This is a genomic window from Pseudomonas californiensis, assembly GCF_021147775.1.
Lineage (GTDB): Bacteria > Pseudomonadota > Gammaproteobacteria > Pseudomonadales > Pseudomonadaceae > Aquipseudomonas > Aquipseudomonas californiensis.
Genome location: NZ_JAGTPK010000013.1, coordinates 112513 through 169570 on the forward strand (window position 1 = coordinate 112513; position 57058 = coordinate 169570).

Below are 57058 nucleotides of genomic sequence, written 5' to 3' on the forward strand. Positions count from 1 at the left end.
GGAAGCGACGGCGTGGCGAGACTGGTTGCTGCGCTCGGTGGCTGGCAATCCCGAGCAGATCCAGATCATGTACGGCGTAGGCGGTGAGCGTCGCTTGGCCGAGTTTGAGCTGCCTTGGCTGACCGGCTATGAACATTCGCAGCCAGTGCGGGTCGGCAACGGTGCTGCTACGCAAATGCAGCTGGATGTCTACGGTGAGGTCGCGGACGCCATGATTCAGGCGCTGAAAGGCGGAATGCCTCCTCATCCTCGCACTGTTGCGGTTTCCAAGGTGGTCATGCCATACCTGGAAAAAGTCTGGCATCTGCCGGATGCCGGGATTTGGGAAATTCGTTCTGAGCCACGGCATTTCACCCATTCGAAGGTCATGGCGTGGGTGGCGTTCGATCGTAACGCCACACAGATTGCCCAAGCTGCCGAAACCGATGAAGATCGCGCACTGGCGCAGCACTATCGCGCCGTCGCCGACGAGATTCACGCAGATGTCTGCCTGAACGGTTTTGATGTTCAACTGGGCAGCTTTGTACAAACCTACGGTTCGGCAGCGGTAGACGCCAGCCTGCTGCAAATCGTATTGACCGGCTTTTTGCCTCCTGAAGATCCGCGAGTGGTAGGGACTGTTGCCGAAATCGAGCGCAATCTCATGCAGGACGGTTTGCTGCTGCGTTACGACAGTGAGCGCAGCACCGATGGCGTATCTGGGGGAGAGGGTACCTTTCTCGTGTGCTCATTCTGGCTGGCTGACGCCTATGTCCTGCTGGGGCGAGCAGAAGAAGCGGCGGCTCTGTTCGAGCGATTGTGTGGCCTGTGCAATGACGTCGGCTTGCTGGCTGAGCAATATGATCCGCATCAAGGTCGGATGCTTGGCAATTTCCCTCAGGCATTCAGTCACATCGGCATCATCAACACCGCTTTGAACCTGCATCGCGTGGTGTGTCCGGCCAAAGCGCGGACCTCTTCCAATAACATTGGCGGGCGGGTTCTTTAAGTCCGACTTCAGCCGGCCTTGCGGAACGTCACGTTGACCCGCTGCTCACCCAGCAGTGGGTGGTTTGCCTGCTTGATCGGCAGGATGCCATGAAATCTGAGTCGGTCTTCGCCGCCCCATACCACGACATCGCCATGAAAAAGGGCAATTCGCTGGGGTTTGTCTGTGCGTTGCAGTCCGCCGAATTGAAAGATCGCCGGGATTCCCAGCGAGACCGATACGACGGGCCAGCGATGGTCCTGCTCATCCTTGTCCTGATGCAACGACATTTTTGCTCCGGGGACATACTGGTTCATCAGGCAGGCATCAGGCACGAAACCAGGATAGCCCGCGATCCGAGCCGCCGATTGAGCAAGTTTCATCAGCGCTTCAGGCATTGCAGGCCAGGCCCGTCCGGTCTGCGGATCAGTCTTGCTGTAGCGATAACCGTGGCGGTCGGTAACCCAGCCCAGCGTTCCGCAACTGCTCAGCGCAGCCGACATGTCGAGGCCGCCGGGGGTCGTCATGTGGCGAAAGGGGGCTTGATGGAGGATGGTTTGCACAGCGCTGATCAGGTCTTCTATTTCCGGCAGGGCAAAGCCCCTGAGCAGCCAGGAGTCGGGGCCTATCTGCTCATTGCCTCCGGTTTGCGGCTCATGGTCGGCAAACAGATCAAAGGTCGCGGGATTGGTGCCCTTGCGTTGCATGATCGTCTTCAACACCTGCTAGTGTTCAGAGCGCCTTGCTGACTTTGACGTCAGTGATCTGGTCGCCGCTCTGGGCGTGAATGGCGTCGAGTGCAGCCTTGGCTTCGTCGACCGATGCTGATTGCAACTGAGCGAATTCAAAGCGTCGTTCGCCATTGAGTTTGTAGCTGACTGCGTATTTGATGGTAGGGGTAGCGGGCTTGTTCACAGTGACTCCTTGAATCGTACGGGTATCAGCGCAAGCGCGAAGTGGAGCGTCGCACAATTTTGATGGTGTGCGTAAACGGCACTTTGCGACCCGCGTTGGTGTCTGTCTTGCGCCCGGAGGTATCGATGGTGATGTTCCAGAAACCGGTGCTGGGCGCTGCAATCTTGGCCGGGAATGTATCAAAAGCGCCACCGTGGTAGGTGTGGCGTCCGCCATTCTTGAAGCTGCGAAAGTTCGCATCGTTCATGAGGCGGATATTGCAGATTTGTGAGCAGTCGATGACGACCAGATCGTCCTCGTTCAAGTGCTCACGCTGGTGTACGAACTTCATTGCGCTCTCCAGAAACCGGGTTTGCGTGAAAAATCAAAACGATAGCATGCGGGGCCCGTTTTTTAACGCTTGCTGGTATTTAATTGCGGCGTTTTACGCAAAAATCAGCTGCGTCGGGATTTAATTGCACGCGTGCTTGTCGTAGGACCTTTATTGGAGGGATTGTATGAAATTGGCTGTAGTAATCCTGGCTTTGGCGATGACTGGCTGTGCAACGGTCGCTGATATCGAGCATACGCCCGCTACCATGAACGTTCTCTCGGGCAAGAACCCACAGGAGTATGCTGACTGTTTCTCTGCAAAAATCAGTGGCAGTCGTTCAACGCCCAAAGTAGAGCCGCGTCATGATGGTTTGCGGCTGATTGTCGAGCAGAAGATGAGCAGTTCACCGACGGCGGTGGTAGATATCGAGAATCGCTCTGGAGGCAGTTCGATCAAGGTTTACGAACGGCTTTCAAACGTGCCGATCCGCTTCCGGGATATCCAGCACGCAGCCGAGGCCTGCATTTCCGGTTGAGGGTTACCGTGATTTCGCACAAGCGCAGGAGCGGCCTGACGAAATCAGGCCCGCCTGCGAGTAATCCAGGGTTGTCTGTGCTGCCGAGTTATTTGCACACCACCAGCACGCTACGGCTCTTGTAGTTGCCGACGTCAACGCCCAGGGTTTTCTCGCTTTCAGCAGGCTGAGGCGTGCCGTCGGTACCGACGATTTCATAGCCGGTGCCCGCGCAAGAGGCGTCGGCCTTCTCATAACAACTTGCCCAGGACATCGCTTCACCTGAGCAGTCGATGCTTAGCCCTTGCTTGCCGTTCTTGAGGTAGGTATTGGATGCTGTGGCGCAGCCGGTGAGGCCCAGTACAGCAATGATGGACAGAATTCTGATCATTTTTTTCGCTTTCGATAAAGACAGGTTGGAAGAGTAACTGGCTGTGAAGGTTTGACTGGCGGCAGGTGCCATCGTTCCGCCATGTTTCGCACGATAATTTTTTCGCTACGTCTGCATTGGTGGCAACGATGCTCAGCGGCAATCGTTTGCGCTGCGATGGTCACAGGTCAGCCGGCGTTCCGATAGGGTGAAGCTTTGATTCAACCCGCCGCGAAATGATCACCTCTTACGTGTCCTGTGCCATGCTCGGTACTGTTGATTGGTCGCTATATACGTGATTGTGCGGAACTATCTGCCCCATTATTCCTCTACCATGACATTCGAAGACCGGCGGCGAGGCATTGTAAGGTGCCTGCTGCCTGATTAGACTGCGTTGTTAACGCCAACAGCCCGTACCAAGGACTTTTATGATCAAGAAATGCTTGTTCCCAGCAGCCGGTTACGGCACTCGCTTTTTGCCAGCGACCAAGGCCATGCCCAAGGAAATGCTGCCGGTGGTCAACAAGCCGCTGATCCAATACGGTGTTGAAGAAGCTCTGGCAGCTGGCCTGACTGAAATTTCCATCGTTACAGGTCGCGGCAAGCGTTCGCTGGAAGACCATTTCGACATCAGCTACGAGCTCGAGCACCAGATCAAGGGCACCGACAAGGAAAAGTACCTGGTTGGCATTCGCAAGCTGATCGACGAGTGCAGCTTCTCGTATACGCGCCAGACCGAGATGAAGGGCCTGGGCCATGCGATCCTGAGTGGCCGTCCGTTGATCGGTAACGAGGCGTTTGCTGTCGTATTGGCGGATGACCTGTGTGTGAACCTCGACGGTGAAGGCGTGCTGGCGCAGATGGTCAAGCTGCACAAGCACTACGGCTGCTCGATCATCGCGATTCAGGAAGTCGATCCGCAGGAAACCAACAAGTATGGCGTGATCGCGGGTGAAGAGATCAAGCCAGGTCTGTTCCGTGTAACTGATATGGTTGAGAAGCCAAAGCCCGAAGATGCGCCGTCCAACATGGCGATCATCGGCCGTTACATCCTGACGCCGGATATCTTCGAGAAAATCGAACAGACCGAGCCGGGCAAGGGTGGTGAAATTCAGATCACCGACGCATTGATGAAGCAGGCTGCCGAAGGCAACGTGCTGGCTTACAAATTCAAGGGCCAGCGTTTTGACTGCGGCGGCGCCGAAGGTTACATCGAAGCCACCAACTTCTGCTTCGAGCACTTCTACAAGTCGGGTAAAGCGTACTGATTCATCACGCTCACCGTTCCAAGTCAAAGCCACCTTCGGGTGGCTTTTTCATTTCTGCCCGGCCAGCCAAGCGGTTATGCTGTGCCTCTTAGAGGGAGACATTGATGGCTTACGATTTCGATCTGTTTGTGATTGGCGCGGGTTCGGGTGGTGTGAGGGCTGCACGATTTGCGGCCGGCTTCGGTGCACGTGTTGCCGTAGCTGAAAGCCGATACCTGGGCGGTACCTGCGTCAACGTGGGCTGTGTCCCGAAAAAATTGTTGGTGTATGGCGCGCATTTTTCCGAGGATTTCGAGCATGCCAAAGGCTTTGGCTGGTCGTTGGGCGAGGCCGACTTCGACTGGTCGACGCTGATCACCAACAAGGATCGCGAGATAAACCGGCTCAACGGTATTTATCGCAAGTTGCTCATCGACAGCGGCGTCACGTTGCTGGAAGCGCATGCAAGGATCGTCGGGCCGAACAAGGTTGAGGTACAGGGGCAGGTCTACAGTGCCGAGCGCATCTTGATCGCAACGGGCGGCTGGCCGCAAGTGCCTGATGTTCCGGGGCGCGAGCATGCAATCACCTCTAACGAGGCGTTCTATCTCAAGGCTTTGCCCAAGCGCGTTGTGGTGGTGGGTGGTGGCTATATTGCTGTCGAATTTGCATCGATTTTCAACGGGCTCGGCGCAGACACGACGCTGGTCTATCGAGGCGAGCTGTTTTTGCGTGGCTTCGACGGCAGCGTTCGTACTCATCTGCATGAGGAGCTGCTCAAACGTGACATGACTATCCGCTTCAATAGCGACATCGAACGTATTGAAAAGCAGGCGGATGGCAGTCTTTTGCTGTCGATGAAGGGCGGCGGCACGCTGGAAACAGATTGCGTTTTCTATGCCACCGGGCGGCGGCCGATGCTGGATAACCTCGGGCTTGAGAGCGTCAACGTCGAGCTTGATGACGAGGGCTATATCGAGGTCAATGAAAACTACGAAAGTAGCGAGCCGTCAATTCTGGCCATCGGTGATGTGATCGGCGGTGTGCAACTGACCCCGGTAGCGCTGGCCGAAGGTATGGCTGTGGCGCGTCGTCTGTTCAAGCCGGAGCTGTATCGTCCGGTCGATTACGACCACATTCCGACTGCGGTCTTCAGCTTGCCCAATATCGGTACCGTGGGTTTGACGGAAGAGGCCGCTATCGAGGCTGGGTACGAGGTGCAGATCTTTGAAAGTCGCTTCCGGGCCATGAAGCTGACCCTGACCGATGATCAGGAGCGCACATTGATGAAGCTGGTCGTGGATGCCAAAACGGATCAGGTGCTTGGCTGCCATATGGTCGGGTCAGACGCGGGTGAAATCGTGCAGAGCCTGGCGATTGCCGTCAAGGCAGGGGCGACCAAACAGATCTTCGACGATACGATCGGCGTGCACCCGACGTCTGCAGAAGAGTTTGTGACCATGCGTTCGCCGGTCACGCGTTAAGGTCAGGCGGTACCCGGGATCCAGGATGGGTTCCGGGCTGCACGGGTGAAAAGGCAGAAGTGTAAAGGGAGGGACCCTATGTTCGGCACTGAAAAAACAGCTGCGGTGATTCCATCGCATGCACCGCAGGCGGGTCAGCCCTCCAGCGCGCAAAGTGATATTGAATGGCAGTTCAAGACGCTGGCCGACAACATGAGTCAGTTGGCATGGACTGCCAATCCTCGCGGCGCAGTTCAATGGTATAACGAGCGCTGGTATGCCTATACCGGCGCCTCGCTTGAAGCGATGAGGGCTTTGGGTTGGCAATCGGTGCTTCATCCTGACCACCGCGAACGTGTGATGGTCCGCTTGCAGTATTGCTTTGCAACCGGATCCATTTGGGAAGATACGTTTCCCTTGCGGGGCCTCGACGGAGCATTCAACTGGTTCCTGTCGCGTGCATTGCCCATGCGCGACTCGTTGGGTCATATCACCCACTGGCTTGGCACCCATACCGATATCACCGCTCAGGTCAACGCAGAAGAAGCGTTGCGCGAGCTCAATGACAGTCTGGAAATTCGAGTTGCCAAGCGCACATCCGAACTGGCCATGGCCAATGAGCTGCTGCAAGTCCAGATCGCCGAGCGGGCACAGGCCGAAGAGGTGCTGCGTCATGCCCAGAAGATGGACGCTATTGGTCAACTGACCGGCGGGATCGCCCATGACTTCAACAACATGCTCACCGGTGTGTCGGGCGCGCTTGATCTGATTCAGCGTCGCGCGTCGGCGGGAAGCCTTGACGATGTCGAGCGCTATGTCGGCGCTGCCATTGCATCAGCCAATCGTGCGGCGGTGCTCACCCAGCGGCTGCTGACGTTCGCCCGGCGTCAGCCGTTGCAAACCTGCTCTGTAGACGTCAATCGCATGGTGTTGTCCATGGAGGCCTTGCTGCGGGGCACGCTGTGTGCGCGCACCGATCTGCGTCTTGAGCTGGCGCAAGGACTTGATCCGGTTTGCACAGATGAGCATCAGTTGGAGAATGCTCTATTGAACCTGGTCATCAATGCCCGTGATGCCATGCCTGACGGAGGTCAGCTCAGGGTTTGCAGCGAGGCTTGTGTAGTCGATACCCGGCAGGGCGCGCTGTTGCCTGGGCGCTATGTACGGCTCAGCGTTCACGATAATGGCGTCGGTATCGAGAGGGATGTGATCGAGCGAGTGTTCGATCCGTTCTTCACAACCAAGCCGGTGGGTCAGGGTACCGGGCTTGGGCTATCCATGGTGTATGGCTTCATCAAGCAGACTGGCGGAGACGTGCACATCGACAGCCTGAGCGGGCAGGGTACTTGCGTCGATGTGTATCTTCCCTGTGATGACGCAGCGATTGATCGTGCGTAACTAAACGGGGCTGCGGATGAGTGCGTTCAGTCCTGATTGGCGGGTCGTTTCCTGGCAGGCCTGGGTTTTTCGGACTTTGGCGGCTGGGTGCTGAGGTTTGCCAGCGCCGCTTCCTTCTTGGTCAGCAACAGTTCAAGAACCCTGTTCTGTTGCTGGAGATCTTTCAAGTTTTGTTTCAGCTCGCTGGTTTCGTCTTGCAGGCTGCGCGCCTTTTCTTTCAATAGCGCGCATTGAGTCTGAGCCAGTTGACGCTGTTGCAAGGCTTCATCTGCATGACTGCTCGCTTTGCTCAATTGATCCTTCTGAGTATCAAGCTCGCGCAGGGTGTTGCGGCTTTCCGCTAGCAAGCGTTCGTTGTCACGGTTGAGTTGGGTGATGTCGCCCTGGCGCATGCTCAGGCTTTGCTGTGCCTGGCGCAGCTCCATCTGAACCTGCTGCACTTGCCCTTCATGGCGCTGTTGTTCGTGTTCGCGCTGCTCTCTGATCGAGTTGCGATAGTGTTCGAGTGCGTCACGGGCGTGCTGATGTTTCTCTTCGAGCGACTGAATTTGCCCATCCTTGTCCTTCAGGCGTGACTCAAGGCCAGCGTTGGCCTGAGTCAGTCGAGCTTTGTCGGTTTGAACGTCGTTCAGGGTTTGCCGGGTATCAAGCAGGGCAGTGGCCTGGCGTTCGAGTGCCTGGTCCTGCTGCTTCAGTTGGTCTTGTAACTGGCTGATCTGTGTGTGTGCAAAGGCCAATTCCTGTTGGATGGCCTGACGGCTGGTATCACATTCCTCCATGGCCTGATCGATGCGCTCCTGAGCCTGTTCCTGGAGACGCTGAGCCAGACTGGCGACCAGTGTGCTCAGTTCTTCATTGATCTCGGGTGCAGGAGCCTGCGTTGCTTCGAGGTCTTTGAGGTAGCGATGAATAGTGGTCTTGGAGCCCGTATTACCCATCTCGATACGTACCGCATCAATACTGGGGTTTTCTCCGCGGGCCAGAAGGGCGGTCCTTGCCTTGAGCACCAATGCCTTGTTTACGCCGCCCCGTGCCATGTTTGCTCCTACGATTTCGTACTGTGGTATGTACTTTGTAATTACATACTAATTCAGCCAGGTCGATTCGTCATTATTTCGATTAGTTAACATGGGATATTGGCGTATTATCCCGTGTCAGATCCTTTTTCTATCTTTTTGGTCCGTTGCCGGTACGTATGCCCGGCTCATCAGCAGGTTTTGTCCATGCATGACATAGATCGCTACCTCGATGCTGCTACCCGCGACAACACGCGACGCAGCTACAGGGCGGCTATTGAGCACTTCGAGGTAACGTGGGGCGGTTTTCTCCCGGCGACCAGCGAGGGCGTTGCGCGTTATCTCGCCCGTTACGCGGGGGAACTGTCGATCAACACGTTAAAGTCGCGTCTTTCTGCGCTGGCGCAATGGCACGCGAGTCAGGGCTTTGCCGACCCGACCAAGGCTTCGGTCGTGCGCAAGGTGTTAAAAGGCATACGCGCTGTGCATCCCTCCCAGGAAAAACAGGCCGAACCCTTGCAATTGCAGGATCTCGAGAAAGTCGCTGTCTGGTTGGAATGTGAAGCGCAACAAGCGCAGGAGCAGGGTGATCGGTCTCGGTTGCTGCGTAGTCGTCGTGATGCCGCGTTGATCCTGATCGGCTTCTGGCGAGGGTTTCGCAGTGACGAGCTGTGTCGCTTGCAGGTTCAGGACGTCAAGGCCATCGCCGGAGCCGGGTTGACTGTCTATCTCCCCCGCAGCAAGGGCGATCGCGACAACATCGGCAGGACCTACCAGACGCCTGCGTTGCAAAGGCTGTGTCCGGTGCAGGCGTACATTGAATGGATCAATTGCGCAGCGCTGGCGCGTGGTCCTGTATTCCGGGCCGTTGATCGCTGGGGCAATCTGGGCGAGGAAAGTCTGCACGCCAACAGTGTCATACCCTTGCTGCGTCAGGCGTTTGAGCGCGCTGGCATTGCCGCTGAACATTACACCAGCCACTCATTGCGGCGCGGCTTCGCCAGTTGGGCGCACCGCAACGGGTGGGATCTCAAGTCGCTGATGGCCTATGTTGGCTGGAGGGACATGAAGTCCGCGATGCGTTACATTGATGCCGCACCGTTTCTGGGCGCCGCTGAAGGTCAGAGCGGGGAGGCTCGGAGTGGTATACAGGTTTCTTCTATTAGTAAGCTGACCTCATAGTGAAAACCAATCAGTGACATCAGGTTTGCCAATGAGCCAATGTCATCAATCATGCGTAAGCTTCACTCCATCGAATTAACAACCCGTCTTAACAACCCATCAGGAGATATACCGATGCCTATCATCAACAGCCAAGTAAAACCGTTCAAGGCTACCGCATTCAAGAACGGCGCTTTCGTTGACGTTTCGGATGCTGACTTCAAAGGCAAGTGGTCTGTCGTATTCTTCTACCCGGCTGACTTCACCTTCGTGTGCCCAACCGAACTGGAAGACCTGGCTGACAACTACGACACGTTCCAGAAGCTGGGCGTCGAGATCTACAGTGTTTCGACTGACACCCACTTCGCCCACGCTGCATGGCACAACACGTCGCCAGCAATCGGCAAGATCCAGTACACCATGATCGGCGACCCGACTCTGGCCATCTCCCGCAACTTCGACGTACTGATCGAAGAAGCCGGTCTGGCAGACCGTGGCACGTTCGTGATCAACCCAGAAGGTCAGATCAAGATCGTTGAACTGAACGACGGTGGTGTTGGCCGTGACGCTTCCGAGCTGCTGCGCAAGATCAAGGCTGCTCAGTACGTTGCTGCTCACCCAGGTGAAGTTTGCCCAGCCAAATGGAAAGAAGGCGAAGCCACTCTGGCACCGTCTCTGGACCTGGTCGGCAAGATCTGAGTCGTATGAATCGGCTAGGGGCGCTGAGCTCTTGAGCACGTAAACCGCATCGCCCCAAAAAAACGCCCGGGCGGTCATCGCCTGGGCGTTGTTTTTTCTACTCTCTGAACATTTTTGCCAAAGGAAGTCGCCACATGTTGGACGCCAATCTTAAAGCCCAGTTGAAATCTTACCTGGAGCGGGTTACTCGCCCAGTCGAGATCGTCGCGTCCCTTGATGACGGCGCGAAGTCTCAGGAAATGCTTGCACTGCTCAATGACGTGATCAGTGTTTCCAGGGACGTCACCTTGAATGACAGTGGCACCGATGCGCGTACCCCATCGTTTTCGCTGAGCACTCCCGGTCACCATATCAGCCTGCGTTTCGCTGGTATCCCAATGGGTCACGAGTTCACTTCGCTGGTCCTGGCGTTGCTGCAAGTTGGCGGCTACCCGCCCAAGGTCAGCGCAGAGACCATCGACCAGGTTCGCGCTCTTCATGGCGATTTCCATTTCGAAACCTATTTTTCCCAGTCCTGCCAGAACTGCCCGGACGTTGTCCAGGCATTGAACCTGATGGCGGTACTGAACCCGAACATCAAGCACGTGGCCATCGACGGCGCGCTGTTTCAGGATGAAGTCACCGATCGCAAAATCATGTCGGTCCCAAGCATCTACCTGAATGGCGAGCTGTTCGGTCAAGGCCGCATGGGCCTGGAAGAAATTCTGGCCAAGATCGACACTGGCGCCGGTGCGCGTCAGGCGGAAAAACTCAATGCCAAGGACGCCTTTGACGTTCTGGTCGTCGGCGGTGGCCCAGCGGGTTCGGCCGCAGCCGTATACGCTGCTCGTAAAGGCATCCGTACTGGCGTTGCTGCCGAACGTTTCGGCGGCCAGGTGCTCGACACGATGGCGATCGAAAACTTCATTTCGGTCCAGCACACCGAAGGCCCGAAACTGGCTGTGGCGCTTGAGGAGCATGTCAAGCAATACGAAGTTGACATCATGAACCTGCAGCGCGCTGACAAGCTGATTCCCGGCGCAGCCGGCGCGTTGCACGAGATCAAGTTCGCCAGCGGCGCAAGCCTGAAGGCCAAGACATTGATTCTCGCCACTGGCGCACGCTGGAGAGAGATGAACGTGCCTGGCGAGCAGCAATATCGCAACAAGGGTGTGGCGTACTGCCCGCACTGCGACGGCCCGCTGTTCAAAGGCAAGCGCGTTGCAGTAATCGGTGGTGGCAACTCGGGCGTCGAAGCGGCGATCGACCTGGCAGGTATCGTGTCTCACGTGACGTTGCTGGAGTTTGATGTACAGCTGCGTGCCGACGCGGTGTTGCAGCGCAAACTGCACAGTCTGCCGAACGTTACGGTGATCACCAGTGCGCAAACCACTGAAGTGACTGGCGACGAGCAGAAGGTCAACGGCCTGCGCTACAAGAATCGTGTGAGCGGTGAGGAAATCACTGTTCCTCTGGAAGGTATCTTCGTGCAGATCGGTCTGTTGCCCAACAGTGAATGGCTCAAAGGGTCCATCGAACTGTCGCCGCGCGGCGAGATCATGGTGGATGCACGTGGTGAGACTTCGGTGCCGGGCATCTTCGCTGCTGGTGACGTCACGGTAACGCCGTACAAGCAGATCATCATCGCCCTGGGCGAAGGTGCCAAAGCCTCGCTGAGCGCTTTCGATCACCTGATCCGTTCGTCTGCGCCAGCCTGACTGACACTCGATAACCAAAAAACCTCATGAGCAATCATGAGGTTTTTTTATATCTGCGCTTTGGCAGTTCACCGAGCGAAACCACCGTGCCGAGACGCGGTGGCGTTCAATCAGAGTGGCGTTGGCTGGATGATTTCGACCCAGTAGCCGTCCGGGTCCTTGATGAAAGCGAGGCTGTTCATGCGGCCGTCGGCCAGACGTTTCTGGAAATCCACGCCCAGGCTTTCGAACCGCTCGCAGGCGGCTTTCACATCGGGTACAGAGACGCAGATGTGACCGAAGCCACGAGGGTCGCTGTTGCCGTTGTGGTAAACGGCGGACGAATCGTTCTCGGTGCCGTGGTTGTGGGTCAGTTCCAGAATGCCTGGAATCGACTTCATCCATTCATTGCGTGCCGCGTCATCGTGCGGGATCTGGGCTTTGTCGACCAGTGCCAGAAAGTACAGGCTGAATTCCGCGTCGGGGAAGTCACGTTTTTCGACCAGGCTGAAGCCCAGTACGCGAGTGTAGAAGTCCAGTGACTTGGTGATGTCCTTGACGCGCAGCATGGTGTGGTTGAACACGAAACGCTGGGTCGCTGCCTCGGGCTCGGCCGTCACGCCAGGAAAAGTGTTGAGTTCGTGCAAGCTCATGCAATCTCCAAATATTCAAATAGGGCCGAATGATACGGGGGCAGGGCGGCGTGTGCCAAACCTGAGCCGGATAAAAACTCGGTACCTCTTGCTCGCGACAGGCGACAGGCTCAGAATTTCCGGCCGACCGTTCTGATGGCCATGCTCATGATTTTCCTGCAATGCCGCTCTGCTGTGTTGAGCCTGTGCCTGGCAATGGCCGCTACAGAGGTTCATGCCAATGATGCGATGATTACCTGGCCCGCGGGCTGGGAAGTGGAGTCGTTACCGATCGATACCGGCGTGGCGGCTCAACCGTCCGTGCAAATCAGACAACGGGCGGTAAAAAACGATCAGCTCGGAAATCCGATCATGGTCATGGAGCTGACTCAGACCCGGTTGACGCCCGGTCATGAAGTGAATGTGCACGGCGTGTTGCTGGAAATGCGCAAGTCCATCCAGGTCAATTTCGCTCGCAGCGGTCTGCAAAGCGCCTGTACGCCGGTGCGAGACGGCGTGCTGGGTGATGTGCCTGCGCTGGAGACTACCTGCACCATCACTCAGAATGGCGTGCATGCGCTGACTCAGACGTTGGTCGCTGCCGCCAGCAAGGACAGGGCCTGGTCGTTGTCTTACGCAGGGTCCGCTCAAGGCTATGCGGACAACAAGGAGCAAGCGTTGCAGATTCGAAACAGCTTGAAACTGGAGGCGGCGCCTTGAGGCGATGGGGATACCCACTTTTTCGCAGGCAAAAAGAAGCCCGCCGAGGCGGGCATGGGGCGCTATTCCTTTAGCGGTCTTCATCATGCAAAAAGGCATGTGAAAAAAGTGTGAAGCTCTGATGCGTTTATCGCCGAGGTCTGAGGGCTTCAAGCCGGTGCCTCTGATCGATGGCGCCGGCCCGCGACGATGCTGGATGGCTTCAAATGGAAGGCTATGAAACGCAATTGTTCCCTGTATTAACAATTGCTGAAACGTATCCGGTCGCAGATTTTTATTGACGCCATTATTTTTTCTTTATTAAAACAGGTTTTGTTGATGATGGACCGGGCAGTTCATTTTGTCTCGAATGTGTTAGGCCAGCATCGGTTGTATTGACAGACGCTGTCGGCAATGATCATACGCGAGGCAGGGGCTTGCACTAACGAATCGGAAAATGCTGGGCAATAAAAAAGCCCTGCGAGTGCAGGGCTTCGTTATTGCATAGTTACGATCAGGCACGCAGCCATGCATCAACAGTTTCAACACCGTATTGCTCTTTCCAGGCCTTCAACCCGCGATGGTTGCCACCTTTGGTTTCAATCAGTTCGCCGGTATGCGGGTTCTGATAAACCTTGACCACGCGTGCGCGGCGACGCTTGGGGCCGGCGGGTGTGACCAGGGAAGTTGCACTGCCAGGATCAAGAATGGAAATGATGTCGCGCAGGCTTTTGCCGTAGCTGCCCATCAAGTCCTGGAGCTTTTGCTCGAATTCAATTTCCTTCTTAAGCCCGGCGTCATTCTTCAAGGTTTCCAGCTGCGCCAGCTGTTCTTGAAGGGCTTTTTCTGCTGCTCGAAACTCGGCAAGTCTGGACAAATAACACACTCCGACAATGTAATGGCTGTTGCCAGCCCAATAAAGCGACAAGACAAAACTGTTTGGCTGATCTGTCCATTCGGTGACTGCCCAATACCCGCGTTTCAATCGTAAAACTAAGCCTTCCGGGCTGGCCAGTACGCAGATACAGGGTAGTTATAAATCATTCGCCCGTAAATGATGCACGTTTTTTTGCAGTTAGAAAACATTCTTCTTGAAAATGCTAAATGAAATTCAGGTGTGTAGTCACTGTTGGCGACGCTGCGCGTGATATGTGACGAAGCGATGCGTAAGTTATTTCTGATAATAGACGCTGTACCAAAACTCATGACGTCTTATTGGCGTCATTAAAAAAAGAAAGGTCTGACAGGTAAATCGTAAATTGCTATCGCGATTAAAGAAATGTCTGAAGGCTGCGTTGCAGAAGGGCTGGAGGGGAGTGGTGTATGGCGTTTGGCCTGCATTGTTGGTAGCAATGTTTGTCACAGGCCTTGCTGAAGTGCGGGGTCGTCGGGGTTTTGCTGTTCGAGTTCTGCAAGCAGCACCTGCACATTTTGCAGCTGTCCGTTCTCTTTCCAATACTGGATCAGCAGCACTCGTGCCCGGCGATTGGCTGGTTCGTTCTGGACGATCTGTGCCAATTGTTTTTGCGCAGCTTCCAATTGATCCAGGCCGTGCAGTGCGACCGCCAGGTCGTATCGATAATCGTTGTTCTCCGGCGCGAGCTCCGACGCCTTGGCGAGGCTGAGCAGCGCATATTCGCCTTGTCCGTGGTCCAACAACCACATCCCGAGGGCGTGCTGCAGCAGGGACGATTGTGGATGACGCTCCAGCAAGCCGGCGAACAGAGTGCGGGCTTGTTCGGCCAGGCCTTTTTTGTCCAGCAGTTCGATGTGTGCCAGGGCCGCGTCAATGTTGGCAGGGTCAAGTGAGATTGCGCGTTGCAAGGCCGCCAGTGCGGGCTCCAGATCACCCGTCTGCAGGTAGAGCCTGGCCAGTTGCAGCTGGTTCTGTGCAGAGGGCGGCTGACTTTTCAGTGACTCTTGGCTGGCTTCGGCACTTTGCTGCAGTACGGCGAAATAAAGCCCGAGATCATCCGGTGACAGGCCCAGCAGTGCAGTGGTAGCGCTGAACCTCACGGATTGCTCCTTGTCATCCAGCAACGGTCCGAGCAACAGACTGCGCTGACTGTTGGAAACCAGCCTGACTGTCACGCCGATTGCAGCCTGACGAACTTGCGCAGATTCATCCTTGAGCGCGGCATTCAGCAATTTCAGAGCCTGAGGGCTGGGGTAGTTGCTGAGTTCTGCCAGGAGGTCGATACGGTGGGCGTCGGACAAGTCCGTTCGCGCCAGTTGTTGATACAGCACTCGGGCAGCGCCTGGCTTGCCGTTGTGCGCCTGATCGAATGCCTGGTTGTAGGTGTGACTGAGGTTGGCGGGGGCCGGTTGTACCGGTGCGCTTCGCCACCACCAGAATGTCAGCAACAGTATTGTTGCCAGCAATGTGACGGTCAGAGCTATGGCCTGGCGACGTCGAGTCGTGGCTTTGGACGATGGGTGTAGTGAGGGCAGGGTGGGCATGCCGATATCCAGTGCTTGACTGCTCGCAGCTTCGGGGAGCGACTCACACCTGTCAAACGTCATTCGTTGGGTGGTCCACAAACGCAGACAAAAAAGGCCTCGCATCCGGAGATGCGAGGCCTGTTCATGCAATTTTCAACGCGTCAGGCCTGCGGTTGCCAGCCACCGCCCAGCGCTTTGTAAATGGCGACAATGCCACGGTACAGATCGATTTCCGCTTGCGCCTGCGAGTCTTCGGCGGCCAGTCGCTCGCGCTCGGCATCCAGCAGGACCAGAAAGTCCGCTGTGCCTTCGCGGTATTGCACTGACGCCAGTCTCGCGGCCGCACGACTGGATTCACTCTGGCGAATCAATGAAAGCAATCGCTGCTGGCGCTTGTCGTAATCGCTGAACGCATTTTCCGACTCCTCCAGTGCGAGCAGAACCTGCTGCTCGTAAGTCGCCAAGGCACCTTCGGCATCTGCGTCGGCGCTGCGAATTTGCGCCCGGACACTGCCAAGGTCGAACGCTGCTCAGGTAATGCTCGGGCCCAATGACCAGGCTCGTGCGGCAGACGAGCCGATCTGCGAGCCGCGCCCGGCGGTGAAGCCAAGGAAACCGCTGAGGCTGACCCGCGGGAACAGATCAGCAGTCGCCACACCGATACGGGCAGTCGAGGCAGCCAACTGGCGCTCGGCAGCACGCACATCAGGGCGATTGCGCAGCACCTGCGTCGGATCGCCGATTGGCAACGCCTTGGCGATGGCTGGCAGCCTGGTCGGGCTCAGGTCGACGCTGAGGCTTTCCGGTCTCTCGCCCAGCAGGGTAGCGATTCGATTGCGTTGGCGAACCTGTTCAGCCTGCAGCTGCGGAACCGTCGCCTCTACGGCAGCTAGACGGGCATCGGCACGCACTACGTCCAGTTCATTGCCTACGCCAGCGTCACGCAATTGGGTGGTGACATCCTGTGAACTGTGCTGATTTTTCAGGTTGTCGCGTGCTATGGCTTCGCGCAACTGAGCGCCACGCAATTGGCCGTAGGCATCGACTACCTCGGCGATCAGTGTCACCTGAAGCTGATACAGGTTGGCCTCGGCGGCCTCCTGATCGGCATTGCTGGCTTCGAGCTGGCGCTGAATGCGACCGAACAGGTCAACCTCCCAGGCCATGTCCAGACCCAGATCGTAGCGCTCGGTATTAACTCGGCGCTCGGTAACGCCTGGCTGCTGACCTTTGCCCAGATCGCTGCTGGCCCGGCTGGTAATGACCGGCATGGCGTCGTTGGCGACGTCGTCACGAATTGCCCGTGCAGCCTTCAAACGAGCAAACGCTACGCGCAGGTCACGGTTGCCATTGAGGGACTGGGCAACCAGTTTGGTCAGGGTCGGGTCCTCGAACTGCTGCCACCAGAGCGTATCCACCTTGGTACGGTCATAGTTGCCCTGTGTTGCCGAGGCCAGTTTGGCCGGAGCAGTGTCGGGCGCTTTGTAGTCCGGGCCGACGGCACAGGCCGCCAGCGCCAGAACCAGCAGGCTCGGGACGAAGAGTTTAAGCGTGCTCATCAATGCATCTCCGCGGGCAGTGTTTGCAATTTCTGCGCTTTGGCGGCCTTGCGGGCCTCCTGGCGCTCGACGAAGTTACGGATCAGCACATAGAACACCGGCGTCAGCAGCAGGCCGAAGAAGGTTACGCCGAGCATCCCGGAGAACACCGCCACGCCCATGGCATGGCGCATTTCGGCACCGGCACCGCTGGACAGCACGAGCGGTACAACGCCCATGATGAATGCGAACGAGGTCATCAGGATCGGTCGCAGACGCAGGCGGCAGGCTTCCAGTACTGCGTCCAGCGGGCTCATGCCTTCAAGCTGTTTGTCTTTGGCAAACTCCACGATCAGGATCGCGTTCTTGCACGCCAGGCCCACCAGTACGATCAGGCCGATCTGGGTGAAGATGTTGTTGTCGCTGCCCGCAATCATGACCCCGGCGATAGCCGACAATAACGTCATAGGAACGATCAGGATGACCGCCAGTGGCAGGCTCCAGCTCTCGTATTGAGCCGCCAGTACCAGGAACGCCAGCAACACACAGAGCGGGAAGACGAACAGTGCCGTGTTGCCCGACAGGATCTGCTGGTAGGTCAGGTCGGTCCATTCGTACACCATGCCATTTGGCAACTCCTCCTTGAGCAGTTTTTCGACAGCTGCCTGCGCCTGTCCAGAGCTGTAGCCCGGTGCAGCACCGCCGTTGATTTCGGCAGTAATGAAGCCGTTGTAGTGCATTACGCGGTCGGGCCCTGCGGTGTCGCTGACCTTGACGAAAGTGGCCAGCGGAATCATTTCGCCCAGATTGTTGCGTACCTTGAGCTGACCGATCTGATCGCCATCCTGACGGAACTGCTGCTCAGCCTGAACGTTGACCTGATAGGTGCGGCCGAAGCGGTTGAAGTCATTGGCATACAACGAGCCCATGTAAACCTGCAGCGTATCGAAGATGTCGCTGATGGCCACGCCGTGGGTCTTGGCTTTTTCACGGTCGATGGCAGCGTCGACCTGCGGTACGTTCACTGTGTAGCTGGTGAACAGGCCTGCCAGCTCAGGCACGCTACGGCTCTTGGCGATAATGTTCTGGGTTTCCTTGTACAGCTCGTCGTAACCCAGGTTGCCACGGTCTTCGATCTGCAGGCGGAAGCCGCCGATGGTACCCAGCCCTTGCACCGGCGGAGGCGGGAAGATCGCCATGTACGCTTCCTGGATGGACGCGAACTGACCGTTCAGTGCGCCGGCAATGGCGTTCGCCGACTGGCTGGGGTCTGTGCGCTGATCAAACGGCTTGAGGGCAACGAAGACCACGCCGTTGTTGGGGCTGTTGGTGAAACCGTTGATCGACAGGCCCGGGAAGGCGATCGCGTTCTCGACACCCGGCTGTTTCAGCGCGAGTTCCGACATGCGTTTGATCACGTCTTCGGTACGGTCCAGGCTGGCAGCGTCCGGCAACTGAGCGAACGCCACCAGGTATTGCTTGTCCTGGCTCGGTACGAAGCCGGTGGGTGTGCTGGCGAAACCCAACCAGGTCAGCACCATCAGGCCTGCGTACACCAGCAAGGCGATACCGCTGCTGCGAATGACCCGTGCAACGGTGCCGACATAGCCATGGCTGGCCTTCTCGAAGAAACGGTTGAACGGGCGGAACAACCAGCCACCCAGAAGGCGGTCCAGGAAGCGCGAGAAGCGGTCCTTGGGTGCGTCGTGGCTTTTGAGCAATACGGCTGCAAGCGCGGGCGACAGGGTCAGCGAGTTGAACGCCGAGATCACGGTCGAGATGGCGATGGTCAGGGCGAACTGTTTGTAGAACTGCCCGGTGAGGCCGGAAATGAAGGCCGCCGGAATGAACACTGCACAGAGCACCAGGGCCGTGGCGATGATCGGACCGGTCACTTCGGCCATCGCCTTGTGCGTGGCCTCGACAGGCTTGAGCCCCAGTTCGATGTTTCGCTCGACGTTCTCGACCACCACAATGGCGTCATCCACGACGATCCCGATCGCCAGCACCAGTCCGAACAGTGACAGCGCGTTGAGCGAAAAGCCGAACATGTGCATCACGGCGAAGGTACCGATCAGCGAAACGGGTACAGCCACCAACGGAATGATCGATGCACGCCAGGTCTGCAGGAACAGAATCACCACCAGCACCACCAGAATCAGTGCTTCGAACAGCGTGTGGATGACCGCTTCAATGGAGCCGCGCACGAAGATAGTCGGGTCGTAGACGATGCTGTAGTCCATCCCTTCAGGGAAGCCTTTTTTCAGCTCGGCCATCTTGGCCCGCACATCGTTGGAGATATCGATGGCGTTGGAGCCCGGACGCTGGAAGATCGGGATCGCCACCGCCGGCTGGTTATTGAGCAGCGAGCGCAAGGCATACTGGCTGGAGCCAAGCTCGACTCGAGCAACGTCCTTTAGGCGCGTGATTTCACCGTCGGCGCCGGAACGTATCACGACGTTTTCGAACTCTTCCTCGCTGACCAGACGACCTTGCGTGTTGATTGACATCTGGAAGCTGGTGGCATTCGGGGAGGGCGGTGCGCCCAGTTGACCGGCAGCAACCTGACGGTTCTGTTCACGAATCGCGTTGACCACGTCGGTGGCGGTCAGGTTGCGTGAAGCGGTCTTGTTCGGATCAAGCCAGACACGCAACGAGTAGTCGCCCATGCCGAACAGCTGTACGTCACCCACGCCACCCAGACGGGCCAGCTCATCCTTGATGTTGAGCACCGCGTAGTTGGACAGGTAAAGCATGTCGTAGCGCTGATCCGGGGAGGTCAAGTGCACGACCATGGTCAGGTCAGGGGAAGCCTTGTCCACGGTAATACCGATCCGCGTCACCTCTTCCGGCAGTTTGGGCTCGGTCCGGGTGACACGGTTCTGCACCTGCACCTGCGCATTGTCCAGGTCGGTACCCAGCGCGAAGGTGATGGTCAGGGTCAGCTTGCCGTCCGCGGTCGCCTGCGACGACATGTAGAGCATGTTCTCGACGCCGGTGATGGCCTGCTCAAGTGGCGAGGCTACGGTTTCGCCAATCACCTTGGGGTTGGCGCCAGGGAAGTTGGCACGCACCACCACGGTAGGCGGCACGACTTCCGGGTATTCACTGATCGGCAACTGGAACAGCGAGATCGCACCGGCGATCAGGATCAGCAGCGAAAGCACCGCCGCAAAGATCGGCCGCGAGATAAAGAATTTGGAGAAGTTCATCGGACGAGTCCCTTAGCCGCGTGGCGCAGTAGCGCTGGCGAGTTTGACGGCCTTGTCGGGCGTCACTTTTGGCAGGTTGCTGGCTTCGAGCGCCTGGCGTTGTTTGCTCAGCGCAGCGAGGGTAGCGTCGCTGGCCATCGGCGTGACTTCAGGGTCTACCGGTTGGCCTGGGCGGACCCGCTGCAGGCCCTTGACGACAATGGTGTCGTCCTTGCCCAGACCGTTACGCACGATGCGCAGGCCTTCGATCTTCGGCCCCAGCTCGACGGCGCGATAGGCAGGCTTGTTGTCCTTGTCCATCACCAGCACGAATTTTTTGCCCAGATCGGTGCCGACCGCTTCGTCATTGATCAGGACTGCCGAATAGGTGCCGCTGCCGACCAGTTTGAGGCGGGCATACAGGCCAGGCGTGAAGCTGCCGTCGGTGTTGTCGAACACTGCACGGCCGCGAATGGTGCCAGTGCGCGGGTTGACCTGGTTATCGACGAAATTCATCTGGCCCAGGTGCGGGTTGCCGGTTTCATTGGACAAGCCCAGATAGACCGGTGTGGTCTGCCCGCGTTGACCTTTGCGGGCCAGTTCTGTGTATTTGAGGAAGACGCGCTCGTCAGCATCAAAGTAGGCGTAAACCTTGTCGGTAGACACAACGCTGGTCAGCGGTGTTACATCTGCGGTCACGATGTTGCCTGCAGTGATCTCTGCACGGCTGACGCGGCCAGCGATCGGCGCGGTCACGCGGGTGAAGCTGAGGTTGAGCCGGGCCAGGTCGAGTTGCGCCTGGATAGCCGCGACGCCGGCCTTGGCTTCCTGGGCGGAGGTAGTGCGCGAATCGGCCAGCTCGGCAGAAATGGCATTGTTGGTGCGCAGCCGCTCGCCACGCTGGGCTTCGTTGTCGCTGCGTAGCGCGACGGCACGTGCCTGTTGGAGCTGGGCTTCCAGGCGACGAACTTCAGACTGGAAAGGGCGCGGGTCGATCTGGAACAGCAGGTCGCCTTTCTTGACCAGCGAACCGTCGGTGAACGCAACCTGATCAATCTGGCCCGAAACCCGCGGGCGAACTTCAACGGTTTCTGGGGCTTCAAGGCGTCCGGTGAACTCGTCCCATTCGTTGACGGGCTGTTCCAACACCTTGGCGACGCTGACTTTGGCAGCGCCGGGCGCCATGGTGGCCTCAGGCGCTCGACCGCAGGCGCTGATAACAATCAGGGCCAGGGCGGTGAGGGGATAGCGCAGATGGGTGAGTGTCTGAGGCATGGGAAGTTCCGCCGATAATAAGTAATGGGCGGATTTTGTTTCCAGGGGGTGTTATTAACGAATCGAATAAATCGAAGGTTACTATCACCGGGAATGATGGGTGTGGAAGTGGCGTCAGTGTGGTCAGCGACTTGATCGCAGAAAGTTTTCAGTGCGCGGGCTGTCGGCCATGGGGTTGCTATGGCCATGCTCGTGAGCTGGATAAAGGATCTAACGCCGGGCAAGCATCTGGTTGAGCGCCGCAAGCACATCGCGCTGGCAACGGTCGGTCATCGCCCCAGGGTACTGATCAAACATATGCGGTACGCCGGGGTAGACGTGCAGTTCCACCGGTACCCCGGCGCGTGACAGTTTCAGCGCAAACTCCACATCCTCGTCAAGAAACAGATCCAGCGCCCCGACGCTGATGAAGCTCGGCGGCAAGCCCTTCAAGTCCAGGGCGAGAGCGGGTGAAAACAGCATCGCCTGATCGTCGTTCAACTCGTAAGCGCCTTGCATGCATGCCCAGCAAAACTGGTTCGCCTCGGGCGACCAGCTCAAGTGTCCGGTGGTCGGGTTTTGCTGTGGCGCTGCCGGTGAGCCGGTGCGGTGGTCGAGCATGGGGTAAACCAGAGCCATGCCTGCGACCTGATGTAGACCGCGCTCACGAACCAACAGCGCCAATGCGGCGGCCAGCCCGCCGCCAGCGCTGTGGCCCATGATGACGACGCGATCTTTATCGACGCCCAATGCCAGGTGTTCGCTGACCAGCCAGCCCAGTGCGCTGTAACAGTCTTCCAGCGGCGCAGGAAAAGGATGCTCCGGGGCCAGTCGGTAATCGACGGCTACTATCACCGTTCGCAAGTGGTCGGCTAGATCGGCCAGATAATCATCGGCCATTTCCGGGCTGCCCAGCACAAATCCCCCTCCATGGATGTAGAGCATGGCGGGGAGGGTTTGGCCTTCAATGGCTGTATCCGGGCGGTAGACGCAGACACCAACGCTGGGAGCGCCGGGTGTGGTGGACGTCCATTGCCGGGCGCCGCGCCCGGTGCCCGGTGCCTTATAACCGCTGCTGATCCGCTGCCGGATGGCGGGCAGATTGGCGAGCGTCCACTCGCTGGAAGGCTCGTCGAGAAAAAACCGGTAATCAGGCTCGAGCAGGGTGTCGATGTCCAATGATCTCTCCCATGACGGCTAACAATGTGGACAAGCGGGAGCCGGGCAGCGTCCCGCCCCAGGCGCTTACAACCAGCCCTTGATCTGCGCGCACACCGCCTGCGTGGAAATACCGTAGCGGTCATGCAGCGTCGGCAAGGCGCCAGCGTCCAGAAACGCATCCGGCAGTGCTATTTGCCGGTAGGTTGGGGTCACGCCGTTGCGCAGTAGCACCGTTGCCACTGCTTCGCCCAGCCCACCGATGATGGAATGGTTCTCTGCCGTCACCACCAGTCGGCCTGACTTTCGTGCCTCGGCGAGAATAGTCTGCTCGTCCAGTGGCTTGATGGTGGGCACGTGCAGCACCGCCACGTCCACACCATCGGCCTGCAGCTCCTTGGCGGCTTCAAGGGCGCGCATCGTCATCAAACCGGTGGAAATGATCAGCACATCATTGCCGGTGCGCAGGGTCTTGGCTTTGCCAATCTCGAATGTATAGCCATATTCGTCGAGCACCAACGGCACATTGCCGCGCAGCAAGCGCATGTACACCGGCCCCTGATGCGCTGCGATGGCTGGCACCGCCTGCTCGATTTCCAGGGCATCACAGGGGTCGACAATCATCAGGTTGGGCATAGCCCTGAAGATGGCCAGGTCGTCCGTTGCCTGATGGCTTGGGCCGTAGCCGGTGGTCAGGCCGGGCAGGCCGCAGACGATTTTGACGTTGAGGTTTTCTTCGGCAATCGCCATGCAGATAAAGTCGTAGGCGCGGCGCGATGCAAACACCGCGTAAGTGGTCGCAAACGGCACGAAGCCTTCACGGGCCATACCGGCTGCGGCGCTCATGAGCAGTTGCTCGGCCATGCCCATCTGATAAAAGCGCTCGGGGTGGGCCTTGGCGAAAATGTGCAGGTCGGTGTACTTGGACAGGTCGGCAGACAGCCCGACGATGTCCGGACGCTGGTCGGCAAGTGCCGCCAGCGCATGACCGAATGGCGCGGATCGGGTGGCCTGACCTTCACTGGCGATGGACGCGATCATGGCCGATGTGGTGAGTTTCTTCTTGGCGCCACTCACGGCGGGCGCAGCGTTCTGGTTGGCAGTGCTCATGCGGTTTTCCCTTCTTCGAGGTGGTTCAGCGCGACGTCCCATTCGTGTTCATCGACGCGAATGAAGTGGGTCTTTTCCCGGGTTTCCAGAAACGGCACGCCTTTGCCCATCCTGGTGTCGCAGATAATGACCCTCGGCTGCGCGCCCGAATGCTGGCGGGCTGCGTCGAAGGCTTCGACCAGTGCGTTCAGATCGTTGCCGTCGACCCGCTGTGTGAACCAGCCGAAAGCCTGCCAGCGATCCACCACAGGCTCGAATGCCAACACCTCGCTGGAATGGCCGTCGGCCTGCTGGTTGTTGACGTCGACGATGGCGATCAGGTTATCGAGCTTCCAGTGAGAGGCAGACATCACGGCTTCCCAGGTCGACCCCTCGTTCAGCTCGCCGTCGGACAACAGGTTGTAGACGAACGACTTCGACTGTTTGCGCTTCAGCCCCAGGCAGGCACCGACGGCGATCCCCAGACCATGCCCGAGTGAGCCGCCGGTAATCTCCATGCCGGGTGTGTAAGCCGCCATGCCCGACATCGGCAGGCGGCTGTCATCCGAACCGTAGGTTTCCAGCTCATCCAGCGGAATAATCTGTGCTTCGATCAAGGCGGCGTACAGCGCGATGGCGTAATGACCGATGGACAGGTAAAACCGGTCGCGCTGTTCCCACTCAGGGTCTTCGGGCTTGTAGTTCAAGGCATGAAAATAGGACACAGCCAGCAGGTCGGCAGCGCCCAGTGCCTGGCCGACGTAACCCTGGCCCTGAACCTGCCCCATGCGCAGGGCATGGCGGCGAATATTGTGCGCACGCTGCGCAAGCGTAGTGGCAGGCGCGAGTGATGGGGTGGCAGTCATGATAAATACTCCGTTGTCTCAACGATTGACCGAAGCGGCGGGAATACGCAGGACCAGACAGGCGCCGATGCACAGCACACCGGTGATCAGGTACATGCCGATGGCGCTCGAGCCGGTCTGGGTGGTGATCCAGCCGATCAGGTACGGCGAGCAGAAACCCGCCAGGTTGGCGAAACTGTTGATGCCCGCTATCCCGGCTGCAGCGGACACGCCGCCGAGCAGGGTGGTGGGCAACATCCAGAACAGTGAGGACGCCGACAGAACGCCCGCAGCTGCCAGGCACAGGCTCAGCACCGAGAGCATCAGATTGCCGCCGAATATTGCCGCCAGGGTCAGACCCAACGCACCGGCAATCATCGGGCCGACCAGGTGCCAGCGCCGTTCGCGATGCTTGTCGCCGCTGCGCCCCATCAACAGCATGGCCACGATGGCGCAGAGGTACGGCACGCTGGTCATGAGGCCGATATGCAGAGGGTTGGAAAGACCTGCGTTGCGAATCAGCGTCGGCAACCAGAAGGTGATTGCGTACTGGCCCATGACCACGCAGAAATAGATGCAGGCCAGCAGCCACAGACGCCGATCACGCAGAAACTCACTGACCGAGGCATGCGTTACTTTCTGGCTGTTGTCCTCGGCCAGCTCTTTGTTGATCAGCTCCTTTTCATCGTCATTCAGCCAGGTCGCCTGATGCACGCCATCTTTCAGGTAACTGAGCACCATCAGGCCGACAATCACCGTCGGAATCGCTTCGATCACGAACATCCACTGCCAACCTGCCCAGCCGTGGACACCGGCAAATGCATTCATTATCCAGCCGGACAACGGGCCGCCGATCATTCCGGAAAGCGGGATGGCAATGAACCACAACACAGTCATCTTGGCGCGACGATAGGACGGGAACCAGTACGTGAGGTAAAGCAGCAACCCCGGCGCGAGGCCGGCTTCGGCGATGCCCAGCAGAAAGCGCAGGGCATAGAACTGCCAAGCGGTTTCAACAAGGGCGAAGAGGGCGGAAATAATCCCCCAGGAGATCATGATGCGGGCGATCCAGCGGCGTGCGCCCACCCGGTGCAGAATGAGATTGCTGGGCACTTCACACAGAAAGTAACCGATGAAGAACATCCCGGCACCCAGACCGTAGACCGCCTCGCTGAGCGCCAGGTCATTCATCATCTGCAGCTTGGCGAAGCCAACGTTGACGCGGTCCAGGTAGGCACACAGGTAGCACAACATCAGGAATGGCATGAGGCGCCAGGCCGTTTTGCGATAAGCATTGGAGCGCACGGCCTTGGCCGCGTCGAGCGTCATGGTGGTTATCATGATGGTCTGATCTCTTGTTTTTATAGACCGCCAGGCTTTGGCCCGGCGTATCGTCGATCCAGAACAGCAAGGGCCAATCAAGGCCCGACGACAAACATCAGTGAATCAGCATGCCGCCATTCACATCCAGCGTGATGCCCGTGAGATACGAGGACAGGTCGCTGGCCAGAAACAGCGCGGCGTTGGCAACATCCTGCGCGGCCCCCAATCGACCCAGCGGGATGCCTTCGATGATGGCGTGACGACGCTCATCCTGCATCAGGCCGCCGGTGATGTCGGTGTGGATCAGCCCCGGCGCAATCGAATTGATACGGATGTTGTCAGGCCCGAATTCACGGGCCATGGCTTTGCCCAGCCCCAGCACGCCGGCTTTGGCCGCGCTGTAATGCGGGCCGCCGAAAATACCACCGCCGCGCTGGGCAGATACCGAGGACATGCACACGATGCTGCCCGAGGCCTGGGCACGCATGGTGGGGATGACCGCTTGCGACATCAGCAGTGTGCCGCGCAGGCTGACGTCCAGCACCCGGTCGTAGTCGGAGGGGCGGATGTCCAGCGTCTTGATCGGTTGGGTGATGCCAGCGTTGTTGACCAGAACGTCGATTCGGCCGAAGTGCGCAATGACTTTTTCAACAGCGGACTTGACCTGAGCCTCGTCGGCGACGTTGGCGGCCAGGCCCAGATGGCCTTCGCCAAGGGCCTGCGCTGCATCGCGCGCAGCAGACTCATCAAGGTCCAGAATAACGACACGTGCGCCTTGTTGCGCGAAGGTGACGGCAGTGGCTCGACCAATGCCACGTTCGGAAGCAGCGCCGGTAATAATTGCGACTTTACCTTGGAGAAGCATGAGGGATTCCTCTGATTGTTTTTATGATTCGACCCATTGATCGATGGGCTCAGAGTGTTCCTCATGGGGCGGGTGAGCAATAACCCAACTATCAATGGTGCGTGAATAAAATTCATGTCTCGTCAGCCCAGGAGAGATCATGATTGAATAGGTTACGCCGCAAACAGGCGTTTATTCTGGACAGTATTCAGCGGAGCAGCCATGCCATCCGATCAAATCACCTCACCTACGCTGCCACCGCTGAAAGCAATTCAGGCCTTCGAGCAGACCGCCCGCTTCGGAAATCTCGCCAGGGCGGCAGAAGTGCTTGATCTGACGCCCTCTGCGGTCAGCCATCAATTGGCCAAACTGGAGGCGATGATTGGTCGGCAACTGTTTGTGCGCGCAGCGCGCGGTGTAACGTTGACGCCGGTGGGTGAGCAGTACCTGAAAGATATTTCCGGGGTGTTGCACAGCCTGGAAGTCGCCACCGAGCGTGCCGCGAGTGACGTCAGTCTCGACTGTCTGCGGCTTCATTCTGCACCCAGCTTCGGGCTGCTGTGGCTGATGCCACGACTTGAAGCGTTCCGGATCAGTCATCCTGATATCCAGATCAATCTGTCGTGTTCGTACGAATCGCTGCATTTCAGTCGTGACAAGATCGATGTCGACATCCGCCACGGTTTGCCGAACTGGCCCAGTTATGAGGTACGCACCGTACGTAATGAGACCTTCACGGTGCTGGCCTCACCAAAGCTGTTGGCGCGCTGCCCGGTCACCGCCCCGGATGACCTGTTGGGCAGTGATTTGATCCTCTCTGAAGCAACGCTGCTCAAGTGGCCGGAATGGTTTGCCCGGCACGGCCTGGCACGACCGGAAAACCCCTACGCGCTGAGCTTCGACCGCTCCTATATGACCCTCGAAGCAGCCAGTCACGGCCTGGGCTTTGCCCTGGAAAGCTCGTTGCTTGCGCAGAAATACCTCGCCAATGGAACGCTGGTCGAAGTAGCCCCGCAGACGCTCAGCGCCCCAGTGGCCGCCCACCATGTGGTATTTCCCAAGGCGCATTCGAGCTTCCCCAGAGTCAGGCGCTTTCTGGAGTGGATGGAAAGCGAAGTGGGGCACGGTTTTGCGTTTTGAACCGGCACGCACTGAAGCGCATCCCTTTCGGCACTCTCCCGTGCCGGCGAATTTTTCAAGAGGGAGAGTCGGCTTGCAGGCTGTCAGGCGTTCGGCTCGAATAACCTGATTCACTGCTCTGATTTCCGGATAATCGCCAGCGCCAGCTGGCGATTATCCGGTATGAATCAGATGCCTGCTGATGTGAACCGCACCGGTATCGACTTGGCGGCTGGCACCTTGCTGCGTTCAGCGTGATGCCAGAGCGGCAGCAACGGATTGCATTCTGGGTAATACCCGGCAGCGCAGCCTTCAGGAATGTCGTAGGCAATGATTTCGAACGGTCCGACCTGGCGCTTGACGTCCGGCTCGACGGCGGTGGTGACCAGCACCTGCTCGCCGACCGCGAAGCCCAGCCTTGCGATGTCGTTACGATGCATGAACACCACTTTGCGGGTACCGCTCACGCCGCGAAAGCGGTCTTCGTAGCCGTAAATGGTGGTGTTGAACTGATCGTTGCTGCGCAGCGTCATCAGTTGGAGCACGTCGCGCGCAGGTTCTGTCTCGTTCACATCATCGTCTTCGGCCAACGTGCCTGGGGTGATGAACTGTGCCTTGCCGCTGGGGGTCAGCCATTTACGCTGGGCGGCGGCAATCGGGCGATGGAACCCACCGGGTTCTGCCATACGGGTTTCCATCTCATGAAAAATCTCCGGATAGACGTTGCCGATGGCGGTCCGGATTCGGGAGTAGTCGTCGCTCCACGCTCGCCAATCGATGGTATTGCCCGAGGGCAGGGTAGCCATCGCCAATTCGGCGACAATCCGGGTTTCGGCGCGAACATGCGGCCCGACCGGTTCGCTGCTGCCGCGCCAGCCATGAATGCAGCCGGTGCTGTCCTCGGTGGTGTAGGTTTGTGCAACGCCGTTTTGCCGATCTATTTCAATGCGGCCCAGGCACGGTAACAACCACATGTGACGTGCAGGCAGCAAATGGGTTCGATTGAGCTTGGTGGCGATCTGCACATTCAGGTCCAGCCCTTGCCATGCAGGCTCCATGCGTGAGGTGTCTGGAATCGCCCGCAGGAAATTACCGCCCAAGCCAACAAAGCCGCGCACCCGGCCGGCCAGAATGGCCTCACAGGCATCCACCGTGTTCACCCCCATCTGTTCCGGTACCTTGAAGCCAAAGTGCTGTTCAATCAGCTCTGCGGGGACTTTTTTCGGATCTTCGGTGATGCCTACGGTGCGTTGGCCCTGAACATTGGAATGGCCACGCACGGGGCAGATTCCGGCGCCCGGTTTGCCGATGCTGCCACGCATGAGCAGCAGATTGACCAGCATCTGCACGTTCACCACACCCTGTCGGTGCTGGGTAAGGCCCATGCCATAGATAAACATCACGCGCTCATTGTTGGCATAAACGGTCGCTGCGGCTTCCAGAGCGCTGCGGCTCAACCCGCTTTGCCGTTCAAGTTTCGGCCAGGAACATTGGCGCACCCACGTCGTGAACGCTTCGAATCCCTCGGTATGGCTGGCAATAAAATCGTGATCGATTACTGCGGGCGTACCTTGCGCAATAGCCCGGTCGTCCATCTCCAGCAGTGTCTTGGCGATGCCGGCGATTGCGGCGGTGTCGCCGCCAATCGCCACCTGGTGGTACTGGGTGCTGATCAGGGTCGACTCGGGTGTGAGCATTTCGCTGGGCGATTGAGGATTGACGAAGCGCTCAAGGCCACGCTCGCGTAGCGGATTGAAGGTGATGATAGGCACATCGCGTTTACGTACGTCCTGCAACTGATGCAGCATGCGTGGGCTGTTACTGCCTACGTTCTGGCCGAAGAAAAACAGGCAATCCGTGTGCTCGAAGTCGTCGAGGGTCACCGTGCCGACCGGTACGCCGATGCTCTCCTGCAAGCCGACCGATGTGCTCTCGTGGCACATGTTGGAGCTGTCCGGCAGGTTGTTGGTGCCATAGGCTCTGGCGAACAACTGGTACATGAACGAGGTTTCCAGCGAGGCCCGTCCGGAGGCATAAAACACCACACTGTCCGGTTCCATGCCTTTGAGCTGTGCGCCGATACCCTGGTAGGCATCTTCCCACGTGGTTTCTACGTAGCGGTCGCTCTGCGGGTCGTAGCGCATCGGATGAGTGAGGCGACCCTGCTGTTCCAGGTCGTAGTCTGGCCAGTCGCGCAGTTCGGTGAGGGTATGTTGCGCAAAGAATCCCGGGTCGGTCTTCAGCGAGGTCAGTTCCCAGGCGGTGGCCTTGGCACCGTTCTCGCAAAATTCCAGCGCATGCGGTTTGCCCGGTTTGGCCCAGGCGCAACTCACGCAGGCAAATCCATCCGGTTTGTTCTGCTTGAGCAGCGCACGCGGCGCCTTGGCCAGCGCCTGTTCGCGCCACAGGATGGACATCACCGACCTGGCTGAGCCCCAGCCCCCGGCGGCGTGAGTGTACGGTTGGAAATGGGTCTTTGGATAAATAAGCATCAGGCACTCTCTGGTGTTGGCTCAATAACCTGGGACGGGTCATCTGTCGCAAAGGTTCGAACGAAGTGCCGGGTGGAGGCCACCATTTGTCTGCGTCGCTCAATACCGAGTGAACCCATGAACGTCGCCTGTCCTCCACACCCCTGTGTGTTCTGAAAAGACGAGGAGGCAAGTGACATGAAAGCAATCAGAATCGAGCAGTTCGGCGGCCCCGAGGTGATGCAGGTACGCGACGTCGACACGCCGGAACTCCAGACCGGTGAGGTGCTGGTAAAGAACTTCTTTCTGGGCATCAACCCGGTCGACTACAAGATTCGCGAAGGTGAGTACCCTGAGGTCAAGCAGGAAAAGCTGCCGCTGACGCTGGGCCGGGAAGTCGCCGGACTTATCGAAAAAGTGGGGCCGGGCGTCAGTACATTCAAAGAGGGTGATCGGGTATTCGGGATGATCGGCGCTGATGGCGGCTATGCCGAATATTCCCGTGTACCTGCCGAGCATCTGGCGCTGATACCGGCGGAGCTTGACTGGCCTGCCGCAGCGGGCGTGCCGCTGGCCGGGCACACCGCGTGGCAGGCATTGGTTGAACATGGCCACCTCGAGCAAGGCCAGAAAGTCCTGATTCATGGCGGGACCGGTGGTGTGGGCCACTTTGCGGTGCAGTTTGCCAAGGTCAAGGGAGCGGAGGTTTATGCAACCGCATCCACTGACAGTCTGCCGTTTCTGCAAGAGTTGGGTGTGGACCGTGCGATTGATTACAAGACCGAGCGATTCGAAGATATCTGCAAGGATTTTGATCTGGTGATCGACCTGATCGGCGGCGAAACCCAGGCGCGTTCGTGGCAAGTGCTGGGCGAGGGTGGTCGCCTGATCTCGACCCTGACCATGCCCGACGCGCATCATCCCCAGGCGACAGGCAAGACCGGCGCGCGTTTTATCGCCGATCCTCGTGGTGAAGAGTTGACCGAGATTGCTGGCCTGATCGCAGCAGGGAATGTGCAGGTCTACATTGCCAGGACCTTTGAACTGGAAGAGGCCGCGCAGGCGCTGGATTTCCTCGCCAACGGACACGTGCAGGGCAAAGTTGTGCTGCGCGTACGCGATTGAGGAGGTGCCATGAGCGAGCAATCGATACCGGATCAAGACGTGGATGCCGGGCATCAGGCAGACCCTGACGTGGCCCAACGAATCGATAAATCGAAGGCCCCGAATATCGATCATTCCAAAGAAAGAGAGGTCGAGCCGGGCAGCGATGCGCCTGGCGGACCTTCGGACGACCCGGAGTCTGGCGCGTGACGCGCAGTGCATCAGCGGCTCTGCTCCTGGCAGAGCTGCTGATGGCTTTTGGGTGGTGCCGTACATTGACCCCTCGCAACGCAGGACCTGATGCAAGGTGGGAAACAGCAGAAGCCCGGCCTGTGGCAACGTGTCGATACCTGCGATGGCAAACAGACAAACGTCGTGCTCAACAAGCGGCGATTGCTTATATCCAGAATATTTGCGAAAACCTCAGTGGATTGAACGCGGGGAATACGTCTCTTCGCGCAACATTGCGACTTTAAGGAAGGACGTAATGCAGCACCTGGATCACTTATCCTTGCACTTGTTCATTCTGATCTGTGAAGAGGGCACGATTGCACGCGCCAGCGAGCGGGCATTCATTGCACCGTCGGCGGTCAGCAAGCGTATTTCCGACATTGAGGCGCGGTTTGGTACGCCATTGCTGAACCGCAGCAAGCGCGGGGTTGAACCGACTCCGGCGGGATTAGCGCTACTTCGGCATGCCCGGTCTCTGACCCGGGCTATGGAACGGCTCGATAGCGAGCTTAGCGAATACGCTGAAGGGGCCCGAGGACATGTACGGGTGTTGGCAAACATCTCGTCAATTATGGAGTTCCTGCCGGAAGAACTGTCTGACTTCATGATTGAGCATCCGGGAATCCAGGCTGACATCGAAGAACGTTTCAGTCCCGACGTGGTGCGTGGCGTGGCCGAAGGCAATGCCGACTTAGGCATCTGTCGACGATCAATGGCCGTGGGCGATCTGGAGTTTCTTCCCTATCGTCGGGACCACTTGGCGGTTGTCGTAGGGTCGAATCATTTCCTCGCCGGTCGTACCAATATTGCGTTCGCAGAGACCCTGGCGTTTGATCACTTGGGATTGTCCGCCTTCGCCACCTTGAACAACTTCATGCGTAATGAAGCGACGAAGGAGGGCGGTGAGCTGCGGTTTCGCTCTTATGTGTCGTCGTTTGACGCAGCATTTCGCCTGGTGCAATTTGGTCTCGGACTTGCTGTATTCCCCATGGAAGCAGTGGAGCGGTATGCGCAGCTATTTGACTTGCACATTATTCCTCTGACCGACGATTGGGCATTGGGTGAGTTTGTTATCTGCGTACGTGATCGGGATGCCCTTTCGCTGTCCGCACGGCGATTGCTGGATCATTTGCTTGTACGTGCGACATCGCTTCAGCACCTTTCTTGACCGCATGCGTCGTGGTTCGCGATGGATCACCGCGTAAATGACGTCTTTTTGCTAAACCTCCAGCTCTCTAATCTGAAGTCATGCTTCAGCCTGCGAGAGCTTTTTCATGAAAACAATAACAATCAATGAAGTCGGCATGCGCGATGGCTTGCAAAGCCTTCAAGCCATTATGTCTACCTCTGACAAGCGACGATGGATCGATGCCGCCTATGCCGCGGGTGTGCGTCATATGGAAGTCGCATCCTTTGTGCCGGCCAAACTTTTGCCGCAGATGGCGGATGCCAGAGAAGTCGTTGCCCATGCCTTGAGCTTTCCAGATCTGGTTGTCACGGTGCTGGCGCCTAATCTGCGAGGCTGTCGTGATGCACTGGAGTCCGGCGCTCACCGTATTATTGCGCCCGTTTCCGTCAGCGCCGCCCATAGCCTGGCGAATGTACGTCGTACGCCGCTGGAGATGGTTGAGGAGTTGGCGCGGATGTGCCTGCTTCGCACCGAGCTTGGCTTGCACAATGTTCAGATGATTGCCGGGATCTCTGTGGCGTTTGGGTGTACCCGTCAAGGTGATGTGCCATTGAGCGACCTCTGCGAGTTAACCGGGCAGGTGCTGCAAGCCGGTTGCGACCTGGTGTCTTTGGGAGACACTACCGGCTATGCCAATCCAGGCCAAGTGGCTACCAGCCTGCAGGCAATTCGCGCCATTGCGGGCGACAAGCTCAGGGCTGTCCACTTCCACGACACTCGAGGCCTGGCGCTTGCCAATAGCCTGGTCGCTGTTCAGCAAGGTATCACCGAACTGGATTCGTCACTGGCCGGTTTGGGCGGTTGTCCATTCGCACCGGGTGCATCCGGCAATACGGTCACTGAGGACCTGGTGTTCATGCTCCAGAGCATGGGCTACGAGACTGGCATTGACCTGGCTGCGTTGATCGCGTCCCGCGACGTGCTTCACGATGCATTGCCGCACGAAACCCTTTACGGCTGCATAGCCCGCGCCGGCCTGCCACTCAATTACGCGTCGGCTGCCAGTCGCCCCTGAACCTTTCTGCTCGAGGAAAGCAATAATGTCCAGGCTTCCATTGGACGGCATTCGTGTCGTTGAAATCTCTCACATGGTGATGGGCCCGACCTGCGGAATGATCCTGGGTGACCTGGGTGCGGAGGTGATCAAGATTGAACCTACGCGCGGCGACGGTACACGCCGTCTGCTGGGCGCGGGTGCGGGGTTTTTTCGCACCTTCAATCGCAACAAGCAGTGCATCGCCATCGACGTCAATACTGCACAAGGACGAGATGCAGTACTGGAGCTGATCGATACCGCGGACGTATTCATCGAGAACTTCAAGCCCGGTCGCATGAACGAGCTCGGCTTCGGTTATGCCGCGATCCGGGCACGTAACCCGCGCATTATCTATGCCTCTCACAAAGGTTTTCTCAACGGGCCCTACGACAATCGCCTGGCCCTGGATGAAGTGGTGCAAATGATGGCAGGCCTGGCCTATATGACCGGCCCGGTAGGCAGGCCTCTGCGTGCAGGTAGTTCTGTGAATGACATCATGGGGGGCATGTTCGGTGCTATCGGTGTGCTTGCTGCACTCAATGATCGTAATGTCACCGGCGCTGGTCGTGAGGTGCAAAGTGCGCTTTACGAAAACTGCGTACTGCTCGCTGCCCAGCATATGCAGCAGTACGCTGTGACCGGCCAGGCAGCTGCACCCATGCCAAACCGCATCAGTGCATGGGCCATTTATGATGTGTTCGAGTTCGCCCATGGTGAGCAGATGTTCGTCGCCGCCACCGGTGACGGCCAATGGACCGCCTTGTGTCATCTGCTGGGCCAGAGCGCTTTGCTGGACGACCCGACCTTGGCGACCAACAACGATCGCGTGCTGCAGCGGCCGCGCCTGCTTGCTCACTTGGCTGAAGTCTTTGCCACCATGGATGCACAAGCGTTGGCCCTGGAACTTGAGGCCAATAGCATTCCATTTGCACCGATTCGGCGGCCCGAGGAACTGTTTGAGGATCCTCATCTGCTGCAAAGCGGCGGCCTGGCAAATCTTGAACTCGAAGACGGGTCGTTCACCGCCATGCCATTGCTGCCGTTATCCCTGGATGGCGAGCGTCTGCAACCCCGGCGATCGATTCCACGCGTCGGCGAGCATACCCACATGGTCATGCGCGAACTGGGCTACAGCGATGAACACATTGCCGAGTTGTGTGCCGCCGGTGTTTTGAAAACCGATGCTCAGGCTTGAGGGGGAGTTGACATGGCTATCTACCAATACGACTCACTTGTGCCTGACATCCACGCCGAAACGTTCGTCGCGCAGGACGCCACCGTCATAGGCAATGTCACTCTGGAGCAGGGGGTCAGTATCTGGCCACAGGCCGTTTTGCGTGGTGATAACGAACCGATTCGCATCGGTCGGCACACTAATGTGCAAGAGGGAGCGGTGCTGCACGCCGACCCTGGATTTGCGCTGAGAGTCGGCGAGGGCGTCACCGTCGGCCATCAGGCCATGTTGCATGGTTGCACCGTGGGCGACGGAGCGCTGATCGGGATTCAGGCCGTTGTGCTCAATGGTGCAGTCATCGGCAAGAATTGCCTGGTCGGTGCCGGAGCCATTGTCACCGAAGGCAAGGTGTTCCCGGACAACTCACTTATTCTCGGCGCACCTGCCAAAGTCGTGCGTGAATTGACGCCTGAAGCGATCGCCGGCATGCACCGAAACGCCGCCGACTATGTCGTCAGAGGTCAGGCTTACAAGGACAAACTGATTCTGATCAGATGAACCCGTTGAGCAGGGTTCTGAAGGACCTTGCCTCTCTCCAATAATTACAACAATGGAGAAACATCATGGTCGCCATGACGACTGATATCGCGCTTGCGCGCAGCGAAGAAACGATTAACGAGCTGTTGCTCTATCGGCGCGTGGCCTGGCGCATTATGCCGCTGGCCATTATCTGCTTTCTTTTTTCTTATTTTGACCGGATAAACATCAGCTTCGCCAAGACCCAGATGCAGCAGGAATTGGGTTTGTCCGACGCGGCATATGGCCTGGCCGCGAGCATGTTTTTTCTTTGGTTACGTGCTATTCGAGGTCCCCAGCAGCATGGGTCTCAAGCGCTACGGCGCGCCTGCCTGGATCTGCCGGATCATGATCTCCTGGGGGCTGGCGACGGCGGCGTTAATGTTTGCCTACACGCAGTACACCCTGTACTTCCTGCGCTTTTTGATTGGCGTCATGGAAGCCGGCTTTGGCCCGGCGATCCTGTTCTACCTGGCGTGCTGGTTTCCCAAGAAGCACCTGGCGAAGATGAATGGCCTCTGGTTCCTGGCGGTACCTCTGGCAGGCGCTGTCGGCGGTCCGGCGGCGGGGATCCTGTTGGGCACGATGGACGGGGTGTTCGGTCTGGCGGGTTGGCACTGGTTGTTCCTGATGTCTGGACTGCCCTGCGTGGTACTCGGCCTTCTCGTGCTGTGGAAACTGGATCGAGACATTGAGTCGGCCAAATGGTTAAGCCGTAGCGAGAAGGACCTGCTGGCGGCCAACCTGGCGCATGACAAAACCAACCAGAAACCGGTCCTTGGTTCCTTGTGGCGTGTGTTGCCGATCATGGCGTTCATCTACTTCGTGATCAAGACTGCCTCATATGGCCTCAATTTCTGGATGCCGCATCTGATCAAATCCTCCGGTGTGCAGAGTCTGTTCTGGGTAGGGATGCTGTCGGCACTGCCGTACATCGTAGCGTGCATCGGCATGATATGGCTGACCCGGCGTTCGGATCGTACTGGCGAGCGCAAGACTTACCTGGTTCTGTGCCTGATGTTGGCAGCGGCCGGCTACCTGTTGGCCTGTCTGTTCTCCGAGTCGTCGTGGGCGCTGATGGCTGCACTTGTACTCGCTACCGCGGGCACTTTTATTGCGATCCCGATTTTCTGGACCATCCCGCAATCGACGTTCTCCGGTCTGGCAATCGCTACCGGGACAGCAGCAATCAACTCCATTGGCCAATTGAGCGGCATCGTTGCACCTGTGATGGTGGGCAAGATCAATGATATGTCCGGCTCCACCTACATGGGGATGCTCTCCATCGCACCGCTGATTCTGATCGCCTGTTTCGTCGTCATGCGCTGCGTCAAGAATCCTCGGCCGTGACGAGATTCCCAGTAATGGCCGGACGTACACATCTTTTTCCTCCCCATGTATGCGTATGACGGGCATGCTGATGTTTGAAGGGGCGAGTCGCGCAGGCTGTGATTTCGTGCTCCATGGCGTATTCCGAAAAGCTTTCAACTACCGTGAGGTTTCTTCACCCAAGTGTGCAAGCACGCCTGCTGCCTGCTTGTATTAAAAGTTGCCGACAAACTGCTTGGCACGGTGAACATTACTTTTAAAGTTCTTTGAGGAAATACCGTCATGGCTATGCAATCGCGGCTGAGCGAACTGACTGAAGCGTCCATGGATGAGGCTCAGCGCTCGGTGATCAAGGATATTCTCGCGGGCCCAAGGGGCAACCTCGATGGCCCCTTTCTGGCCTGGGTTCAAAGTCCGGAGCTGGCCTGTCACGCTCAGAAACTGGGTGCGTTCTGTCGTTATGGCACTCGGCTCGAATTGCGTCTGACGGAGTTGACCATTCTGTTTACCGCGTCGTGGTGGCAGTCCCAGGCCGAGTGGCAGATTCATGAGCCGATAGCGCGTGCTGCGGGTCTAACAGATTCGGTTATCGAGGCGTTGCAACAGCAGAAAGTCCCGCCATTTGTGCGTGAAGACGAGCAGTTGGTGTATCGACTGGGGAAGTCACTTTACGAGACACGGCGCATTGACGATGCCCTGTACGCGGATGCGGTCACAACCTTCGGAGAGCCGGCAGTCGTCGAACTTGTCGGGGTGTTTGGGTACTACGCGCTCGTGGCGATGACGTTGAATGTGTTTGCGGTTCGCCGCGATACCGATACACCGCTGCCATTCGTTGAACCCTGACAGAGTCACGGGACAGGGATTCCAACGTGCTGCGGGCGACCCTGGGCTCTGTACGAAAAGTGGCTGCGCTCGGTGATGCTGCGTTAAAAACAGGCTCAGAATGCTCATTTACAGCCAGTAGACTCCGCTTCCTCGCCTGTTTTTGCCTTGCCTGACCTTCGCTCGCCGACTTTTCGTACAGACCCTAGCACTGCTGACGCGGGCATGGTGGGTTGTACATCCCGCGAACATGTGATTTGGTGGGCAAGGGTGGAGTATCAATTTTCCCGTGTCCGGTTACTTCGCTTGCTAATCCTTGTGCTGATCAAATCTGAGGTTTCATGCAAATCGAGTTAGTGGAGATTCGCGACCATCTTCAACGTTTCGCACCTTTTGACACACTGCCTCAGGCCTCGCTCGATGTCGTCGCGCAACGTGTCGAAGTCAGCTACTTCAAGGCCGGTAGCGATATCCTCGAAGCGGGTGCTTTTATCCAGGATCTGCACTATGTACGCAGCGGGGCAGTGGAGGTCTATCGCCGCAACGGTGAGCTTTACAACCGCCTGGTGGAAGGCGATATCTTCGGCCAGGCAGGCTTGCTGCGCAGTAACAAGGTCCGCTTTCCGGCGCGGGCTCTGGAAGACAGCCTGATCTACTTTATCCCGGCGGATGTGTTCGCCCAACTGTGCGCGCAACACGATGCCTTTGCCGATTTCGTCGAGGCAGAAGGACACTCCAGGCTCAAGTCTGCCGTCGAGGCTCAAGGCCGTGCGAGCGAATTGACCCAGCTCAAATGTCGTGCACTGATATCACGGGCTCTGGTTTGGGTGACCTCCGACACCTCGGTCAATGACGCCGCAAAAGTCATGACCGAGCAAGGCGTTTCCTGTGTCGTGGTCATGGCGCCTGAGGACAAGGACGCGGCTAAGATGGTGGGTATCGTGACTGACCGGGACTTGCGTACTCGCGTGGTTGCCGCCGGGCGCAGTGATGTGAGGACGTCCATCAGCGCCATCATGTCCCGTGACCCGATAGCGATACAGGCAGACGACTCGGTGTTCGAGGCCATGCTTGTGATGCTGCGGCGCAATATTCATCACCTGCCAGTCGTCCACAAAGGGCGCACTCTGGGTTTGATCAATCTATCGGACATAATCCGCTACGAGTCCCAGAGCAGTTTGTATCTGGTCAATCGTATATCCAATCAGACGTCAGTCGCGGGCCTGTGCTCATTACTACGAGACTTGCGTGGCACATACATTCGCATGGTGCGTGACGGCGCAACCGCGCACATGATCGGCAGCGCGATTTCAGGCATTGGCCGCGCTTTTACCCAGCGTCTGATTGAGTTGGCGGAGAAAGAACTCGGCCCGCCGCCGGTTCCCTACTGTTTCATGGCGCTGGGTTCGATGGCGCGAGATGAACAGCTATTGGTGACCGATCAGGACAATGCTCTGGTGCTGGACGATCGGTTTGACCCTGTTTTGCATGATGGCTACTTCCAGAGCCTTGCCACGTTTGTCAGTGACGGTCTGGCAGCATGCGGTTATAGCTATTGCAAGGGTGGAGTCATGGCCACCAATGTTCAATGGCGACAGCCTTTGCGCGTGTGGCGGGGTTACTTTGAGCAGTGGATCGAAAAACCCAACGCCGAAACGTTGCTCAACAGCTGTATTTTTTTCGATCTGGACGGCGTTTATGGCCAGCTTGAACTGGTGCACGAACTCAAGACGTTGTGTGCCGAGAAGTCCAGTGTTCATCCTGGATTTCTGAATGCCATGGCCCGAATTGCGCTCAATCGAACGCCACCCCTGGGGTTCTTCCGCACCTTCGTGGTGGAAACAGACGGCCAGCAGAAGAGGATTATCAATTTGAAGGGCAGGGGCACTGCGCCGCTTACCGACCTTATCCGCATTCATGCGCTGGCTTGCGCCAGTACGGCGCAGAACTCCTTTGACCGCCTTGAGGCGATCAGCACAACCCGGCTCATCCAGCCCGATGCGGTGGAGCATCTACGTTACGCACTGGAATTTCTGTCGATGGTCAGAATCCGGCATCAGGCAGACGCCCTTGAGCAGGGCGCAACGCCGAACAATTACATTGAGCCAGAGCGCTTTTCCAACAGTGAGCGACATAATCTCAAAGAAGCATTTCAGGTCCTGAGCAATGCGCAGAACTTTCTACGGTTTCGCTATCCGGCCAAAGGGCGTCAGTCACAATGAGTGGGCGCAGTAGCGCCAGCAACCCTGAAAAACTGGACTGGGCCGCCCGGTTTCAGGCGCTGGCGCAGACGTCCAGGCACCCTTGCCTGAAGACGTTCTATCAAGCCGGGACCGTTGCGGCAGAGACCCCCATCGACCAGGTTCAACTGCTGGCCATGGATGTGGAAACCACCGGTCTCGACGCCCAGGCTCACAGCATTGTCAGCATCGGACTGATGCCGTTCACCTTGCAACGGATACAGTGTGGTCAGGCATTGTATTGGGTGATAAAACCGCCATCAGAGTTGAACGGCAAGTCGATTACGTTTCACCACATCACGCACACCGATATTTTGCATGCCCCGCCACTCACTGAGGTTGTAGACGACCTTCTCACTGCCATGGCCGGCAAGGTGATGGTCGTGCATTACCGAAACATTGAACGTGGCTTTCTGGATCAGGCGTTGCGCCGCCATCTGGGAGAAGGGTTGCAGTTTCCGGTCATTGATACGATGCAACTGGAAGCCCGAATGCACCGACAGAGACGAGGATGGTTTGATCGACTGTTGCGCCGTACTCAACAGTCGATCAGGCTGGCAGACAGTCGGGCTCGCTACAATTTGCCCAACTATCATGCTCACCACGCATTGACTGATGCCCTTGCGACAGCCGAGTTGCTGCAGGCACAGATAGCAAACCATTACTTGCCAGCAACGCCCATTGGGGATCTGTGGGACTGAGCTTTCATGAGTTCATAAAAAAAGGTGCGTTCGAAAACGCACCTTTTTTGCTCTACAACGTTCAGCGCTTCAGGATCGGGGCTCAGACATCAGGCCCTTGACCAGAGACACACATCCCAGCATCAGCACAATGGCAAATGGCAGGCCTGTGGAGACAGCCATCGCCTGCAACGCCACCAGACCACCTCCGAGTAGCAGCGCAATCGCGATGACACCTTCAATGACCGCCCAGAACACGCGTTGCGGAACTGGCGCATCAACCTTGCCACCGGCAGTAATGGTGTCGATCACCAATGAACCGGAGTCCGAGGAGGTGATGAAAAAGACGATGACCAGGACAATCCCCAGAAATGAGGTGATTTCCTTGAGCGGCAAGTGTCCCAGCATCGCGAACAGTTTGAGCTCGAGAACCGCGTCCTTGACCCCGACGAATCCCTGGACAGTGGCTTGATCAATGGCTGTTCCGCCGAACGTGGTCATCCACAGCACCGACACCAGCGTTGGCACCAGCAGCACCGAGACCAGAAACTCTCGCACTGTCCTGCCACGGCTGACGCGGGCAATAAACATCCCGACAAAAGGCGACCAACTGATCCACCACGCCCAGTAAAAGGCAGTCCAGCCTTGGGTGAATTCGGTGTCGGTTCGCCCGAACGGGTTGGAGAGTGCCGGCAGGTACTCGACGTAGTTCACCAGGTTTTTGAAAAAGCCGGAGAAAATCGCCAGGGTCGGGCCTACGACAATGATGAACAGCAGCAGTAGCAGCGCCAGCCCCATGTTGATCTGCGACAGCAGCTTCACACCCTTGTCCAGGCCGGACAGCACCGACCACAGTGCGATCAGTGTGATACCGATGATCAGTAGCACTTTGCTCAGGTTCGTGGACTCTATACCGAACAGGTACTCGATACCCGCATCGGCCTGTTCTGCGCCGATACCCAAGGACGTCGCCAGGCCGAACAGCGTAGCGAAGACGGCGAGGATATCGATGATGTGTCCGGGCCATCCCCATACGCGCTCACCCAACAGCGGATAGAAGATCGAGCGTATCGAGAGCGGCAAGCCTTTGTTGTACGAAAACAGCGCAAGCGACAAGGCGACAATCGCGTATATCGCCCAAGGGTGCAGGCCCCAGTGGAAGATCGTCGAGGCCATCGCCAGGTTTGCGGATGTTGTCACATCGCCTGCCGCGCCCGACAGCGGCGCCCAGTCGGTGCGGGCGCCACTGGCGTCAACGGTGATACCGTCCATTGACGCGGCATAGTGCGACATGGGTTCGGCAACACCATAGAACATCAGACCGATGCCCATACCGGCAGCAAACAGCATTGAAAACCAGCCGATGTAAGTGTGGTCTGGCGTGGCGTCTCTGCCTCCAAGGCGAACCTTGCCCAGCGGAGAAACAATCAGCACCAGACACAGCACAACGAATACGTTGGCCACGCTCATGAAGAACCAGGCAAGGTGCCCTGTCAGCCATTCACGAATCGAGCTGAAGAGGGGTTCTACTTCATTCTGCAGTGCCAGCGTCAACACGACGAAAAGCAGTATCGCAGCGGCCGAGATAATGAACACTTTGCCATGTATATCGAGCGAAAAAGAGAAATCGCCCTTTATGTTGTCCTGGCCGATGACGTAGTCGGTATCGATCAGATTAGCTGCTCCGCTGGGCGCGGGAATACCATCCTCACTGACGGGCTGAGGTTCGACGGGTAGAACATCCTTGGGGGTTTGACCCATGAGAGCCTCCTTGGTTAGGGCACGCTCTTGCGTGCACGTGTATTAATGCCCGCTGTTCCGAGGGTATAAACAGGTAGATGGTTCCCCGGCCGGGCAAGCTTTGGCGAACAAACTCGTCAACAATCTGGATAAGTTCCAACTGTTTTATGTACGCAGGGTGTCTATCGGCCTTTATTCAAAGTGCGGTGGCAAGCACGCTGGCAGCTTTCAACTGTGCGGTGAGATACAGGAACGCTCGAATGATCACTACCTGAATACCTGGAATTGCCAACAATCAGCCGAGCGTCAGTCGTTCAGCGATTCGGGCGCATAAGCACCAAAAAGATTCAGGAAGAACAGCTTCAACGTGTCCCACGTACGTGACCACCAGCCACCAGTTGCCTGAGCCTCAAGCGCAATCAGCGGACGGGTCGCCAGCTTCTCGTCACCCTCGTAAAGCGTCAGGCTGCCGACGACTGCGCCCATGGCGATCGGCGCAACAAGGGGCTCGTCGATAGTCAGGCGAGTTTCAGTTTTGCGATTCGGATTTTTCGGCAGCGTGAGCGAAAGGTCGTCCAGCAAGCCAACCGGCAGGGTGCGGTTTTCACCTTTCCAGATGAGCGGGTTTGCCAGCACCTGAGTGGCTTTGGCATAGGTTTGCGTGTCGAAGAAGCGAAAACCGTAGGTCAGGAGCTTTCCCGCGTCGTTGGCACGATTGGCTTTGGAGGATGAGCCAAATACAGCGGTAATCAACCGACGACCGTCTCGCACGGCCGAGGTGACCATGCAGTAACCCGCCGCTTCGGTGTGGCCTGTCTTGAGGCCATCTACCGAACTGTCGCGCCACAGCAGCAGGTTCCTGTTGGGTTGGCGGATGCCGTTCCAGGTGAAGTGTTTTTGCTTGTACAGCGAGTAGTAATCCGACTCATCGGCGATGATGGCCCGTGCCAGGTTCGCCATGTCTTCAGCCGACGAGTAGTGTTCAGGCGCGGGCAGGCCTGTAGGATTCAGAAAGTGCGTGTCCTGGAGCCCGAGTTTTTGTGCAGTGGCATTCATGAGGTCGGCAAAACTGTCCTCGCTGCCAGCGATATGCTCCGCCAAGGCAACGCTTGCATCGTTGCCTGAACCTATGACGATGCCACGGAGCAGGTCTTGTACCGGCACCTGACTGCGCGGGTCGAGGAACATGCGCGAGCCTCCGGTACGCCATGCGTTTTCGCTGACGGTCACCAGATCGTCTGCCTTGAGGCGGTGGGTCTGAATCTGATCGGTGGCGACGTAAACGGTCATCAGCTTGGTCAGGCTGGCAGGTGGCAACCGCTCATTGGGGGCGTAGCTGGTAATAATGTCACCGCTGCCAGCATCCATCAGTACCCAGGATTTCGCATTCAACTGCGGGGCTGGAGGGATCATGGGGCGGTAGAGGGCAGGAGCAGCCAACGCCGGTAAACCGTGAGCGCAAACCAGTGTCAGGGCGAGCCATAGTGTCGGGCGTTTCACGAACATAAAGCCTTGGGTCGTTGGAAGGGCCCGCCAACCTAGGTGAACGATCATGTCGTCTCAAATTAACCCGGATTAAATCTTTTTTAAGAAACTCTGTGGGTCCCCCTGGGTAGCGGGCAGTCCAGGCTGACTCGTGTTCCTGAACCGTTGTCACCGGCGTCTATGCTCAAGCCAAACCCGTGCAGATGTGCGATTGCCGCGACCAAAGACAGTCCAAGTCCGTTGCCGGGTTGCTGTCTTGTTGTATCGCCCCGATACAGACGCCGAATGACACTGCTGCGTTCTTCAACGGGAATGCCGGGGCCATTATCGCTGACTTCGATAAGCACGCTGTGTTCCCTGAGCACGCAACTCAGGCGGATTTCACCTCCCGCTTGAGTGAACTTGATTGCGTTATCCACCAGGTTCACCAGCGCTTCAAACAGAAGCGACACATCTCCCTGTAGGGTCGGGCAGTACCCGGCTGTCAGCAGGATCAACTGCTGACTTTTCTCATGCGCCAGGGGTTCGTAGAATTCGTGGACCTGCTTTAGCAGCGCATCCGGTTCAAACGTGTTGAAAGCCGAGCGTCGCCGGGTGTCCTCCAGTTCCGAGATTCGCAAAAGGCCCTGAAATCTGGACATGATGGACTCACTCTCTTCCAGTGCCAGATCAAGAATGTCGTTGTGTTCCCGTTGCAGTGGCAGTTTTTGCAATTGATAAAGCCGCGTCCGAAGCCGGGTCAGGGGTGTTCGCAGGTCGTGTGCGATACCGTCGCAGACACTTTTGACTTCCAGCATCAGCTTTTCGATGTGTTCGAGCATCGTATTGACGGCATTGGCAAGCATGTCCAGTTCGTCGCGACGATCAGAAAGCGGTAAACGTTCGCCCAGATTGCCCGATACGATGCGTTCGGTGCTGCGCTGCAATCTCTCCACCCGGCGAATGGGACGTCTGCGCAGTAGGTTCCAGCCTATCAGGCCGGGGATCAGGGTCAGCGACAACCCCCAGAACAACGCCTGCCCGATGATGCCTGCGACTGCTGCGATAGAACCGCCATCACGAGCCAGAATCAGAATCCTGCCGTCCGGCCGGTTGAGCCTGAGCGCATAGCTGCTGCGGGTTTCCTCGCTGGGCAATGCGATGCTCAAACCCCGCTCCAGATAATGAACCCGGCCGTCGTCAGCGAGGGTTGAGCGTAGCCTGAGCAGATCACCGGTAATGTGCCGGCCATCTGCTTCAAAAAGGCCATAGGCATCGATGCCTGGGACGGAATAGGCTTCGTTGCTGGCCAGCTCAGTCACCAGCGTGGCGTCGTTCACCTTTTGGTAATAAAGCGCGCGTTGCATCAGTGTGCGCTCGGCGACAGTGCCAAGATAGGCTGAGATCTGCCAATACAACACACCGGTAAACACGGCGCACCAGGCCGTGAAGAACAGCGCATAGACCCCGATCAGGCGGCTGTTGCTGGAGCGCCAGCGCTCAGTTTTTTTCGACCAGAACATACCCTGATCCACGAATCGTCTGAATGGCCGGGGCGCCATCAGCTTCTATTTTCTTGCGCAAGCGGGCAATGTGTACATCGATGATGTTGGTGCCGGGATCGAAGTGATAACCCCATACTTCCTGGAACAACATGGTGCGTGTGACCAGCTGTCCGGCGTTACGCATCAGGTAGGTCAACAGCTTGAGCTCGGTGGGAAGCAGGCTGATCGGCTCGCCGTCAAGCGTGACGGTTTGCGCTATCAGGCTGATGTGCAGGCCGCCAAAGCTGAGGCAATGATCAGCGTTGCCAGTCGCAGGCTCTCGAAGCAACACCTCCACGCGCGCGATCATTTCAACCATCGAGAACGGTTTGGTGAGGTAATCGTCGCCGCCTGAGCGCAGACCGCGTACGCGTTCGTCGATGTCTGACAGTGCGCTGATCATCAGAACCGGTGTTTGAATGGCCAACTGGCGTAACGTGCTGACGATGGTCAGCCCGTCGTAGTCAGGCAGCATGCGATCCAGAGTAATTACCTCGTGGCCACCGGCGATCGCCATGGCGAGGCCATCACGTCCGTTGTTGGCCCATTGCGTGCTGAAACCATGGGCATCAAGCTCGGCAATGATTGCCTGCGCCGTGACGTCGTCATCCTCGATGACCAATGCACGATTCATTCGGATCTCCGGGCTGAGAAGGGCGTGCATTCTAACGGCAACCGCCCGGTGAATCGGTGCGTCCGTCCGTTAAACTAAATTTTTCTTAATGCGGGTTAACACGGCCTGAACCGTTACCTGCTTTAGCGTGCAGGTTTTCCGCTACGAGGAATTGCCTGCCGTGCGCTTTTTATTCAAACCTGTCTTGTTGTCCTGCGTGTTGATGAATGCAGGCGTCAGCCATGCTGACGTTGCGCCTCAAGACTCACTGACACTGACTGTTCTCAGTTCCAGCGGTGTAACCGGCGCGGTGCAGGCCATCGCCCCTGAGTACAAAAAGGTCAGTGGCGTGACGCTGGACGTCAAGGCTGCACCGCCCCGTGGTCCAAGTCCGCTCGCGATTCCCAATCGTCTTGATCGCAATGAAGATGCAGATGTTGTGCTGACAGTGGGTGTGACAATGGACCGACTGATTGCCCAGGGTCGGGTAGAAAAGAGTACGCGAGTCGATCTGGGCAAGTCGTTTATTGCCCTGGCGGTGACTGACGGTGCGGTAAAGCCGGATATTGGCAGCATGGAGGCGTTTCGTGAGACTTTGCTCAATGCCTGTTCGGTTGCCTACTCGGGCAGTTCAGGTGGCGCGTATCTGTCTCAGTGGCTCTTCCCTCACATGGCCCTGGAACCGGGTTTCAAGCTCAAGAGCAGGGCCGTCGCGGACGAAGCGGTTGGCGAAGTCGTGGCCCGAGGCGAGGCTCAGTTGGGCGTTCAGCAATTGAGCAAGCTCATAGCGGTGCCGGGTATTGATATCGTTGGGCTTATTCCCGACAAGGCCCAGCAGATGATTCTGTATTCAGGCGCAGTGCTGAAAAGCAGCCCACATCCCGTCGAGGCCAAGGCTTTGCTCGACTATATGGGGTCTGCCAAGGGGCGTGCAGCGATTGAGCAAAGCGGATTGAAACCGATTCGTTAAAGATAGCCATGCCGTATCTGCCGCACCGTCTGCGTTGCGCCGGTTACCTGAATCCAGTCGTAATACCTGAAGTCGCCAGCATCAGCCGCCGCGCTGGATCTGCTCCAGTATAAGACTGTCGGTGATATTCATGTCGTCCAGCAACAGGAACATCTTGCTCAGCACCTCGGCCATTTTAGGGTCTGTGTCGGCGAACGGCAGGTAAAACTCCGTGAAGCGTGTGCCTGCGGGCACGATGCACAGGTAATTACCGGGTTCTATATGGATCGCTGCGCTGCCCAGATGAATACGGTAATTCGCCCGCTGGCCGGTAACGTGCAAAAAATGTCCTTCACATTGAACGTTGCGCAAACCTAGCCCTGCAATCAACTCGCTGACCAGTTCGGCGCGTCGTTGCAGGGTTTCGCTGCTGGTGCTGTAGCCGTCTGCAGCGTGGGCTACGGATACCAGCAAATCGGCGTCACGCATGACTTCCGAAAACAGCAGCGGTGGTACTTGTTCGAGGGGCATGGCCTTCTGGTCGCGGTAGAACGCAATCGTATCGAAGGTAAAGTGTTCCGTTTCCGAGAGATAATGGCCGGTATCCAGAAAGTTGAACAACGCATAGATGCCGTGTTCTTTGCTCTCGTAGTAGATGTCATCGACACTTGAAGTCGACCAGTTGCGGACCTGCAGCAACCGTGCAGCCACTTTGCCTTTCAGCCGGTGGCCAGCAAAACGGTTGGACCACAGGTGTGTGTCCCGCTCGGCAGGAGTCAGAAGGTACAGTTCGCGGAAAGCCTGCTTGAACGGCTGTACGCGGCGGTGACTTACCACTTCTTTCTGCCAGGCCGACAGTTGTCCGGCCGTGAACAGATGAAACGGGTGAGCGATACGCAGGTTTTTTTCAGCGATGTGTTGTTGGCCCTGAAGATCAGTCACGGTCAGGTTCGCAGCGTCGAACCAGCCCAGCGCAGCATCGTCGACCTGTACGATCAGTTGCTCCAGTAGCAGGCGAACCGCAGGCATTTTCAACAGCGGCTTCAGGTCGGCCGGCGCAAGCGTTTCGCCGCTGCTCATCATCGCCTCCAGAGTGCGGCAGAAGCGCGCAATCTGTTCCTTGAGCTGGGTCTGCTGCGCCTTGAGTGCGACGAAGTCCGGATGCTTGCGAATTGCGGTCGGTGCGGTTTTGAGCGTCTTCGCGGCTTTGCAGATGTGTAAAGTGGGCGACAAGCCTTCAATAACCAGCGTGATGTCATAGCCATCGATGTTGGCGACTGTCTGGGCAGTTTCGGCGATCTCCGACTCCATGGCCCATTCCAGGCGAATTGCCGAAGGGTAACCTGCGACGCATGCCAGATTTTCCAGTCCTGCCTGCACCGCCGCCTGGGAGTTGGCCTGTCGTTCGGCGCCGTATTTGCGCACCTCTTTATGCAGTTTCTTCAGCGTCATATAGCGCTGGCGTACGTCGTCTGAATCGGTTACGGGCAATACGCCGTATATGCGCATTGCAGCCTGGGCGTGGCGGGTCAATTTCTTTTCCAGCGCCGCTCGACCGATGCCCTGATAGGCGTTGAGCAGCACACGTGTCTCGGGGAATGCCCAATGCGACGGTTCGAGTGCAGCGAGGTAGTCGCGCAGGTGGTCCGGGTCAGCCTCGGCAAACGCCTTGTCCAACAGGTAGCGGTCGACCACACCCACGGTTTCATCCTGCGTGTTGGGCAAGTCACTCCCCCAGCCGGACTGAGGTGCCAAGGCGATGTTCAGATACTCACGTTGAAAGGCCTGCAGGTCACTCCAGCCAAGCGCGTCGAGGACTACTCGACTGGCTTGCCCTGCGTAAGGCAGCGCCGTCAGCAGGGTGTTTCTTGAAAAGCCGGTTAACGCAGCGAGCAGGTCTGCTGATTGGTTTCTGGGCAATTCCTGAAGCAACAGGAAGCGTTCGAGCACTGCGGCCGTATCACCGAAGCTGTCGAAAAAATCATCCGGCGTCATGCCCAGTCGTTCGATGACCGCCAGGGACTGTAGCAGCCAGCGGGTCTGAAACACCTCTACAGAACGGAAGGTGTCAGCCAGCTTCTCGGAGTTATCAGGTAAACCAGCCAAGGCGTCTTCGACATAGCGAACAGTGAAACTCGCCAGTTCTGGATGCACCTCAGCGTGCGCTTCAGCGCAAGCATCTTCGCTCCCGGACGACTCGACCTCAACGCCGCCATATTGAGGTGCCTCGTCGCCGGAATCATCCTCTTCGAACGCTTCATCGGCGTACCGATTCATGTCCACATCATCGCTGTCCAGCCCGGCGTCGCCTGAATAAAACAGCATGGCGCGGCCCCAGGTGTCGGCCGCCCGGACGAAGCGAGGGTAGTCGAGACGACCCGCTTGCAGCAGGCCCATGGCGATGCGCTCGATTTCCTTGTGCACGTAGACGTACGGGTCGGCGACTTTGCGCTGTCTATCGTCAAACGAGTGGTCTTCATCAGGGCAAGAAGAGGGCTGCACGCGGTTCCAGCTACCGTCCAGCAACCATTCGGCGAAGGTCTGCCAGGCCGGGGTAGGCGGGTAATTGCTCAGGCGATTGATGCAAGCCTGCACGTCAGGGAAGGCCCACGCCTGATCGGGATTTCTTCGGTAGCAGGCAGGGCCATCCTCGTCAGTGCGCATCGGATAGTCACTGTCCTCGAAGGCGAATTGCAGCATGTGTTGCAGTCGCGCGCAGATCTGCTCCAGCGCATAGGCGTCCGGGTGTGCAGTGATCCATGCGTCGCAAAGTCGGTATTGCAGTTCATAGCGCTGTTGATCGCGCCGATCTTCCAGATCATCCCAGACGGTGGGGAACGCAAAACCATCAGCCAGTGCTTTGGGGCAATCCTCGGGATGCTTTGTGACCCAGTCATCTGCTATGTGCAGCAAGTCGATGCCGTCCCAGACATCGTGTTCGAATTCGTCATGTCTGCAGAGCTCGGAATATTCATCCAGTGCTCTGTCGCAAAACGCGCGCAGCGCAGCGAGGCGGGTAACTTGTTGGGGCGCAGGGCGGCGTGATTGCATGAGGACATCCGGGGAAGTGAGCGACGAGGATCAACCGCCAATCAGCGGCACCAGACGGATGAACGCGAGGGTGGAAGGGGGGTTCAATTCGATCGATTCATCGAGTGTTTGCAGCATGACGCCGTTGTGCAGGATGCGAAACGCTCGGGTTTCAAAACCCTTCAGGGCTCGCTCGACCTCGACGCCGACATCCAGGTCCAGAGGAGCACTGGCCTGAGGCATGACTACTGCCCCTTCATGGGCTTGCTGAAGAATGTCCCGTTCGCTCAGGTATTGGCGATCGAGCACTTCACGGACCGACATGTCCTCAAGCCAGTGCTCGACTGTCAGGGCGGCGATCTGTTGGGCAACGGTCAGGCGAATAAGCTCTGCGACCGTCAAGGTCGAGGAGGTCGGAGTCAGGGTGACAGAAGGCAGCAAAGGTTCCTGGCGTGCACCTTTGAGGCAATAGCTATGAACCACCAACTCCATGACGCATTCCTCGCAAGCCAGGTCAGCCGGGCGGATGGCAGCGTAGCATATGGGCGTTACCTCATGGGCGGCTCCGCACCCCCGTTTCACCATCGAAAATTATAAGTTAATGACTAAAAAATCTTTTTCTTATTCCGGATGGCAATATACGGTCGGGTTCCAAAAACGGCGTTTTGACACGAGGGGATCCACAATGTTGCGTCTTGCAGCTTTGGCAGTAGCGGTTGCGTTCAGCGGGGCGGCATGGGCCAGGACTCCGGCAGATAAATTGATCGTGGCGCGTTCGATCGACGATATTGCCAGCCTTGACCCTGCTGAAAGCTTTGAAATCAGCGCGACCAACACATTGGCGAACCTTTACCAGCGTTTGTTGGAACCGGACCGCCAAAACCTTCAGTCCTCGTACCGGCTTTGGCGAAAAGCTGGCAGGCCAGCGAGGACGACAAGAGTCTGGTTTTTGAACTGCGCGAGGGCGCAGCGTTTGCGTCGGGCAACAAGGTCCGCCCGGAAGACGTGATTTACTCTTTCAAACGTGTGGTCAAACTGAACAAGACTCCGGCTTTTATTCTGGGTGAGTTGGGCTGGACAGCGGATAACATCGACGGCTTCCTCACCAAGGTCGACGACCATCACGTGCGAATCGCCTGGCCGGCCGGTGTTGGTAGCGAATTCGCCTTGAGCATTCTGTCCGCGACCCCGGTGGGCTTTATCGTCGATGCGGTCGAGGTTGAAAAACATGCCCAGGGTGCTGACCTGGGTAACGCCTGGCTCAAGACTCACTCCGCTGGCACCGGCTCCTATGCGCTGCGTTCTTATACCCCGCATGAGGCCGTCGTGTTGCAGGCCAATCCACATGCGGCCAAAACGCCAAAATTGAAGACAGTCGTTATCAAGAACGTCACCGACCCCGCGACCCGACGTCTGCTCGTGGTGCAGGGCGATGCCGATCTTGCCTACGATCTGGGCGCCGACCAGTTTAGTGCGCTGGAGCAGCAGAAGGGCGTGAGTGTTCAGCGTTTCCCGTCGTCGATGATCTATTACCTGGGTATCAACAGCGGAAACACTCAGGTGCCCGCGTTGAAGAACCCGGCGTTCTGGGAGGCTGCCCGTTGGCTGGTGGATTACCAGAGCATCTCCAGAGACCTGCTGAAAAACCAGTACAGCGTGCACCAATCCTTTCTGCCGGCGGGCGTGTCCGGCTCACTCAGTGATACGCCGTTCAAGCTGGACGTCAATAAAGCCAGGGACATCCTGAAAAATGCCGGCATTGCTGAAGGCACGAAAGTCGAGCTGAGCGTGTTCAACCAGCCGCCGTATACCGATATTGCGCAGGCCCTGCAATCCAGTTTCGCCAAAGCAGGGATAGACATTGCGGTAAGGCCATTAGTGGAAAGTGAGCTGTGGGCGAAAATGCGCAGCCGTGATTACCAACTGATCTTCACGTACTGGGGCATGGATTATCTCGACCCCAACCCCAATGCCAGTACCTTCACTTACAACGTCGCCAATGGGCCTAAAACCCTGGCCTGGCGCACCCAGTGGGATATCCCCCAGTTGAGCCAGGAAACGCGTGCCGCCGCCGCTGAGCGCGACCCGCAAAAACGCATTGCTCTGTATGGTCATTTGCAAAAAGCTGTACAGGACAGCTCGCCATTTGTGGTGGCGCTGCAAGGTCGCAACCAAGTGGCAGTGCATGAAGGGGTTGAGGGCGTGCTGCAAAACATCACGATTTCGCTCCCGTATTTTGATCAGGTGAGCAAAGCCAAGTGAGGGTGGGTGCTTCCCGTCGAGTACGCGTGGCCGGGACAGGACTGTTGACCCTGCTGGCCACACTGATTGGCCTGTTGTTCTTCACATTCTTGCTGACCACCTTGTCACCCGTGGACCCGGCTCTGCGCCTTGCAGGGGACCGCGCCAGCGATGCGGTGTTGGCCCAGGTACGCGCCGATCTGGGCCTTGATCAGCCCTGGCCCGTGCGCTTGGGCAGCTACCTCACTCATCTGGCTGAAGGCGACCTGGGCGTTTCCATTACCTCCAGCCAGCCGGTACTGGGTGATTTGAAGCGAGCCTTGCCCGCCACTCTGGAACTGGCCACCCTTGCGATTGTGTTGGGAGCAACCCTGGGCTTGTCATTGGGCCTGCTGGCCGCGTGGCGACCGGGTGGATGGGTCGACACTCTGGTGCGGTTGTGTTCGCTGATCGGTTATTCGGTGCCGGTGTTCTGGTTGGGCCTGCTGATGCTGCTGCTGTTTTACGCCACGTTGCAATGGACCGCAGGGCCAGGGCGTCTGGACGATGGTTTCTTGTACAGCATCGACTTGTCCAGCGGCTGGATGCTCTGGGACACCTGGCGGTCGAGTGAACCGGGAGCTTTTGGAAATGCCTTCTCGCATCTGGTGTTGCCCAGTGCTGGTGCTGGGCTTTCATGCCATGGCCGGTATCTGCCGTCTCACGCGCTCGGCACTACTCGGTGAAATGGGCAAGGAGTATGTGATTACCGCATTGGCCAAAGGTGCGGGGCGCGGTCGAGTCTTACTGCATCATGCGCTGCCCAATGTCGCAGGAACGCTGGTGATCGTCGTAGCTTTGTCATACGCCAGTTTGCTTGAAGGCTCGATTCTCACTGAAACCGTCTTTGCCTGGCCAGGTATTGGTCGCTATTTGACCACCGCGTTATTCGCGGCAGATGTGCCGGCGATCCTCGGGAGTACGTTGGTGATCGGTCTCTGTTTCGTGGTTGTCAATGGCGTTGCTGATCTGCTTGCAGGCCTGATCGACCCGCGCACCCGGGAGCTGCTATGAGTGTATCCGTGGTCTTCGACAGCGTTTTGGCGCCGCGCTGGTGGCGTCGTTCTCCTGCATTCACTCTGGGCGTTTCCCTGATCGGACTGCTGGTGCTGGTAGCGGTATGCGCACCTCTTTTGAGCGGCTTTGATCCTGATCATCAGAACATTCAGGAGCGCCTGCTGCCACCCTCGTCCTACCACTGGTTGGGTACTGACGGTTTTGGTCGCGACCTTTTTACCCGGCTGCTGTACGGCTCCCGCCCCACATTACTGCTGGTTTCCCTGGTGTTATTGCTGACCTTGCCGATTGGCGTGCTGGTAGGCGTCACGGCCGGGTTCTATGGTGGCTGGCTGGAACGCCTGCTGATGCGCATCACTGATGTGGTCATGGCGTTTCCACAGTTGGTACTGGCCCTGGCATTTGTCGCCATTCTCGGCCCCGGCTTGCTGAACGGTGCGTTGGCCCTCTCCTTGACGGCCTGGCCGGCCTTCGCTCGGCAGGCCCGTGCCGAGACCAGTGTGCTGCGCGACAGTGACTATCTGGCTGCCGCCCACCTGCAAGGTATCCGCGGCTTGCGATTGTTGGTCGGACATGTGTTGCCGTTGTGTCTGCCGTCGGTGATTGTGCGCGTGGCCTTGAGTCTGGGCGGCATCATTCTGGCAGCGGCCGGGCTCGGTTTTCTCGGTTTGGGCGTAGAGCCTCCGACGGCTGAGTGGGGATCAATGGTTGCCGATGGAAGCCGTGTGATCTTCGATCAGTGGTGGGTTGCTGCCGCACCGGGTATCGCCATTTTGCTGACGAGCCTTTCTTTCAACCTGCTGGGCGACGGCCTGCGCGACGTTCTGGATCCTCGCCATGCTTCGTGACGATAACCTGCTGGATGTGCGCGGCCTGCGCGTCGGGTTTCCCGGCTCTGGTGCTCAAATGAATGAAGTCGTCAAAGGCATCGACTTTACCGTGGGGACTGAAAAGGTCGCGCTGGTGGGAGAATCCGGATCAGGCAAATCACTGACTGCCCGTGCACTGCTTGGATTGGTCCCGCGCCCCGGGCGTGTTGCAGCAGAGCATTTGCGGCTGGGGGCTACTGATTTGCTGGGTCTGGATGAGAAGCAGTGGCAGGGCGTTCGTGGTACGGCGCTCTCGCTGATACTGCAGGACCCCAAATATTCGCTCAATCCGGTGCTCAAGGTAGGCACTCAGGTGGAGGAAATACTGATATTGCACACGCGGCTCAGTCGGCGGGAGCGTCGTGAAAAAGTCCTGGAGATGCTCGACGCGGTGGGCTGCCCAACCCAGCCTCTCTTTATGACCGATACCCTCACGAACTCTCTGGCGGCATGGGGCAGCGCGTCATGCTGGCGGCGATGCTGATCAACGGTCCGCGCTTGCTGATTGCCGACGAACCGACCTCTGCACTGGACAGCAGTCTGCGCGACCAAATGCTGGAGTTGATCATGGGCCTGGTGGAAAAGCGCGGCATGGGCTTACTGCTGATCAGCCATGATTTGCCGCTGGTAGCGCGGTATTGCGACCGGGCACTGGTCATGTACCGCGGTAACATTGTTGACCAGTGCCGGGCAGATCAACTGGCCAGCGCCAACCATCCGTATACCCATACGTTGTGGAACTGCCAACCGTCGGCGCTCAGTTATGGCCAGGTGTTGCCGACCCTTGACCGCAGCCGGCTGGAGACGCATTGATGAGCATCGTGAATATCGGTTCGCTGAGCGTCGGTTTCAAACGGGGCCTGAGTCATGTCACTGCATTGCAAGTCGAGCAGATACAGGTCGAGCCCGGTGAGTGCTTTGGGCTGATCGGGGGCTCCGGCTCAGGCAAGTCAACCTTATTAAGAGTGCTCGCGGGGTTGCAGCAGGAGTGGCAGGGCAGCGTGCAGTTGTTCGACCAACCATTGACTGCGCGACGAGCGTTCACTGGCACCTTGCGCAGGGATGTGCAGATGGTATTTCAGGACCCTTATGCGTCCTTGCATCCCTTGCACCGGATTCGCCGCAGTTTAAGAGAGCCGCGTCAGGTCAACGGTCTGCCGTTCGACGAGGCGAGCCTTGTTGCGTCACTTGATCAGGTGGGCCTGCCTGGTGATGTACTGGAACGTTTTCCGCACCAGTTATCCGGAGGTCAGCGGCAGCGCATCGCCATCGTCCGTGCCCTGCAATTGCGCCCCAGGCTGTTGTTGCTTGACGAGCCAACCTCTGCATTGGACATGACGGTCCAGGCGGAAATTCTCAACCTTCTGCAAGCGCTGCGTCGTGATACCGGCACTACCATGATCCTCGTCAGCCACGACATGAACACGGTTGCCCACCTTTGCGACCGCGCCCTGTTGATCAAGCAGGGACAGATCGAGCAAAGACTGGACAGGGATGGGCTTTCTGCACTGGCGCAACGTTGAAGGTTGCTCACTCATGCCGGCAGTGGATGGCTTTCTGGCTTGACCCATGGCCAGCGCAATGGCTTGCCGTGGATCACGCTCGGCTGAACAACAGTTTGAAGCCTGCGACTCCAAAAACCACCGCAAGGGCTCCTTCGATCCATCGGCGTGCCCTGCGATAACCTCGAATCATCGGGGCAGTGGAAAAAACGATAGCGTAGCCACAGAAGATGGTGACGCTCAACACGGCGCAGCCGCCCAGAATAACCGCAACCGTTTCAGGCGTCGCTTGCGGCCCCAGACCCAGTGTCATCGTGGCGACCCAGCCCAGTAGTGCCTTGGGGTTGGTCAAGTGCATAAGCAGGCCGCGTCGGAAGAGACTGAACCCTGAGGCCGCTGGCATTACGGTCAGGGCCTTCTCGATTCGCTCGTCAGATGTCATCGCAGAACGTGCTGCCTTCACGGCCAGGAACAACAGGTACGCTCCTCCCAGTATCTTGAGTACCAGAAGTGCCTGCGCGAATTGGAGCAGGATGGCCGAGACACCTGTAGCGGCCATCGAACCCCAGAAAAAAGAGCCGCTTATCACACCGGCAGCCAGCAGCAGTGCAGGCTTTCTACCCTGGTGCATGGCAACGCCCATGATGCGCATATTGCTGGGGCCTGGGCTCGCGGCTCCAACAATATAGGCGGTAAACACGAGTAGAAGGTGGTGGAAATCAAATGGCATGACAGGCCCCAGGCATGGTGCTGATTGACCAGTAGCTTACGGTTTCACACGCTGTTCGTCATGGTGTTGTGATGCCCGTCGTTCTGGACACCGTGATTTTCATACCATGATGTTCACGTAGAACGAATGGAGCCTTTTCATCAACGTCAGCCGCGCGATGCGTTGGGGAAGGATGTGGGGGTACGCGTGTCAGACCGGCGTCAGGCGCTAAAGACTATCCGGAACCCCAAAATATTTCTCCAGGCTCAAACCCTTGAGGTAGTGCTCCAGATCCCCTTCGTTCGCCTGAATAAAGCGTCCGTGCTCAATATCCATGATGTTGATCAAGGTCGCCTGATGCAGTGCCTCAATTCTGGCAGTGACTTCGGCAACGCGCTGCCCAATAAACGCATACCTTCTCGCATCACTTCACTGGCATTCTGATAACGGCCGGACTGCACCCAGTCGTGGATAACCTGTTCGTGGTGAGGGGTGAGGGGTGAGGACAACGTTTTGAACGAGCCCCATGAAAGACAGGACACCGTTCCCCCCTTAAGATAAGGGATAGGCAAACGGGTATGTTTATGACTAACAGCAACGATAAGGGTGGCGA

At 57.8% G+C, this 57058-nt stretch carries 46 protein-coding genes and 5 pseudogenes (1 of these 51 cut by a window edge); 26 read left to right on the forward strand and 25 right to left on the reverse strand.

Going from position 1 to position 57058, the window contains the following annotated elements; translation table 11 throughout:
• Positions 1 to 988, forward strand: partial view of a glycoside hydrolase family 15 protein gene (locus KDX37_RS15050; RefSeq protein ID WP_231653469.1) — the 3' portion only. Its footprint begins 839 nt before the window's first position; 988 of the gene's 1827 nt are visible here — the last part of the coding sequence; the start codon falls outside the window, past its left edge; it ends in the stop codon at positions 986 to 988.
• A gap of 8 nt (positions 989 to 996) precedes the next feature.
• Here KDX37_RS15050 and alkB read toward each other — a convergent pair whose 3' ends face one another.
• The 3 genes from alkB to KDX37_RS15065 are packed head-to-tail and all read right to left on the reverse strand — an operon-like array spanning position 997 to position 2213.
• Complete coding sequence (gene alkB, locus KDX37_RS15055; protein ID WP_231653470.1) at positions 997 to 1674, reverse strand: DNA oxidative demethylase AlkB; 678 nt, start codon at positions 1672 to 1674, stop codon at positions 997 to 999.
• 25 nt (positions 1675 to 1699) lie between these two features.
• Positions 1700 to 1882 carry a hypothetical protein gene (locus KDX37_RS15060; protein WP_231653471.1) on the reverse strand — a complete coding sequence of 61 codons (183 nt, stop codon included), beginning with the start codon at positions 1880 to 1882 and terminating at the stop codon, positions 1700 to 1702.
• A gap of 25 nt (positions 1883 to 1907) precedes the next feature.
• On the reverse strand, positions 1908 to 2213 hold the full coding sequence (locus tag KDX37_RS15065) for a DUF1883 domain-containing protein (protein ID WP_231653472.1): 306 nt from the start codon (positions 2211 to 2213) through the stop codon (positions 1908 to 1910).
• Positions 2214 to 2379: 166 nt separating this feature from the next.
• Here KDX37_RS15065 and KDX37_RS15070 point away from each other — a divergent pair, with 166 nt between their 5' ends.
• A complete protein-coding gene (locus KDX37_RS15070) occupies positions 2380 to 2730 on the forward strand; it encodes a hypothetical protein (RefSeq protein ID WP_231653473.1) in 351 nt (116 codons plus the stop codon).
• An 88-nt stretch (positions 2731 to 2818) separates the two neighbouring features.
• Here the strand turns inward: KDX37_RS15070 and KDX37_RS15075 are convergent, their stop codons facing one another.
• Positions 2819 to 3100, reverse strand: a complete 282-nt coding sequence (locus KDX37_RS15075; protein WP_024673801.1) for a hypothetical protein — start codon at positions 3098 to 3100, stop codon at positions 2819 to 2821.
• Between the two features lie 407 nt (positions 3101 to 3507).
• Here KDX37_RS15075 and galU point away from each other — a divergent pair, with 407 nt between their 5' ends.
• From galU to KDX37_RS15090, 3 genes are all read left to right on the forward strand, one after another.
• The gene (gene galU / locus KDX37_RS15080; protein ID WP_231653474.1) at positions 3508 to 4347 is read left to right on the forward strand and encodes a UTP--glucose-1-phosphate uridylyltransferase GalU; all 840 of its coding nucleotides are present in this window, start codon (positions 3508 to 3510) and stop codon (positions 4345 to 4347) included.
• 104 nt (positions 4348 to 4451) lie between these two features.
• Positions 4452 to 5810: a glutathione-disulfide reductase gene (gorA, locus tag KDX37_RS15085; protein WP_231653475.1), complete on the forward strand. Its 1359-nt coding sequence runs from the start codon at positions 4452 to 4454 to the stop codon at positions 5808 to 5810.
• A 78-nt stretch (positions 5811 to 5888) separates the two neighbouring features.
• Positions 5889 to 7187 (forward strand): hybrid sensor histidine kinase/response regulator, encoded by a 1299-nt coding sequence (locus KDX37_RS15090; RefSeq protein WP_231653476.1) that lies wholly within the window; start codon positions 5889 to 5891, stop codon positions 7185 to 7187.
• Between the two features lie 26 nt (positions 7188 to 7213).
• On the opposite strand, the gene KDX37_RS15095 is transcribed toward KDX37_RS15090, so the two are convergent.
• Positions 7214 to 8224 (reverse strand): DNA-binding protein, encoded by a 1011-nt coding sequence (locus KDX37_RS15095; protein WP_231653477.1) that lies wholly within the window; start codon positions 8222 to 8224, stop codon positions 7214 to 7216.
• A 186-nt stretch (positions 8225 to 8410) separates the two neighbouring features.
• Here KDX37_RS15095 and KDX37_RS15100 point away from each other — a divergent pair, with 186 nt between their 5' ends.
• The 3 genes from KDX37_RS15100 to ahpF all read left to right on the forward strand — a co-directional run bounded on the left by KDX37_RS15100 (position 8411) and on the right by ahpF (position 11760).
• Positions 8411 to 9385 (forward strand): site-specific integrase, encoded by a 975-nt coding sequence (locus KDX37_RS15100; RefSeq protein ID WP_231653478.1) that lies wholly within the window; start codon positions 8411 to 8413, stop codon positions 9383 to 9385.
• A 114-nt stretch (positions 9386 to 9499) separates the two neighbouring features.
• Positions 9500 to 10063, forward strand: coding sequence for an alkyl hydroperoxide reductase subunit C (gene ahpC / locus KDX37_RS15105; protein ID WP_231653479.1), 564 nt, complete (start codon positions 9500 to 9502; stop codon positions 10061 to 10063).
• A 134-nt stretch (positions 10064 to 10197) separates the two neighbouring features.
• On the forward strand, positions 10198 to 11760 hold the full coding sequence (ahpF, locus tag KDX37_RS15110) for an alkyl hydroperoxide reductase subunit F (RefSeq protein WP_231653480.1): 1563 nt from the start codon (positions 10198 to 10200) through the stop codon (positions 11758 to 11760).
• A 110-nt stretch (positions 11761 to 11870) separates the two neighbouring features.
• Here ahpF and gloA read toward each other — a convergent pair whose 3' ends face one another.
• The gene (gloA, locus tag KDX37_RS15115) at positions 11871 to 12392 is read right to left on the reverse strand and encodes a lactoylglutathione lyase (protein WP_231653481.1); all 522 of its coding nucleotides are present in this window, start codon (positions 12390 to 12392) and stop codon (positions 11871 to 11873) included.
• A gap of 147 nt (positions 12393 to 12539) precedes the next feature.
• Here gloA and KDX37_RS15120 point away from each other — a divergent pair, with 147 nt between their 5' ends.
• Positions 12540 to 13091 (forward strand): DUF4946 domain-containing protein, encoded by a 552-nt coding sequence (locus KDX37_RS15120; protein ID WP_231653482.1) that lies wholly within the window; start codon positions 12540 to 12542, stop codon positions 13089 to 13091.
• 493 nt (positions 13092 to 13584) lie between these two features.
• On the opposite strand, the gene KDX37_RS15125 is transcribed toward KDX37_RS15120, so the two are convergent.
• From KDX37_RS15125 to KDX37_RS15170, 10 genes and pseudogenes are all read right to left on the reverse strand, one after another.
• The gene (locus tag KDX37_RS15125) at positions 13585 to 13947 is read right to left on the reverse strand and encodes a histone-like nucleoid-structuring protein, MvaT/MvaU family (protein ID WP_231653483.1); all 363 of its coding nucleotides are present in this window, start codon (positions 13945 to 13947) and stop codon (positions 13585 to 13587) included.
• A 482-nt stretch (positions 13948 to 14429) separates the two neighbouring features.
• On the reverse strand, positions 14430 to 15530 hold the full coding sequence (locus KDX37_RS15130; RefSeq protein WP_231653484.1) for a HEAT repeat domain-containing protein: 1101 nt from the start codon (positions 15528 to 15530) through the stop codon (positions 14430 to 14432).
• 143 nt (positions 15531 to 15673) lie between these two features.
• Positions 15674 to 17071: pseudogene (locus tag KDX37_RS15135) on the reverse strand (efflux transporter outer membrane subunit).
• Positions 17071 to 20262, reverse strand: a complete 3192-nt coding sequence (locus KDX37_RS15140) for an efflux RND transporter permease subunit (RefSeq protein WP_231653485.1) — start codon at positions 20260 to 20262, stop codon at positions 17071 to 17073. The pseudogene KDX37_RS15135 and the gene KDX37_RS15140 overlap by 1 nt, the downstream one beginning before the upstream one ends.
• 12 nt (positions 20263 to 20274) lie before the next feature.
• Positions 20275 to 21516, reverse strand: coding sequence for a multidrug efflux RND transporter periplasmic adaptor subunit MexE (mexE, locus tag KDX37_RS15145; protein WP_231653486.1), 1242 nt, complete (start codon positions 21514 to 21516; stop codon positions 20275 to 20277).
• A 210-nt stretch (positions 21517 to 21726) separates the two neighbouring features.
• The gene (locus KDX37_RS15150; protein WP_231653487.1) at positions 21727 to 22674 is read right to left on the reverse strand and encodes an alpha/beta hydrolase; all 948 of its coding nucleotides are present in this window, start codon (positions 22672 to 22674) and stop codon (positions 21727 to 21729) included.
• Between the two features lie 66 nt (positions 22675 to 22740).
• Entirely contained in the window at positions 22741 to 23763 is a 1023-nt protein-coding gene (locus tag KDX37_RS15155; RefSeq protein WP_231653488.1) for a transketolase family protein, read from the reverse strand.
• Positions 23760 to 24608 carry a transketolase gene (locus KDX37_RS15160; RefSeq protein ID WP_231653489.1) on the reverse strand — a complete coding sequence of 283 codons (849 nt, stop codon included), beginning with the start codon at positions 24606 to 24608 and terminating at the stop codon, positions 23760 to 23762. The genes KDX37_RS15155 and KDX37_RS15160 overlap by 4 nt, the downstream gene beginning before the upstream one ends.
• 18 nt (positions 24609 to 24626) lie before the next feature.
• A complete protein-coding gene (locus KDX37_RS15165; protein ID WP_231653490.1) occupies positions 24627 to 25928 on the reverse strand; it encodes an MFS transporter in 1302 nt (433 codons plus the stop codon).
• Between the two features lie 97 nt (positions 25929 to 26025).
• Complete coding sequence (locus tag KDX37_RS15170; RefSeq protein WP_231653491.1) at positions 26026 to 26775, reverse strand: SDR family NAD(P)-dependent oxidoreductase; 750 nt, start codon at positions 26773 to 26775, stop codon at positions 26026 to 26028.
• A gap of 201 nt (positions 26776 to 26976) precedes the next feature.
• Here KDX37_RS15170 and KDX37_RS15175 point away from each other — a divergent pair, with 201 nt between their 5' ends.
• Positions 26977 to 27894 carry a LysR substrate-binding domain-containing protein gene (locus tag KDX37_RS15175; RefSeq protein ID WP_231653492.1) on the forward strand — a complete coding sequence of 306 codons (918 nt, stop codon included), beginning with the start codon at positions 26977 to 26979 and terminating at the stop codon, positions 27892 to 27894.
• Between the two features lie 167 nt (positions 27895 to 28061).
• Here KDX37_RS15175 and KDX37_RS15180 read toward each other — a convergent pair whose 3' ends face one another.
• Positions 28062 to 30365 carry an FdhF/YdeP family oxidoreductase gene (locus tag KDX37_RS15180; RefSeq protein WP_231653493.1) on the reverse strand — a complete coding sequence of 768 codons (2304 nt, stop codon included), beginning with the start codon at positions 30363 to 30365 and terminating at the stop codon, positions 28062 to 28064.
• 177 nt (positions 30366 to 30542) lie between these two features.
• Here KDX37_RS15180 and KDX37_RS15185 point away from each other — a divergent pair, with 177 nt between their 5' ends.
• The 10 genes from KDX37_RS15185 (at position 30543) to KDX37_RS15230 (ending at position 40749) form a co-directional block, all read left to right on the forward strand.
• Positions 30543 to 31469 carry an NADP-dependent oxidoreductase gene (locus KDX37_RS15185; protein WP_231653494.1) on the forward strand — a complete coding sequence of 309 codons (927 nt, stop codon included), beginning with the start codon at positions 30543 to 30545 and terminating at the stop codon, positions 31467 to 31469.
• A gap of 9 nt (positions 31470 to 31478) precedes the next feature.
• Positions 31479 to 31658, forward strand: a complete 180-nt coding sequence (locus KDX37_RS15190; RefSeq protein ID WP_231653495.1) for a hypothetical protein — start codon at positions 31479 to 31481, stop codon at positions 31656 to 31658.
• A 277-nt stretch (positions 31659 to 31935) separates the two neighbouring features.
• Positions 31936 to 32847 carry a LysR family transcriptional regulator gene (locus KDX37_RS15195; protein ID WP_231653496.1) on the forward strand — a complete coding sequence of 304 codons (912 nt, stop codon included), beginning with the start codon at positions 31936 to 31938 and terminating at the stop codon, positions 32845 to 32847.
• A 106-nt stretch (positions 32848 to 32953) separates the two neighbouring features.
• Positions 32954 to 33883, forward strand: coding sequence for a hydroxymethylglutaryl-CoA lyase (locus KDX37_RS15200; RefSeq protein WP_231653497.1), 930 nt, complete (start codon positions 32954 to 32956; stop codon positions 33881 to 33883).
• A 25-nt stretch (positions 33884 to 33908) separates the two neighbouring features.
• On the forward strand, positions 33909 to 35099 hold the full coding sequence (locus KDX37_RS15205; RefSeq protein WP_231653498.1) for a CaiB/BaiF CoA transferase family protein: 1191 nt from the start codon (positions 33909 to 33911) through the stop codon (positions 35097 to 35099).
• Positions 35100 to 35111: 12 nt separating this feature from the next.
• A complete protein-coding gene (locus tag KDX37_RS15210; protein WP_231653499.1) occupies positions 35112 to 35636 on the forward strand; it encodes a gamma carbonic anhydrase family protein in 525 nt (174 codons plus the stop codon).
• Positions 35637 to 35957: 321 nt separating this feature from the next.
• Positions 35958 to 37004 carry an MFS transporter gene (locus tag KDX37_RS15215; protein WP_231653500.1) on the forward strand — a complete coding sequence of 349 codons (1047 nt, stop codon included), beginning with the start codon at positions 35958 to 35960 and terminating at the stop codon, positions 37002 to 37004.
• A gap of 261 nt (positions 37005 to 37265) precedes the next feature.
• The gene (locus KDX37_RS15220; RefSeq protein WP_231653501.1) at positions 37266 to 37829 is read left to right on the forward strand and encodes a carboxymuconolactone decarboxylase family protein; all 564 of its coding nucleotides are present in this window, start codon (positions 37266 to 37268) and stop codon (positions 37827 to 37829) included.
• Between the two features lie 320 nt (positions 37830 to 38149).
• Positions 38150 to 40030 (forward strand): DUF294 nucleotidyltransferase-like domain-containing protein, encoded by a 1881-nt coding sequence (locus KDX37_RS15225; protein ID WP_231653502.1) that lies wholly within the window; start codon positions 38150 to 38152, stop codon positions 40028 to 40030.
• On the forward strand, positions 40027 to 40749 hold the full coding sequence (locus KDX37_RS15230; RefSeq protein WP_231653503.1) for a 3'-5' exonuclease: 723 nt from the start codon (positions 40027 to 40029) through the stop codon (positions 40747 to 40749). The genes KDX37_RS15225 and KDX37_RS15230 overlap by 4 nt, the downstream gene beginning before the upstream one ends.
• Before the next feature lie 69 nt (positions 40750 to 40818).
• On the opposite strand, the gene KDX37_RS15235 is transcribed toward KDX37_RS15230, so the two are convergent.
• The 4 genes from KDX37_RS15235 to KDX37_RS15250 form a co-directional block, all read right to left on the reverse strand.
• Entirely contained in the window at positions 40819 to 42489 is a 1671-nt protein-coding gene (locus tag KDX37_RS15235; RefSeq protein ID WP_231653504.1) for a BCCT family transporter, read from the reverse strand.
• A 285-nt stretch (positions 42490 to 42774) separates the two neighbouring features.
• A complete protein-coding gene (locus KDX37_RS15240) occupies positions 42775 to 43974 on the reverse strand; it encodes a D-alanyl-D-alanine carboxypeptidase family protein (RefSeq protein WP_406642357.1) in 1200 nt (399 codons plus the stop codon).
• Between the two features lie 80 nt (positions 43975 to 44054).
• The gene (locus KDX37_RS15245) at positions 44055 to 45455 is read right to left on the reverse strand and encodes a sensor histidine kinase (RefSeq protein WP_231653505.1); all 1401 of its coding nucleotides are present in this window, start codon (positions 45453 to 45455) and stop codon (positions 44055 to 44057) included.
• Positions 45433 to 46110 carry a response regulator transcription factor gene (locus KDX37_RS15250; protein ID WP_231653506.1) on the reverse strand — a complete coding sequence of 226 codons (678 nt, stop codon included), beginning with the start codon at positions 46108 to 46110 and terminating at the stop codon, positions 45433 to 45435. Before KDX37_RS15250 ends, KDX37_RS15245 begins: the two co-directional genes overlap by 23 nt.
• Before the next feature lie 160 nt (positions 46111 to 46270).
• Between KDX37_RS15250 and KDX37_RS15255 the strand changes: the two genes are divergently transcribed.
• Positions 46271 to 47059: a substrate-binding domain-containing protein gene (locus KDX37_RS15255; protein ID WP_231653507.1), complete on the forward strand. Its 789-nt coding sequence runs from the start codon at positions 46271 to 46273 to the stop codon at positions 47057 to 47059.
• 81 nt (positions 47060 to 47140) lie between these two features.
• Here the strand turns inward: KDX37_RS15255 and KDX37_RS15260 are convergent, their stop codons facing one another.
• Both KDX37_RS15260 and KDX37_RS15265 read right to left on the reverse strand, forming a co-directional pair.
• Complete coding sequence (locus tag KDX37_RS15260; protein WP_231653508.1) at positions 47141 to 50089, reverse strand: DUF4132 domain-containing protein; 2949 nt, start codon at positions 50087 to 50089, stop codon at positions 47141 to 47143.
• Positions 50090 to 50119: 30 nt separating this feature from the next.
• Positions 50120 to 50560: a hypothetical protein gene (locus KDX37_RS15265; RefSeq protein WP_231653509.1), complete on the reverse strand. Its 441-nt coding sequence runs from the start codon at positions 50558 to 50560 to the stop codon at positions 50120 to 50122.
• Between the two features lie 193 nt (positions 50561 to 50753).
• On the opposite strand from KDX37_RS15265, the pseudogene KDX37_RS15270 reads away from it, so the two are divergent.
• The 5 genes and pseudogenes from KDX37_RS15270 to KDX37_RS15295 all read left to right on the forward strand — a co-directional run bounded on the left by KDX37_RS15270 (position 50754) and on the right by KDX37_RS15295 (position 55757).
• Positions 50754 to 52330: pseudogene (locus tag KDX37_RS15270) on the forward strand (ABC transporter substrate-binding protein).
• 2 nt (positions 52331 to 52332) lie between these two features.
• Positions 52333 to 53362 (forward strand): annotated as a pseudogene (locus KDX37_RS15275) (ABC transporter permease).
• Entirely contained in the window at positions 53359 to 54213 is an 855-nt protein-coding gene (locus tag KDX37_RS15280) for an ABC transporter permease (protein ID WP_231653510.1), read from the forward strand. Before KDX37_RS15275 ends, KDX37_RS15280 begins: the two are co-directional and overlap by 4 nt.
• Positions 54203 to 55047, forward strand: a pseudogene (locus KDX37_RS29760) (ABC transporter ATP-binding protein). Before KDX37_RS15280 ends, KDX37_RS29760 begins: the two are co-directional and overlap by 11 nt.
• Positions 55047 to 55757, forward strand: coding sequence for an ABC transporter ATP-binding protein (locus KDX37_RS15295; RefSeq protein WP_231653513.1), 711 nt, complete (start codon positions 55047 to 55049; stop codon positions 55755 to 55757). Before KDX37_RS29760 ends, KDX37_RS15295 begins: the two are co-directional and overlap by 1 nt.
• A gap of 73 nt (positions 55758 to 55830) precedes the next feature.
• Here KDX37_RS15295 and KDX37_RS15300 read toward each other — a convergent pair whose 3' ends face one another.
• Both KDX37_RS15300 and KDX37_RS15305 read right to left on the reverse strand, forming a co-directional pair.
• On the reverse strand, positions 55831 to 56466 hold the full coding sequence (locus KDX37_RS15300; RefSeq protein ID WP_231653514.1) for a LysE family translocator: 636 nt from the start codon (positions 56464 to 56466) through the stop codon (positions 55831 to 55833).
• Between the two features lie 207 nt (positions 56467 to 56673).
• Positions 56674 to 56954, reverse strand: a pseudogene (locus tag KDX37_RS15305) (type II toxin-antitoxin system ParD family antitoxin).
• Positions 56955 to 57058 lie beyond the last annotated feature (104 nt).

Bases quoted from the DNA above. Each gene is read 5' to 3' on its own strand.
- alkB (WP_231653470.1), bottom strand. From the start codon at position 1,674: ATGCAACGCAAGGGCACCAATCCCGCGACCTTTGATCTGTTTGCCGAC.
- KDX37_RS15065 (WP_231653472.1), bottom strand. From the start codon at position 2,213: ATGAAGTTCGTACACCAGCGTGAGCACTTGAACGAGGACGATCTGGTC.
- KDX37_RS15070 (WP_231653473.1), top strand. From the start codon at position 2,380: ATGAAATTGGCTGTAGTAATCCTGGCTTTGGCGATGACTGGCTGTGCA.
- KDX37_RS15075 (WP_024673801.1), bottom strand. From the start codon at position 3,100: ATGATCAGAATTCTGTCCATCATTGCTGTACTGGGCCTCACCGGCTGC.
- galU (WP_231653474.1), top strand. From the start codon at position 3,508: ATGATCAAGAAATGCTTGTTCCCAGCAGCCGGTTACGGCACTCGCTTT.
- gorA (WP_231653475.1), top strand. From the start codon at position 4,452: ATGGCTTACGATTTCGATCTGTTTGTGATTGGCGCGGGTTCGGGTGGT.
- KDX37_RS15090 (WP_231653476.1), top strand. From the start codon at position 5,889: ATGTTCGGCACTGAAAAAACAGCTGCGGTGATTCCATCGCATGCACCG.
- KDX37_RS15095 (WP_231653477.1), bottom strand. From the start codon at position 8,224: ATGGCACGGGGCGGCGTAAACAAGGCATTGGTGCTCAAGGCAAGGACC.
- KDX37_RS15100 (WP_231653478.1), top strand. From the start codon at position 8,411: ATGCATGACATAGATCGCTACCTCGATGCTGCTACCCGCGACAACACG.
- ahpC (WP_231653479.1), top strand. From the start codon at position 9,500: ATGCCTATCATCAACAGCCAAGTAAAACCGTTCAAGGCTACCGCATTC.
- ahpF (WP_231653480.1), top strand. From the start codon at position 10,198: ATGTTGGACGCCAATCTTAAAGCCCAGTTGAAATCTTACCTGGAGCGG.
- gloA (WP_231653481.1), bottom strand. From the start codon at position 12,392: ATGAGCTTGCACGAACTCAACACTTTTCCTGGCGTGACGGCCGAGCCC.
- KDX37_RS15120 (WP_231653482.1), top strand. From the start codon at position 12,540: ATGATTTTCCTGCAATGCCGCTCTGCTGTGTTGAGCCTGTGCCTGGCA.
- KDX37_RS15130 (WP_231653484.1), bottom strand. From the start codon at position 15,530: ATGCCCACCCTGCCCTCACTACACCCATCGTCCAAAGCCACGACTCGA.
- KDX37_RS15140 (WP_231653485.1), bottom strand. From the start codon at position 20,262: ATGAACTTCTCCAAATTCTTTATCTCGCGGCCGATCTTTGCGGCGGTG.
- mexE (WP_231653486.1), bottom strand. From the start codon at position 21,516: ATGCCTCAGACACTCACCCATCTGCGCTATCCCCTCACCGCCCTGGCC.
- KDX37_RS15155 (WP_231653488.1), bottom strand. From the start codon at position 23,763: ATGAGCACTGCCAACCAGAACGCTGCGCCCGCCGTGAGTGGCGCCAAG.
- KDX37_RS15160 (WP_231653489.1), bottom strand. From the start codon at position 24,608: ATGACTGCCACCCCATCACTCGCGCCTGCCACTACGCTTGCGCAGCGT.
- KDX37_RS15165 (WP_231653490.1), bottom strand. From the start codon at position 25,928: ATGATAACCACCATGACGCTCGACGCGGCCAAGGCCGTGCGCTCCAAT.
- KDX37_RS15170 (WP_231653491.1), bottom strand. From the start codon at position 26,775: ATGCTTCTCCAAGGTAAAGTCGCAATTATTACCGGCGCTGCTTCCGAA.
- KDX37_RS15175 (WP_231653492.1), top strand. From the start codon at position 26,977: ATGCCATCCGATCAAATCACCTCACCTACGCTGCCACCGCTGAAAGCA.
- KDX37_RS15180 (WP_231653493.1), bottom strand. From the start codon at position 30,365: ATGCTTATTTATCCAAAGACCCATTTCCAACCGTACACTCACGCCGCC.
- KDX37_RS15185 (WP_231653494.1), top strand. From the start codon at position 30,543: ATGAAAGCAATCAGAATCGAGCAGTTCGGCGGCCCCGAGGTGATGCAG.
- KDX37_RS15190 (WP_231653495.1), top strand. From the start codon at position 31,479: ATGAGCGAGCAATCGATACCGGATCAAGACGTGGATGCCGGGCATCAG.
- KDX37_RS15195 (WP_231653496.1), top strand. From the start codon at position 31,936: ATGCAGCACCTGGATCACTTATCCTTGCACTTGTTCATTCTGATCTGT.
- KDX37_RS15200 (WP_231653497.1), top strand. From the start codon at position 32,954: ATGAAAACAATAACAATCAATGAAGTCGGCATGCGCGATGGCTTGCAA.
- KDX37_RS15205 (WP_231653498.1), top strand. From the start codon at position 33,909: ATGTCCAGGCTTCCATTGGACGGCATTCGTGTCGTTGAAATCTCTCAC.
- KDX37_RS15210 (WP_231653499.1), top strand. From the start codon at position 35,112: ATGGCTATCTACCAATACGACTCACTTGTGCCTGACATCCACGCCGAA.
- KDX37_RS15215 (WP_231653500.1), top strand. From the start codon at position 35,958: ATGGGTCTCAAGCGCTACGGCGCGCCTGCCTGGATCTGCCGGATCATG.
- KDX37_RS15220 (WP_231653501.1), top strand. From the start codon at position 37,266: ATGGCTATGCAATCGCGGCTGAGCGAACTGACTGAAGCGTCCATGGAT.
- KDX37_RS15225 (WP_231653502.1), top strand. From the start codon at position 38,150: ATGCAAATCGAGTTAGTGGAGATTCGCGACCATCTTCAACGTTTCGCA.
- KDX37_RS15230 (WP_231653503.1), top strand. From the start codon at position 40,027: ATGAGTGGGCGCAGTAGCGCCAGCAACCCTGAAAAACTGGACTGGGCC.
- KDX37_RS15235 (WP_231653504.1), bottom strand. From the start codon at position 42,489: ATGGGTCAAACCCCCAAGGATGTTCTACCCGTCGAACCTCAGCCCGTC.
- KDX37_RS15240 (WP_406642357.1), bottom strand. From the start codon at position 43,974: ATGTTCGTGAAACGCCCGACACTATGGCTCGCCCTGACACTGGTTTGC.
- KDX37_RS15245 (WP_231653505.1), bottom strand. From the start codon at position 45,455: ATGTTCTGGTCGAAAAAAACTGAGCGCTGGCGCTCCAGCAACAGCCGC.
- KDX37_RS15250 (WP_231653506.1), bottom strand. From the start codon at position 46,110: ATGAATCGTGCATTGGTCATCGAGGATGACGACGTCACGGCGCAGGCA.
- KDX37_RS15260 (WP_231653508.1), bottom strand. From the start codon at position 50,089: ATGCAATCACGCCGCCCTGCGCCCCAACAAGTTACCCGCCTCGCTGCG.
- KDX37_RS15265 (WP_231653509.1), bottom strand. From the start codon at position 50,560: ATGGAGTTGGTGGTTCATAGCTATTGCCTCAAAGGTGCACGCCAGGAA.
- KDX37_RS15280 (WP_231653510.1), top strand. From the start codon at position 53,359: ATGAGTGTATCCGTGGTCTTCGACAGCGTTTTGGCGCCGCGCTGGTGG.
- KDX37_RS15295 (WP_231653513.1), top strand. From the start codon at position 55,047: ATGAGCATCGTGAATATCGGTTCGCTGAGCGTCGGTTTCAAACGGGGC.
- KDX37_RS15300 (WP_231653514.1), bottom strand. From the start codon at position 56,466: ATGCCATTTGATTTCCACCACCTTCTACTCGTGTTTACCGCCTATATT.